Source organism: Lonsdalea quercina subsp. quercina (assembly GCF_000688655.1).
Taxonomy (GTDB): domain Bacteria; phylum Pseudomonadota; class Gammaproteobacteria; order Enterobacterales; family Enterobacteriaceae; genus Lonsdalea; species Lonsdalea quercina.
The window spans coordinates 115,343-160,660 of sequence record NZ_JIBO01000016.1; the positions used below are offsets into that span (position 1 = coordinate 115,343).

Sequence of the window (45,318 nt, forward strand, 5' to 3'; positions counted from 1 at the left end):
GAAAACGGGTATTGCTCAGCCCGGAAATCCCGGCGATGGTCGGAAGCAGCGTACGCACAAAGGCCAGAAAACGACCGATCAGCAGCGCCACCAGTCCATGCCGGTGAAACAGCGAATAGGCGCGCTGGTGATAATGCACCGGCAGTTGTCCCAGCCAGGTTTTGACCAGCCGGGTGTGGCCCAGCCAGCGCCCTTGCAGGTAACTGAGCCAGCAGCCAAGGCTGGCCGCAATGGTCAGCAGCACCATGGTCGGGACAAAACTCATCACGCCTTTCGCGATCATTGCGCCCGCCAGCAGCAACAAGCTGTCTCCCGGTAGGAAGGACGCCGGCAGCAGCCCATTCTCAAGAAATAAGGTGACGAAGAGAATGCCGTAGACCACCCAAATAACGTGAGGATCGGCCAGCGCGCTGAAGTCCTGCTGCCATAGCGCCTGAATTATTTCGTGAACAACACTCATTTTGCGTCCTGTCTGGTTTTGCTGGAACCCTCTGAAATGAACAACGTATTGCTGCTCCGTGCCGCGATTCGGGTACGTAATAGGGTGAAAAACGTGGGTTTGTCGTTAGAACTGCCGTGTAACGACCATAATACACGTTTTCCCTATTCAATCGCAGAGAAACAAGGGATATAGCGCGACAGGAACCTTTACGATTCCTGAATTCTTCTGAACCCGTCGGTGAGATCCTCGATCAGATCGTCGCAATCTTCCAGTCCGATATGTAACCGAATCAACGTTCCGTTAAAACCAACGCCGCCGGCCGGTCGGATTTTGGCTAATTCTTCCGGCTGACTAGCCAGAATCAGCGATTCGAAACCGCCCCAGGAGTAGGCCATGCTGAAGTGATTGAAGTTATCAAGATAGCTGGCTAACTGCGCTGATGAGAGTTTTTGTTTCAACACAAACGAAAAAAGCCCGTTGCAGCCGCTGAAATCGCGCGCGAAGGTCGCGTGGCCTTTACATCCCGGCAAAGCGGGATGATTGACGACGTCGACTTCCGGACGTTCCGCCAGCCAGCGCGCGATGCGCAAACTGCTTTCCTGATGCTGCTTCAGGCGCACCCCCAGCGTACGCAGGCCGCGGCTCGCGATATAGGCGCTGTCGGCGTCCGCCATCTGACCCATCAGATAAGACTGCTCGCGCAGCCTGTCCCAGCAGCGCGCATTCGCGACCGCGGTGCCCAGCATGCTGTCGGAGTGCCCCACAATGTACTTGGTGCCTGACTGAACGGAGATATCCACGCCGGCATCCAGCGCCTTAAACAGAATGCCCGCCGCCCAGGTGTTGTCCATGATGATGACGATCTCTGGATTGATACGGCGGACGGCGGCGACAATGGCGGGGACATCCTGCACTTCCATCGTGATGGAGCCAGGCGATTCCAAAAAGACCACTTTGGTTTCCGGCTGGATTAACCCGGCGATATCGCTGCCGATCATGGGATCGAAATAGGTGGTGCTGACGTTCATTCTACCCAGCACTTTGTTACAAAAGTCCTGCGTCGGTTCATAGGCGGAGCCGGTAACCAGCAGATGATCGCCCGATGAAACGAATGACAGGATAGCGTTGGCGATGGCCGCTGCACCGCAAGGATATAACGCGCAGCCCGCGCCGTTTTCCAGCTCGGTCATGGCTTCCTGTAGAGAAAAGNGCGTCAGCGTCCCACGGCGGCCGTAGAACAGGGCGCCTTTGGCGCGATTTATCGTTGCCTGTTTCTTCTCTTGCACGCTGTCGAAGACGAGCGAGGAGGCTCGCTGAATCACGGGGTTAACCGAACCCTGGGTAAATTTCTTCTGTCTTCCCGCGGATACCAGTGCTGTGGCGGTTTTTTTGCTAGTCATGCTTCACCTGTTGCTCATCGGTCTTGATGGCTCCTGTCATTAAGGAGTGCGGCGGTTTTATCTCTTTAACACCTTTATCTTTACGTTATCATGGCTGACACCGAGTGTGTCGGGCGGAAGGCTAAAAAGCACNCTCTTGCTGCCAGCGAGGGCAGTAAAAGGGGATTGTGCTGTAAGGAAAGGCGGGGTTTTGGCCAGAAGCGCCGACTGCCACGGAGATATATGCGCAATAATAATGAGAATAGCTATCAATTAATTTTGGCTTTGGTATCATTTTGACCAAAATGGTTGACTAATGAATAGCACTGAATGATTGGCGGAGGAACAGCGTGAATACGGCTGACATTAAAGGAAAGCAGCAGGTTTCATCAGCCTGGCGGACGATCGGGGGCGCCTTTGGCGCAGTGTACCGAAGCCTGCTGGCGTTATTGCTGGTGGCGGGCTTCAGCGGCTATGCGTTTGCCGCACCGTCATCTTTACCTCTCTCCACGAACGGTGGCGATGCGGCGACGACATCACCCCTCTCGTTGCCGCCCGGTTCCGAATCCACCGCGCCGGGCAATTTGATGCAGATGGATTTATCCGTGCTGGGGATGTACCAACATGCGGACATCGTGGTCAAGATCGTGATGATCGGCTTGATACTGGCATCGGTGGTGACCTGGGCCATCTTCTTTGGCAAAAGCGCCGAGTTAATCGGCGCCAAGCGCCGTCTGCGTCGCGAGCATGATGCCTTGAGCAACGTGCGCTCGCTGGACGAAGCGGCGGAAATGACGCGGCTTTGCAAGACGGGCAGCGTCGCGCAACAGTTCGTCGTTGATGCGCAGGACGAAATCTCACTGTCGGCCCGTTCCGACGACAATCAAGGTGTCAAAGAGCGCACCGCGTTCCGCTTTGAGCGCCGCGTCGCCGCTAACGGACGTCATATGTCGCGTGGGACCGGATACCTGGCGACCGTCGGTGCCATCGCGCCGTTTATCGGTTTGTTTGGCACGGTTTGGGGCATCATGAACAGCTTCATCGGCATCGCCCACACGCAGACCACGAATCTGGCTGTTGTCGCTCCGGGTATCGCCGAAGCGTTACTGGCGACGGCCATCGGTCTGATTGCGGCTATTCCGGCGGTGGTCATCTACAACGTGTTCGCCCGTTCCACAACCAGCTACAAAGCGCTAGTCGGCGATGTGGCGGCGCAGGTGCTGCTGCTTCAGAGCCGCGATTTGGATATCGCCGCCAGCGAAAACAGCGCGGCGTCTACTTCGACGCAGACACTGCGGGCGGGCTAAGGCATGGCGATGCATCTGAACGACGGACAGAACGAAAACGGCGAAATGCATGACATCAACGTTACGCCGTTTATTGATGTCATGCTGGTGCTGCTAATTATCTTTATGGTGGCGGCGCCGCTGGCGACGGTCGACGTTCGCGTCAATCTGCCTGCCTCTTCCGCCGCGCCTCAGCCGCGTGAAAAGCCGGTCTATCTGACGATAAAAGCCGATAAGCAGCTTTATTTGGGTGAAGATCCTGTCACGCAGGACACGCTGGCGCAGACGCTGAATGCGAAAACCAACGGCAATAAAGAGAACACCATCTACTTCCAGGCAGATAAAAGCGTCGACTACGAGACCATGATGCAGGTGATGGACGCGCTGCGTTCCGCCGGATATCTCAAAGNGGGGTTAATGGGGATGGAAAAAGTTTCTCGTTAAGGACTCATGAAACATGCTTCACGTTAAGCGCGGCTTTTGCCGCGCTTTTTTGTTTCTGCGGTTTGCTGAGCTGTCAGCGACGAAACAAAACGGGTGATATAGCGCGTTTAGGTCGTGCTAAATCCCGGTTCTATCGGTGATAGTGGATAGATAATCCTATCGAACCAAGCGTTTGCTGGCCTGGTTCGCGGTATTGCTGAAAGGTCTACTGCGGAAAACCCGTTGTGGGAAGCGTTTATCCGCGAGAGTCAGGATGCCGCCAATGGATGCGGCTGGGTACGTAAACGCGCTTTTCGGGGAGAGTGCGCCCGTCAATCAGCGCAGTGATCATATCGAAGCTCCTGCTGGCCAGCGTTTCGCAATCTTGCGCGACGGTGTCGATTCGTAGCGGCAGACAGTCGAACAGATAGTGATCGTCGAAGCTGCACAGTCGGATCTCGTTGTTCATCAGGTTGTGCTGGTTCAGGTAGCGCAGCACCCCTTCCAGCAGGCCGCAGGCGGCGACAAATAGCGTTTTGGGAGGTCGCCCCAGCCTTGCGCACAGCTCGGCGAACATTTCGTAGCCGGAGCTGGGGCGATAGTTGCCCTGCATGATCCAGTCGGGATGGCAACTGATTCCGGCACGTTCCAGCCCTAGTTGGAAACCGGCGAGACGGTCGCGGGTGGGCGAAATGCGGGACTGGCCGCCAATGAAATAGAACTCGCCCTGATGCTGACGTGCGACGGTTTCCACCAGTTTAGCTGTCGGCTCGATCGACTCGGTGATCACCAGCGGCAGATCGGAATCACCTATCATGCGGTCGAACTGTACGACAGGCAGTTGCTGGTTGATCTTCTGATATTCAGCGTCGTTAAGCATGCTGGAGGCGACAATCAGCCCGTCCACCTGACGCTGAATCAGGCTATTCACCGCCATGATTTCCTGGCTGGGATTCTCATCGGTACAGGCGATAAGCAGTTGCAGACCCGCCTCGCGGCACAGCATTTCCAGCTCGTGAGAAATTAACGCAAAGCCGTAGTTGGTCATTTCCGGCACGACCAGGCCGAGCGTGTTGCTGCGGGTAGAGCGAAGCGAGCGGGCGTGAATACTGGGAAGGTAACGATGCTGTTGAGCGAGAGCGAGAATGCGGTCGCGTGTGGCGTCCGAGACGCGAAACTCCTTACTACGCCCATTTAAGACCAAGCTAGCGGTGGATTTGGAAACCCCCGCCAGCTTGGCGATATCACTGATGGTTACGCGCTTAGTTTGTTTCACCACTCGTTCTTAATGGTAGAAAAAAGGGAAACTATTCTATCACGCATGGCGCTAACAGCCAGTGCTGCAGCGTTAACCTCCCTGAACCGCTGAAACTGACGGTGGCATCCCGCAGTGGGAAATAGCGGGCCGACATTACGGCAGCGCCGTGGTTGATGAAAATCTCCACGCTGGAGCGATCGCACAGGATATGTAGGCGGTGCAATTCGCCGCGCCAGTAACGATGTTCCGGTTCGCCCGTCCGCAGGTTATGACGACTCAACGTCAGCCGTTCGCCATCCCAGCATAAGACCATCAGATTGGCGAAGTTGATCTGGAACTCGCCCTGCGTATCCACCATCAGTTCGGCGCTGCTCGCAGGCAGGATTGGCGCGTAATCCGCTACGCCTTTCCAAACGTGTTTCTGCGTTCGCAGNCTCTGCAGCTCTCGAGCGGGCTGCTGATAAAGCATGCCGTCCTGCAGCGTTAGCTCACGCGGGCAGGTCATGGTGTGTACCCAGCCGTATTCGATGGTCGGTTGTTGGAACTCATCCTGATCCGGCACTGCCATCCAGCCGAACATCAGGCGACGGCCGTCCTGACTCGTCGTGGTCTGCGGCGCATAGAACTCAAATCCCAGATCCAGCTCCTGGAAGTCTCCGTGGGTAAACTGCCCTTGGTCATAATCAAGCTTACCGACGAAGTAGCCCGCCTGAAAGATGTTCAGGTAGCGTTCTTCTTCGGCCGCCAGACCTTGCGGACTGCAAATCAGCACGTCGTGCTGCCCTAACGGGAACAGATCCGGACATTCCCACATGTAGCCGAAATCGCCCAGTCCGCCGAGGCGGGAACCGGCGATTTCACCCAGAGACTGCCACTGGTGCAAATCGTCGGAGGAGAACAGCAGCACCTTGCCCTGCAAGTCGGTGTCCTGAGCGCCGAGCACCATGTACCACTTGCCGTCATGACGCCAAACTTTGGGATCGCGTACGTGGCCGGTATAGCCTTCCGGCAGTGGCAAAACGGTGCCGAGCTTGTCGAAGCCGCCGTCGGCATTTTCCCGCGCCAGACACTGGTTGGCCGTACGGGAGCCGTCGTCGTACTTCACGTTGCCGGTATATACCAACGTCAGCGTGCCGTCGTCGTCTTCTACCGCGGAACCGGAGTAGCAACCGTGGCTTTCATAATTTTCCGCCGGTATCAGCGCCACGGGTTCGTGGCGCCAGTTGACCAGATCGGCCGAGCTCCAATGCCCCCAGAATTTGGCTCCGTGGGCGCAAGCTAATGGATTCCACTGATAAAACAGATGGTAACGCCCTTTATGCTGAATGAATCCGTTGGGATCGTTCAGCAAACCGACATTCGGTGACAGGTGCCACTGCGGACGGTAAGGGTCATAGCACTGGCGCGATTGAGCCGACATCAAGGCATGAGCCATACGTTTTAATAAGTGGGTTTCTCTCATTATTTGCTATCCGTTTTGTATCTCAGGAACAGTGAAAGCACGAAGGCTGTCCCGAAGGCTATCAGCATGCCGATCACATAACTGATAAATGAGTCGGGTTTTACGATCGCCATACCCGGAATACCGGTCAGGCCTACGGCGGTCATGCCGACGTGGTTCGCTACGACCCAGGCACCGCCCAGCGCACCACCAGCGATGGCAGCCAGGAACGGTTTCACGAAGCGTAGGTTGATGCCGAACAGCGCCGCTTCGGTGATCCCCAGCAGTGCCGAGAAACCGGAAGGAATGGCGATGGCTTTGATGCGGGCATCTTTGGTCTTAAAGTAAACCGCCAGACAAGCTCCGCCTTGAGCGATGTTGGCCATACACCAGATCGGTAGCAGAAAGTTGACGCCGATGTTTGGATTGCCCAGCAGACCTGCTTCGATGGCGTGGAAACTGTGGTGTACCCCGGTGATCACGATAACGGAGNAGAGACCGCCGAAGAGTAGGCCCGCAAGCCATCCAGCATGCGAGATCAGGGTGCTCAGTACCATGGAGATACCGTCGCCCAGCATCCGGCCCGCAGGACCAATCACCAGCATGGCGACGAAGCCGGAGATAATGACGGTCAGGAACGGCGTCAGGATAATATCCAGCGCGTTAGGGATAATTTTGCGCAGGCGTTTTTCCACCATGCTCATGAACCAGACCGCCAGCAGTACCGGGAACACGGTGCCCTGATAGCCGATCATGGCGACGTCGTAACCGAACAGGTGCATGGTCTTGAACCCTTCGGTAACGCCCCAGGCGTTGGTCAGCGCGGGGTGGGTCAGGATCCCCCCGAGCGTCGCACCCAGATAGGGGTTACCGCCGAATTCGCGCGCGGAGGTGAAACCAATCAGGATCGGCAGAATGATGAAGGCGGCGGAGCTGAAGATATCCAGCAGGATGAAAATGGCGCTATCAGGGTTCACCCAGTTATAGGTTTTGATCATCCCCAACAGGCCCATCAGCAGGCCGGAGGCGACAATAGCCGGAATGATAGGAACAAAGATATTGGACAGCAGACGCGCCAGACGCTGAAGCGGGTTTAGNTTTTTGGCGGCGGCCGACGCGGCCTCTGCTTTGCTGGACTCATTGACGCCCGCGGCTTTGATGAACTCCGCATGAACCTTGTTGACCAATCCGGAGCCGAAAATGACCTGCATTTGCCCTGAGTTCTGGAAACAGCCTTTAACGCCGTCCAGTTTCTCGATAGCGGCTTTGTCTGCCTTATTATCATCTTTTAATACCAGACGCAGACGTGTAGCACAGTGGGCCGCGCTGGCAATATTGTCCTTCCCGCCCAGCAGGGTAAGAAGAGAAGCCGCAGTGGCTTTAATGTCCATAAGTTTCCTCATAAATCAAACAACACTACATCAGCTGAAACCGCGGCAATTNAAAGAAGGCCGCGGGTAAAGGCTGAATCAATTAAAACCAGGTTTCCATCTGAACGCCGAAGGTCCATTCGCCGCCAGCGCTAAAGCCGGTGGCGCCGAAAGCATCTTCGTTGGAGTAGTTGTCCAGACGTTTATCCCAGTCCATGTAGCTGGCGAAAACGCGCAGCTCGGGCCGGCTGAAAAAGTTGGCGATATCGCCAACCTTGAAGGTCGGTGCAAAGGTCAGCTTGTAAAAACCGCCGCTGACCTGATTGCGCGCTAAATAGCCTTGCGGATCGAGATCCATGTACTGATAGCTACCTTCATACGCCAGTGCGAAATTGGGGGTGATTTCCTGAATAAAGCGTGCGTTGAATGTCACCCACTGATAATCATCTCCGGAGACGTAACGATCTTTGCTGCTCTGCGCCATCAGCGACGGCGCGAAGCTCCAGGTCTTGTTGATGGCGGTGGTGCCGTAGGTCGCCAGACGCCAGGTATCGGCGTTTTGCGTCAGGTTGCCGTCGGAGCCGATCCCTTTGACTTCCGCGCCCAACCCATGACCGTACAGCAATGCGACGAGCGAGCTGCCGTCCCGCAGGCCGTAAAAGTTGTCACCGCGCCATGCCACCGCGGCGTGTAGGCCGGAATCGCCAGCATTGCTGTTGACGATATGGCTGGCGCTGTTGGCGCCGGTGTTGGTGGTGAGATCGTTGTTCTTCGCTCTCAGACCACTCAGCATGAACTGGAACGGACCGACAAAGTTGTTGCTGGTCACGATGTAGTTCTGAATTTCGTTATCCAGCGCTTCGTTGTCGCCCAGGCTACGGCCGTAGAGGGAAAAGTTGGTTTTCCAGCCGTCGACGGGTTGAACATCGTAGATGCCGCCGCCGGTGCCGGCCAGGAAGACGACGTCGGAGTCCAGCCAGTGGATATCGAAGTTGTCCCGATCGAAACGTTTACCCGCCCACAACGTAGTGTCCTTGAACGCGCCGGTGAACGTCGGCAGAGAGCCTAGCTCCACGAAAGCTTCGCGGATATTCAGGTCGCTGCTGTCCGCCGTCCAGTCATTATAGCTGCGCTGTCCGTCGGCCATCATTACCCTGAAACGCGTGGTCGCGCCGTTATCCAGCTTGGTTTTGTGCTCCAGCTTGAGTTCCAGGTATGTGTCGTCTTCGTTGCCCAGACGGCCGATGTTGCCGCCTACGCTGCCTGCGGGCGACATGCCCGGACCGATATCCGCTTTGCTGCTGGTGGCGGAATCATGTATCGCCAACCCGGATCGCGCATAGCCGTGGAATTCGAAGCCATCGGCGAGGCTGCTTTTGTCAGCCAGCGCGGTGGTGCGTTCCGCGACCTGTCGCGTTTGCTGCTCGTTTTGCGTGGTGCGTTGTTCGACCTGATGCGCCTGCTGTTCGATTAGCGCCGTGCGGGTAGAGAGCGTCTGCGCTTGCTTTTCCGCCGCGTCGGCGCGGGCTTCCGCCCGCTGAGCGCGCAGTTCGGCCTGCTGTACACGCTGTTCCAACGCATTGAGCCGATCTTCAAGCGTGGTGGTTTCCGCCCCAGTGGCATAATGGGAACACAGAAGAAGCCCTATCGTTGCAGAGAGGTAGTTGAGTTTCATGGTTTTTATTCTCTTTTTAGGTTGAGCGATATTATTTTTGCTAAATTGCTAAACCGGTTGCGCAGCGAAATTAAAGGGGAGAGAGGGGGTTGGCAAGGGTTTTTGCTAACTCGATTCTTTATCTGTGATCCTGGCTACAAAATACCTGTTCCCACGTCGCTTTTTTACGCGGGAACAGGAAAGTTTTAGGAAAGCGGCGTAGCTAACTGGTGCGCGTAAGGGAGCGCTGTCATCGCGCCTTTGGCGGTGGTCGCGAGCGCGCCGCAGCGCTGCGCCTGATCCACAATATCCATCCATTGGGCGATATTGTTCAAATCGTCGTGCTGTGCCAAGCCTTGCAGCAGGCCGGCGACAAAGGCGTCGCCAGCGCCCGTCGTGTCGACGGGCGTCACGTACGGCGCGTCGAAGTGTTTCAGGTTTTTGCTGTCGCGCAGCCACACGCCGTTGCCGCCCTGCGTGACCAGCAGCAGTTTCAGGCCGTAGCGGGACATCAGCGCTTCCGTTCCTTGTTCGATTTCTGACGTGCCGCTCAGGAACAGGAATTCATCTTCGGAAAGTTTCACGGCATCGGAAAGAGACAGCGCCTGGTCGAGACAGTCACGTAGTTCCTGCTCACTTTCCCACAGGTCTTCGCGGATATTCGGATCGAAGCTGACCCAGCCCTTGGCTTCCCGGATGCGCTTCATGGCCTCCAGCGCGGTCCCGCGTGAAGGTTCCTGAGAAAGAGCGATAGAGCACAAGTGCAGCCATTCGCCTCGCTGAAAATCAGGCAGGTCGTGCGACTGAATAAACAGGTCGGCGCTCGGGCGCACCATGAAGGTGAAGGAACGCTCCCCCTGATCGTCCAGCTCTACCAGTACGGTAGAGGTCCGATGCTTGAGGTCCAACTGCATGAAACCGGTATCCACCTGCTCCTCGATAAGCACCGTACGCAGGAATCGGCCGAAGGCGTCTTCGCCCACACGGCCGATAAATGCGCTCTCACCGCCGAGACGGGCCACCCCCACGGCGACGTTCGCCGGTGCGCCGCCGGGACATTTCAGATAACGATCCGTGCCTTCAGGAATCAGGTCAACCACGGCATCGCCCATGACCCACACTTTATGTGACATANCTATGCTCTTTACTGGGATTGATAAACCGGCCGCTAAAATAGAAGAATCGGTTTAGCTAATCAACACCTTCCTGTGACGAATGTTACCAATCGCACACATTGATCCTTAAATTAGGTACCAGTCGGTGAAAAAAACCGGTATTTTCGCCGAAATTAATGACGCGACGAAGTCATTACTTATCGTGAATGTTGCGAGTGAAAGGGTTGGCTGATGTGGGTTTTCCACACGTGAGCCGGGAGAAAAAGGACGTATTGCTAAACCCTGTGCGAGAACAAAATGTGGGGTGAGTCGCCGCCCACTGACCTTATGAACACGCCATTTTTCTGAAGATGCTTCAATGCCGCTGTAGCGAAAGTGCTGCTACTCTAAAGAAATAGGTGAAGGGAGGGACATCAGGATGAATTCAGAAGCTATCTTGGCGTCAATATCACGCTATTTGCGTCGGCATCACGTCCTGACGCTGTGCGCGGGTGACGCGGCTAATTTATGGTGCGCCAACAGCTTCTATATCTACGATGCCGACATAGCGGCCTTCGACATCATGACCCCGACCGATACGCGACACGCCCAACTCATGCGGCACTCCCCGCAGGTGGCGGGCACCGTTAGCGATCAGCAGAAGAATGAGATGTTGATTCAGGGTGTACAGTTCCGGGCCGAGGCCCGATTGCTTCAGGGGGCGGAGGCCCACATCGCTCGCGATCGATACAATGCGCGCTTCGCCCTTGCTCGACGGTCCAGTGCGCCGCTATGGCGCTTGACGTTGACGGAATTGAAGATGACCGATAACCGGCTCAGATTTGGCGCCTGTTTACTGTGGCAACGGGACGAGGTAGACGCGCATTCACGATGACGCTTTAGCGCAGGCGATGGATGACCTGATTGCTGCTGCCCCGCCAGATGAGTGAGGGATCTTTCAAATCCTGCACAAATTTACCGTCCACCAGCACGTTGATGAGATCTACCACCTGACGCTGCTCCGGCGTCAGGTCCGCCAGCACATAGCCCGTCCACATCCAGATATCCTTGCCCTCGCACTCGCGGCGAATGCGTTGCACCAGACGCAAAATGTCCGGCACGTTCTGCGGATGCAGCGGGTCGCCGCCGGAGAGCGTCACGCCCTGACGCGGGATGTCGGTGTCTTGCAGATCGGCGATGAGCCGATCCTCTTCGACCTGCGTAAACGGCTGACCGGCGCTGAGACGCCAGGTGCATTTGTTATAGCAGCCGGGACATTGATGTTCGCACCCGGCGACAAACAGGGTGCAGCGCGTGCCGGGTCCATTGACGACATCCACGGGGTAGTACTGAAGATAATTCATCACGGTGTCCCTATCCGGGGTCGTCCGGAGACGGCCTGTCTTGATATGCGTGTGGTTCGAATCTTAAGGCGACTGCGTATTGGCACTGGATGCACAGCGGGGAGAGTCAGCGCCTGACCGCGGCATAAGCGTTGTCGGTCAGGCGCTGAGGACGCGGGGTTAACCCAGCTGTCCGTTGGCCAGGTGCTTGATTCTGCGTTTCACTTCTTCCTGTTTGCCCGCGTTAAACGGACGCGCGTCCGGGCTGCCCAGATAGCCGCACACACGGCGGGTGACGGAAACACGGGAGGAGTCGTGGTTACCGCATTTCGGGCAGGTGAAGCCTTTGCTGGTACAGGCGAACTCGCCGGTGAAGCCGCACTCGTAGCATTCGTCGATCGGCGTGTTGGTCCCGTAATAAGGGACGCGGCTATAGCTGTAATCCCAGACGTCTTCCAACGCTTTAAGGTTGTGCTGCAGGTTGGGGTATTCGCCGTAACAGATGAAGCCGCCGTTCGCCAACGCCGGATAGGGCGCTTCGAAATTGATTTTTTCGTACGGGTTCACCTTCTTCTCGACGTCGAGATGGAAGCTATTGGTGTAATAACCTTTGTCGGTCACGCCTGGGACCACGCCGAACTCCGCGGTGTCCAGACGGCAGAAACGGTCGCACAGGTTCTCGCTCGGCGTGCTGTACAGGCTGAAACCATAGCCGGTTTCTTCTTTCCAGCGGTCGGTCGCGGCTTTCAGATGCGCGACGATCGCGACGGCCTTTTCACGCAGCGTTTCGTCGTCGAAGACGTGTTTTTCGTTGCCGAACAGCGCGTTGATGGTTTCATGCACGCCGATATAGCCGAGAGATATGGATGCGCGGCCGTTTTTAAAGATTTCAGCGATATTGTCGTCGGCTTTCAGACGTACGCCGCAGGCGCCTTCCATATAGAGGATTGGCGCGACGCGGGCTTTTACGTTTTCCAGGCGCGCCACGCGGGTCATCAGCGCTTTCTTCGCCAGCTCCAGTCGCTGGTCGAGCAGTTTCCAGAACTGAGACTCATCTCCTTTGGCTTCCAGGGCGATGCGCGGCAGGTTCAGGCTGATGACGCCGAGGTTGTTGCGGCCGTCGTGGATCTGCTCGCCGTCCTCTTCATAGACGTTGAGGAAGCTGCGGCAGCCCATCGGCGTCTTGAATGAACCAGTGACTTTAACCACCTGATCGTAGTTCAGGATATCCGGGTACATGCGTTTGCTGGCGCACTCCAGCGCCAGCTGTTTGATGTCGTAGCTCGGATCGCTCGGTTTGTGGTTGAGACCGTCGCGCACGGCGAAGACCAACTTCGGAAACACGGCGGTTTTGCGATTTTTACCCAACCCGGCGATGCGGTTACGCAGGATGGATTCCTGAATCAGGCGTGATTCCCAGCTGGTGCCCAGCCCGAAGCCGAAGGTGACGAACGGCGTCTGACCGTTGGCGGTGTGCAGCGTGTTGACTTCGTATTCCAGCGACTGGAAGGCGTCATAACACTCTTTTTCGGTGCGGCTGTGCGCATAGCGTTCGGCATCGGGGATATTCCACTCTTCCGCCACGGCCTGATGCTTCTTGTAACTGGCGGCGACGAACGGGGCCAGAATTTCGTCAATGCGGTTGATGGTGGTACCGCCGTAAATATGGCTGGCGACCTGCGCGATGATCTGGGCGGTGACCGCTGTCGCGGTGGAGATGGAGCGAGGCGGCTCAATCTCGGCATTGCCCATCTTGAAGCCCTGCGTCAGCATCCCGTTCAGGTCGATCAGCATGCAGTTGAACATCGGGAAGAACGGCGAATAATCCAGATCGTGGTAGTGGATTTCCCCACGCTCATGCGCCAGCACCACGTCGCGCGGCAGGATGTGCAACTTGGCATAGTGTTTGGCGACGATACCGGCCAGCAGGTCGCGCTGAGTCGGGATCACCTTGCTGTCTTTGTTGGCGTTCTCATTCAGCAGGGAAACGTTGCTCTGTTCGACCAGACCACGGATTTCTTGCGTCAGGCGACCCTGACGTTCGCGCGAGACGTCGCGGTCGTGGCGATATTCGATATAGGCGCGGGCAACGGGCTTGTAGTTGCTCGACATCAGCAGGTTTTCGACAGCGTCCTGAATTTCGCGGATTTCAACGCGGGAGCGGTCCCGCATCTGCTCGGTGACGGCTGCCGCCACGGTGGCGCAAAAATCGAAATCGTTAACGCCCGTAGCGCTGGCGGCTCGTTCCACCGCCTCACGGATACGAATTTCATCAAAAGGTACCTGACAGCCGTTCCGTTTAATCACCACTGGTTTCACGTTCGCGTCCTCATTAATGTCTGTGCAGTAGTTATCCACAGGCACAACCGCGTCGCGTAAGGGCTTCACGAGGTTGTGGATGATTTTGTGGATAAACGCTATATGTAGGTCTTATTGAGAGTATAGACACTATATATTGAATTTTGCCAGGCGGGATTATAGTGATTTTGATTGGGAGGTTTATCTCCAATTTCATGCTGAGGTTGATGCAGAACAAAGAAATTTCTAAACAGCTTAAATTAGAGACGAATAGCGTGATGCCTTTTTTGTAAACGTTCGACATAGAGGTGGAAACCGTCTTTAAACGCCCAAAAAGGCATTAAAAGGATAGGGTTTTGTGTCCTTTGTCAGCCGTTTTTTTAACGACTTTGTTCCAATGACGACTTCATCACGTCGCCTGGCCCTCTTGCGCACGCTTTTTGCCTTCGTCGTGGAACATGTTTCCGGGCCGATCGTGTTCTACACGGGTGATGGTATTCCGCTATTGACTGCATTTTTCCCTGGTCTGTGCGAGGGAGGAAAGGCGCGCTTTCCCGTGTGCGTTCAAACCGCAAAGGGCTTGCCGTATTACCGTCGGGAGGGGGCGCTCGGCGGCAAGGCGAAATAGATGTAAGGCGTAGAAGCTCTCCGCTTTTTAGCTATCAAGGCTTCTAGACATCTATATGACTTTTTTTGTAAGGTGGACCACCATTTTTTCAGTTTCGCTGAGTAAGGAAGGACGATGTCAGACAACGTGCTGATTCTGGACGGCGGCATGGGCCGTGAACTGGCGCGGATTGGCGCGCCTTTCCGCCAACCCGAGTGGTCGGCGTTAGCGCTGCTGGAGNCTCCGCAACATGTACGGCAAGTGCATGATAGCTATATCGCCGCCGGTTCGCAGGTGATCACGGCGAACAGCTACGCCGTCGTGCCGTTCCATCTTGGCGATGATCGGTTTTACCAGCGCGGCCATGAACTGGCTGCGCTGGCTGGAAAGCTGGCGCGTGAAGCGGCGGACGCCGCACCGCACTCCGTGCGGGTCGCCGGTTCGCTGCCTCCGGCGCTGGGCTCTTATCGTCCCGATCTATTTTCCGCCGATGCCGCTGAACCTATCTTACGGGTGTTGATCGACGCCCTTGATCCCTATGTTGACGTCTGGCTGGCTGAAACCCAGAGTTCGCTGGCGGAGGTGACGCTGGTGCGTCAACTGCTGGCGGACGACCCGCGCGAACTGTGGCTTTCCTTTACGCTACAGGACGAACTGGATGAGCAGGGCCGCGCGCGGTTGCGCTCCGGAGAGACCATCGCCGAGGCGGCCAAAGGCGCATTCGCGCTGGGCGCCGCGAACGTGCTGTTTAACTGTAGCCGCCCGGAAGTCATGGCGCCCGCCGTCGCGGAGGCCCGCGCCCAGTTAAGCGAGCAGGGCGCGACCCTCGGCATCGGCGTGTACGCTAACGCGTTTGAGCCGGAAGACAATCGCCGGGAAGCGAATGAAGGCCTCAGCCGACTGCGTGCCGATACGCATCCTGAAGGGTATCAGCAGTGGGCCGCCGAATGGGTGGCGCAGGGCGCGACGCTGGTCGGCGGTTGCTGCGGCATCGGTCCTGAACATATTGCCCGCCTGGCGCAGGCGTTGCCGCATCGGGNCTAAACCCCGACCGGCGTCTATAACGATAATAACCTCTCGCCACGCGCAGGGGACTACAGGGGAATACATCATGAATCGTCGTCACTTTATCAAGAACGCCTGCGCGCTTTCGGTGGCCACCGCCACCGCGGGCTGGCCGCTCGGCCATGCGTGGGGCGCGGATGCGACCGAAACGCCGAAGAAAGGCGGGCATTTGGTCGTCGGCGTGGATAATGCGTCCAGCACCGACCGCCTCGATCCTGCATTTTGGTTCGAAACCTACATGTATTTCGTCGGCTCCCAGCTGTTTAATAATCTGGTCGAGCTGGATGAACGCGGCGAACTCAGCCCGTCGTTGGCGGAGTCCTGGGACAGCCAAGAAGGCGGCCGCGTCTGGGTGCTGAAAATCCGGCAGGGCGTACAGTTCCATGACGGCCGCACGTTGACCGCCAAAGACGTCATCTATTCGCTGAATCATCACCGTAGCGCAGACTCCAGCTCGTCAGTCAAAGGCTATCTGGAGCCGGTCACGGCGCTGGAAGCGACCGGCACGCACGAAGTGACGATCCGCTTAAATGCGCCGAACGTGGAGTTCGTGGCGCTGCTGAGCGATGTGCATTTCGCTATCACGCCGGAGAACGAATCGTTCGATAAAGGCATCGGCACCGGCGCTTTTATTCTGGAAAGCTTCCAGCCCGGCGTGCGTACGCTGGTCAAACGCAACCCGAATCACTGGAACAGCGGGCGCGGCCACGTCGACTCGGTCGAAACGCTGGCGATGAACGACTCTACGGCCCGCGTCGCGGCGCTGGTGAGTGGCTCCGCGCATCTCATCAACCGCGTGAATCCGCGTATCGTCGGGCGCATTGAGAAGATGCCGAATCTACAGCTGCTGCGGTCGCATGATAGCCAGATCTTCACTTTCCCAGGCCTCGGCAATCTGCCGCCGTTCACCTCGCAGGACGGTCGACTGGCGCTCAAATACGCGATCGATCGCCAGCAGATCATCGACACCGTGCTGGGCGGTTATGGCACCGTCGCCAACGATAATCCGGTGTTCCCCTCCAGCCGCGACTTTGCGAAAGATATTCCGCAGCGTCCGTACGACCCGGAGAAGGCCAAATGGCACTGGCAGAAAGCCGGATTCAACGCGCCGCTGGTGCTGTCGGTCGCCGATGCGGGCTTTCCCGGCGCGGTGGATGCGGGCCAGCTCTATCAGGCCTCCGCTCAGCGAGCGGGCATTCCGTTAAAGGTGGAGCGTGTGCCTGACGATGCATTCTGGGACAATGTCTGGATGAAAAAACCGTTCGTGTCTTCCAACTGGTCTATGCGCCCGACGACGGATGCGCTGTTATCGCTGGTCTTCACCAGCACCGCGCCGTGGAATGAGTCCGGGTGGAAAGAACCGTCTTTCGACCAACTGGTGCAGGCGGCGCGCGGTGAAGTCAACGAAGACAAACGCCGTCAGATTTATCATGATATTCAGCTGATGCTGGTGGAAAAGGGCAGCGAAATCATTCCGCTGTACGCCGACTCTCTCGACGCGTGCAGTCAACGCGTGAAAGGGCTGACGGCCATTCCGGGCTTCCCGCTGAGCGGCAATCGCGCCGCAGAAAAATTGTGGCTGGCATAAGGATCGCCGGGCCGACAGGTAAAACGAGGTGAGCGTGCTTGATAGCGTAAGTACCCGCATGCCGCTGCTGACGATGATTTTGCGTCGTTTGCTGGCTGGCGGGGTGATGATCGTGGTGGTGTCGGCGCTGATTTTCGCCGGGATCCAGCTGTTGCCGGGGAATGCGGCGACCGCCATCCTGGGACAGACGGCCACGCCGGACGCCGTGAAGGCGCTCAATCTTCAGCTCGGGCTGGACCAACCGGCGTTGACGCGCTATGTCAGCTGGCTGTCGGGCATCGCCCACGGCGACTTCGGTCATAGCTTCACCAGCCGCCAGCCGGTCGGACCGGTGCTGGCCTATCGGCTTGAAAACACGCTGTTTCTGGCCGCCTGCACGTCTGCGGTGGCAGTGCCGTTGGCGCTGCTCATCGGTTTTCTATCGGTGCGTTATCAGGGCAGCTGGCTCGACCAGCTCTTGAACCTGTTTACGCGCACGGCGGTGGCGCTGCCGGAGTTTTTCTCGGGCTATCTGTTGATTCTCGTGTTCTCCATCACGCTTTATTGGCTGCCGAGCAACAGCAGCGTGAATGAGGGGATGCCGTTCGCGGACCGTTTAACCGCCGTCGCGCTGCCCGCCATGACGCTGCTGCTGGCGGTGCTGGGTCATATGAGCAACATGACGCGCGCCGCGCTGATCAGCGCCCAGAATGCCGCGTATGTCGATACCGCGCTGCTGAAAGGGCTGTCGCCTTCCCGCATCCTCTTGCGCCACGTGCTGCCCAACGCCTGGGGGCCGATCATCAACGTGATCGTGTTGAATCTGGCCTACCTGATGGTGGGCGTGGTGATTGTGGAAAACGTCTTTGTTTACCCCGGACTGGGACAATATATGGTCGACAGCATCAGCAAACGCGATATTCCGGTGATTCAGGACTGCGCGCTGGTGCTGGCCGCCATTTATATTTTGCTAAACCTGCTGGCGGACGTGGTGGCGTTGATGGCCAACCCGCGTTTACGCCACTCCCGGCCGTCGAACGGATGAGCCGGCGCGGCCCACAAGATCGTCTTGATGGTAATGGATAAGAGCACATGCCTCCTGTGAAACCTTCCGTTGTACTCGGCCTGTCAGGGCTGAGCCTGTTTATTCTGGTGGCCGTTTTCGCCCCCTGGATCGCGCCTTTCCCGGCCGATCAGGTGATCGGCGGCGCGTGGTCAGGGCCGATGGATCGCGCATGGCTGGGCACCGATAATTTGGGCCGAGACCTGTTTTCCCGATTGATTTGGGGGACGAGGACGTCGCTGACCGTGACGGCGCTGGCGGCCGCGTTGGCATTTGTTCTCGGCACGCTGCTCGGTTTTCTGGCCGGAGTGTGCGGCGGCGTGATCGATCAGGTCATCTCTCGCGTCAACGATGTGCTGATGGCGATCCCGACCCTGATCCTGGCGCTGGTGGTGCTCGCGCTGCTCCCGAAAAGCCTGTTCGTCATTATCGTCGTGCTGGGCGTGCTCGAAGCGACTCAGGTACTGCGTGTGGCGCGGGCGTTGGCGGTCGATCTGGCGACGCAGGAGTTTATTGAAGCCGCGCGGATGCGCGGCGAATCGATGCGCTGGATCCTGTGGCGGGAAATCTTGCCGAACGCGCTGACCACGCTGATCGCGGAGTTCGCACTGCGTTTTATTTTCATTCTGTTGTTCCTCTCCGCCCTGTCGTTTCTGGGGATGGGCATCCAGCCGCCGACCGCCGATTGGGGCGGGCTGGCGCGGGATAATAAAGACGGCATTCTGTTTGGCGTCTGGGCTGCGCTGGTGCCGGGCGCGGCGATCGCGCTGCTGGCGATATCGCTCAGCGTGGTGGCCGACTGGCTGCTGAGTCGCGACGGCCGTCGCTGGCAGGGAGGTCGACATGGTTGAGCTGCTGCGAGTCGAAGCATTAAAAGTGGTGGCGGGTGATAGCACGCTGGTTCAGGACATTTCGTTCTCGCTGAAAAAAGGCGAGGTGCTGGGGCTGATTGGCGAGTCCGGCGCGGGCAAGTCCACCATTGGTCAGGCGATTCTCGGTCACTGCCGCCACGGGATGCAGATTCAGGGCGGTCATATCTGGTTTCAGGGAACAGATCTGGCGGCGTTATCCGAGCGCCAGCTGCGCCGGGTGCGCGGTCCCCGCATCGCCTACGTTGCCCAGTCGGCCAGTACGGCTTTTAATCCAGCCCGCAAGATCGGCGAGCAAGTGATCGAAACGGCGGTGCGCCATCGTGTGATGTCGCGNCGACAGGCGATCGAACGGGCGATGACGCTGTTCGCTCAGCTGTCGTTGCCCGACCCGTCGAGCTTCTTCCAGCGTTATCCGCATCAGGTGTCCGGCGGGCAGTTGCAGCGGGCGATGATCGCGATGGCGATGTGCGCGGGACCGGAGCTGATTATCTTCGATGAACCGACCACGGCGCTGGACGTCACGACTCAACTTGGCGTGCTCAAAGCCATCGACGACATCATCCGTATGACCGGCGTGGCGGCACTTTACATCAGTCACGATCTGGCGGTGGTGGCGCAGCTGAGCCAGCGCATCATGGTGCTGCGCCGGGGGCGGCAGGTGGAAGTCGGCGCGACGGAGGCGATCCTGGCGCGCCCGTCGCAGGAGTACACCCGTCAGCTGTTGCAGGCGCGCGGCGAACCGAAAATGCCGCAGCCGGATGAGGGCGAGGTGCTGCTGGACATCGAGCAGTTAGAGGCGCGCTATCAGCGTCAGCCGGTGCTTCATGACATTTCGCTCCGTTTGGCGCGAGGGCGCACGCTGGCGGTGATCGGCGAGTCCGGGTCGGGCAAATCGACGCTCGGGCGCACGGTGTGCGGATTACTGGCGCCCAGTCAGGGAGATATCCGACTGCGGGGAGAAACGCTGCCTGCGACGCTGGCGAAGCGTAGCCGACGACAGCTGCAGTCCATTCAAATGATTCACCAGCACCCGGACATGGCGCTGAATCCGCGTCTCAGTGTGAGCGTGCAAATCGAGCGAGCGATGGTCTGCCTGACGGATCTTGACCCTGCCGCGCGCCGCGGGCGTGTCAATGCGTTGCTTGAGCAGGTCGGACTCTCCGCCGACATCGCACATCGTCTGCCGACGTCGCTCTCGGGCGGCCAGAAGCAGCGTGTGTGCATCGCNCGCGCGCTGGCCGCACAGCCGGAACTGATTATCTGCGATGAACCAACGTCTGCGCTGGACCCGCTGGTGGCGCGCGATGTGCTGGCGCTGTTGCGTCGCATCCAGCAGGAAACCGGCGTCTCCTACCTGTTCATCACGCATGATTTGCATGTGGTGCGGGAAGTCGCGGACAGCGTCGCGGTGTTACGTCAGGGGCGGATTGTCCGTCAGGGCCGGGTGGAAGAAGCGCTGTCTCCGCCGCTCGACGAGTATACCCGCGAGTTGCTGATCGCCGTACCGGAGATGCGCGGCGGCTGGTTGCAGGAAGTGATGGCGCAGAACGAGAGCGACGCCGATTAAGGGATGCGCGCGATTCCGCGCTGCTTTTCTGGACGGGTATGATGAATTAATACTTGGAGTTAAGATCGAAAAAGACGCGCCTTTCGGGGCGCGTCTTTTTTATTGGCGAGGAGGCGGCGCGCTTAGCGGCGAACGGCAATGGCCTCGATTTCGATCTTCACGTCTTTCGGCAGGCGAGCGACTTCCACGCAGGAGCGGGCCGGGAACGGGGCATCGTTTTCATTGAAGAAAGCTTCATAAGTCGCGTTCACCGTCGCAAAGTCGTTCAGGTCTTTGACGAATACTGTCATTTTCACCACGTCGCTCACCTTCAGACCGGCGGCTTCAACAATGGCTTTGACGTTTTCCAGCGACTGGCGTGCCTGCGCGGCGACGTCGTCAGGAACCAGACCGGTTTTAGGATCGACGGGGATCTGACCCGAGGTAAGTACCATATTGCCGAGATCGACGGCCTGAACATAAGGACCGATAGCGGCCGGAGCGTGTTCCGTACTGATAATGCGAGACATGTTTTCTCCTGATTGAGTCCGAATGCGTGCTTGCAGCATCCATTATTCCTGAAACATAACCCCATTCTACCCCGTGAGTCGCTTCACGAGGCAATAGGTTTCTGATATCCGGTCGCTCAGCGGCTGTTCAGCACCGCCTGACGTTCAAACTCTTTTTCGCAGTATTTGCACTTCAGCAGCACTTCGTCTTCATGAGATTTCACGGTGAAGGAAGAGGTGACCGGTTCGCTGTGGCTGATGCAGTTGGTGTTCGGGCAGGTCAGGATGCCGTGGACATGCTCAGGGAGTTGCGGATGCAGCTTGCGCACGACGTTGTACTGGTCGATCTGATTGACGGTTGCCTGCGGCGCGTACATCGCCAGCTGATTGGCCTGTTCTTCCGTCAGGAAAACGTTCTCGATCTTGATCAGGTCTTTGCGGCCTAGCTCGTTAGACGGCAGATTCAGACCGATGGTGATGCGCTGGTCGGTGTCGGTGAACTTGAACAGGGTGAGCAGCTTAAAGCCGATTTGCGCCGGAATGTGGTCGATCACCGTACCGCGTTTGATGGCTTCCACCTGTAATTTGTTGTCGTGAGTCATGTGTCTTCCTCTCTTACAGAACCAGTTCGCTGTTCAGCACCAGGGCCAGCAGAGCTTGACGCGCGAAAATGCCGTTGCCGGCCTGCTGGAAATAGTAGGCGTAGGGCGTGTCATCGACGTCGGTAGTGATTTCATCGATGCGTGGCAGGGGATGCAGCACTTTCAGATTCGCGCGCGCCTCGGCGAGATCCACGGCATGCAGGATGTACTGCGCTTTGATGTTGATGTATTCGGACGGGTCGAGCCGCTCTTTCTGGACGCGCGTCATGTAGAGGATATCCAGCGCCGGCACGACTTCTTCGATACTGTTATGCAGGCTATAAGGAATGTTCCGATCGTCCAGCATTTTCAAAATATAGTCCGGCATGGCCAACGCATCGGGCGCGATAAAGTAGAAGCGGTTGCCCTCGAACTTGGCCAGCGCCTGCGTCAGAGAGTGGACGGTGCGGCCGTATTTCAGATCCCCGACCATCGCGATGTTGATGTTATCCAACCGCCCCTGCGTTTCCTGAATGGTGAACAGGTCGAGCAGCGTCTGAGAAGGGTGCTGGTTGGCGCCGTCCCCGGCATTCAGGACGGGAATGCCCTGAGAGAACTCCGCTGCCAGACGAGCCGCGCCTTCCTGCGGATGGCGCATCACGATGGCGTCCACGTAGTTGCTGACCACGGAAATCGTGTCCGCCAGCGTCTCGCCTTTTTTTCCGAGCGACGTGTTGCTGCTGTCGGCGAAGCCTACCACGGAGGCGCCCAGACGGTGCATAGCGGTTTCGAACGAAAGACGGGTGCGCGTGGAAGCCTCGAAGAAGCAGCTGGCAATCACTTTATGTTTCAACAGCTCGGGCTGTGGGTTGGCTTTCAGGCTGGCGGCGACTTTCAGCGTCAGCAGCAGATCGTCCCGGCTGAGATCGTTGATTGAGATAATGTGTCTTTTATAAAGCGGATTGACCATTTGGCGATTCTCCTAACGGTTCGGCACGGTCTACAGGGTGGCGGCCTGACGCCCTTTTCGACAGACAAAAAAAAGCCCCTCAACGAGGGGCTTTTTTCAATGAAACAGGATGTACAGGGAGAAAAAACGCGGCGTGGCTGCCAGAAGGCAGTTGCGGTTGATGACCGACAAAGATGGCTGCGTTGTACATGGTTCCTCCCGGCAAACTGCCCGGAATTATACGCGCGGAAGAGGTGATTTCAAGCGAAAAACGCAGCTTTTGCCTGTCAGCAATCGGTTGCGAATGGATTGTGCTCCACTGCCGTCGACGGACCGATTATGGGGCCGGGACGACAGTGAAACGATGCGCTACAGGCTGGGACTCAGAGTGGCGACCATCACGGCTTTAATCGTGTGCATCCGGTTTTCCGCCTGATCGAACACAATGCTGTGTCTGGACTCGAATACCTCATCGGTGACTTCCATGCCGCCGTGCAACCCGTACTGTTCGGCCATCTGCTTGCCGATAGCCGTTTGGTCGTCATGAAAGGCGGGCAGGCAGTGCAGGAATTTAACCTGCGGATTGCCCGATGCTGCGATCATGGCCATATTGACCTGATAGGGTTTTAGCAAATCGATGCGCTGCGCCCACACGTCTTTGGGTTCTCCCATGGAGACCCACACGTCGGTATAGATGAAATCGACGTCTTTGACGCCCATCGCAATGTCTTCCGTCAGTGTGATGCTGCCGCCGGTTTTCTCTGCTGCGGCCTGACATTCCGCGACCAGACCCGTTTCCGGCCAGCAGCTTTTCGGGGCGATCAGACGCAGATCCAGTCCGGTTAACGCTGCCGCTTCCAGCATGGTGTTACCCATATTGTTACGGGCATCGCCGACGTAGGCCAGCTTCAGCCCGGACAGCGGGCGGCCAGGCGTGTGCTCCTGCATCGTCAGCAGGTCCGCCAGCAGCTGGGTGGGATGAAATTCATCGGTTAACCCGTTCCATACGGGGACGCCGGACAGCTCCGCCAGCGTTTCGACTCGCGCCTGACCATAGCCACGGTACTGAATACCGTCGTACATCCGTCCCAGCACGCGCGCCGTATCCTTCATGGACTCCTTATGACCAATCTGGCTGCCGCTTGGGGCCAGATAGGTGACCTGCGCACCCTGATCGTACGCAGCAACTTCGAAAGAGCAGCGAGTGCGGGTCGAATCTTTTTCGAAGATGAGTGCGATGTTTTTCCCTTGCAGGTGACGGGTTTCTGCCCCCTTTTTTTTGTCTGATTTCAGTTTTGCTGACAGGGATAACAGGCTGCTGATTTCTGCTGGCGTAAAATCCATGAGTCTCAAAAAATGACGTTTGTAGAACGGGTTCATTGTGCTTATCTCCGTGCGGACAATCCTTGTGATTGAATTAAAATTCACTTTATATGTGTAAATATTCAATTTCAAGTGCCAGGGTCAAACTTTGTGGTGGAGCCGGGTGCGGGGCTGTGGGACAATGCGACGATATCTCGCCGATTAATGAGGACTGAGTCATGGTAAACCGTGAATTGTTGGAAGAGCAGCGTGAAGAAACGCGGCTGATTATTGAAGAGTTGCTGGAGGATGGCAGCGATCCTGACGCGGTCTACACTATCGAGCATCACTTCTCCGCCGAGAAGTTCGAAGACCTGGAAAAGGTGGCGGTTGACGCCTTCAAGCTGGGCTACGAAGTCACGGATGCGGAAGAGCTGGAAGTTGAAGAAGGCTTGCTGCTGATGTGCTGCGACGTGATCAGCGAAGTGTCGCTCAAAGCCGAAATCATCGACGGCCAGGTCGAACAGCTGCTGGCATTGGCCGAGCGTCATGAGATCAATTACGATGGCTGGGGCACTTACTTCGAAGACCCGAACGGCTCTGACGAAGATGATGAAGGCGAAGGTGAATTTTACGACGAGGATGATGACGGCAAGCGTCACTAATTCTTCGATCTCTGCGAGGCCCTCTTCTCCGGGCCTCGCGATGTTGCCGGCGGCGTCACCGCCGTCAGCCATTTCTTACAGCGGCTTCATCATTCTCACTTCACAGNCCACATGACCGGTGCTCCCTAAGGCATAGGGAATTTGGCGAAATCCCAACTTTTCATAGAGCCGAATGGCGCTGGTAAGGTGGCCGGTCGTCTCCAGATAGCAGCGGCTAAAGCCGTGCTGACGGCCAAATTCCAGGGCTTGCTGTGCAAGCTGTCTGGCGAGCCCCCGTCCACGCGCCACCGGTAAAAAATACATCTTTTGTAGCTCGCAAATATCCGCATCTCCTCCTGACAGCGGGGCCACGCCGCCGCCGCCAACCACTTCGCCGCCGCACTCCACCNCCCAATAAGCACACTGCGGGCGGTCGTACAGTTGGAACAGCGAGTCCAGATCGGGATCGGCGATGGTGTAGCCTTTGTCCGCCGTCAACCCGAACTCAGCCGACACGCGGCGGATCACGCCAGCCATCGCGGCGTTGTCGGCCGCAGTGATGGGGCGAATCAAAAGTTGAACGGGAGTTGCGATTGTCATGGTGCTTCAATGCTCGCTTTTCAGTTTACCGTCGTGGCCAAATGAGGAAAGTGGATACACTGACTGTAATAACACTTTATTCGGCTCGAATGCAATCGTCGCAGCCGTCCGTACACAGGCTGGCTGCGACGATTGTATAAGGGATTGCGTTATGCGTTTCGATATCCGACAAACGGACTGTAGAGGTATTGTTTAAAGGGGGACGCAATGCAATAAAAAGGGAGATCTGGACGATCTCCCTTTTTGTCGACCGCGAGCAGATCGCACGGGGTCGAAGATGATTTTGCTTACAGCGCGGCGATGGTTGCCTGCTGCTCCAGCAACTTCGCTTTCGCGTCAGCGTAGTGGGTCAGCTTCTCGCGCTCTTTGGCGACGACCGCTTCCGGGGCGCGCGCCACAAAACCTTCATTCGCCAGTTTGCTTTCGATACGCGAGATCTCGCCATCGATCTTCGCGACCTCTTTCGCTAAGCGATCCAGCTCGCTGACCTTGTCGATCAGACCGGCCATCGGGATCAGCAGCTCGGCGCCGTCCACCAGCTTGGCGACGGAAACCGGGCCTTTATCGCCGGCAGGCAGGACGTCGATGCTCTCTAGTCGCGCCAGCGTTTTGATGAAGCTGAGGTTCTCTGCTACCCGGCGCTGCGCGTCGGCGTTGCTGTCGCGCAGCAGCATTTCCAACGGTTTGCTGGGAGCAATATTCATCTCGGCGCGAATGTTACGCACGGCGATAATGGTTTGTTTAATCCACTCCAGATCGTGCAGCGCCTGACTGTCTTCCAGCGCGACATCGAAGGCCGGGAACGGCTGCAGCATGATGGTATCGGCATCGATGCCTTTCAGCGTTTTCACGCGCTGCCAGATCGTTTCCGTGATGAACGGAATAATCGGGTGCGCCAGACGCAGCAGCGCTTCCAGCACCTGTACCAACGTGTGACGGGTGCCGCGAAGTTCCGCTTCGCTGCCGCCGTTCATGACCGGCTTGGCCAGTTCCAGATACCAGTCGCAGAACTGGTTCCAGGTGAACTCATAGAGGATGTTGGCCGCGAGATCGAAGCGGTAGCTGTCGAGCGCCTCACGGTAGGCTTTCACCGTGCGATTGAATTCAGCCAGAATCCAGCGGTCGGCCAGAGACAGGACACGTTCGCCGCCTTGCATACCGCAATCCTGTCCTTCGGTGTTCATCAGGACGAAACGGCTGGCGTTCCACAGCTTGTTACAGAAGTTGCGATAGCCTTCCAGGCGCTTCATGTCCCAGTTGATGTCGCGACCCGTGGAGGCCAGCGCCGCCAGCGTGAAGCGCAGGGCGTCGGTACCGTGCGGTTCGATACCGTTCGGGAACTGCTTCTCTGTGCGCTTGCGGATTTTTTCCGCCAGCTGCGGCTGCATCATATTGCCGGTACGTTTTTCCAGCAGCGCTTCCAGAGAGATGCCGTCGACCATATCCAGCGGGTCGATGACGTTACCCTTGGATTTGGACATTTTCTGGCCTTCGTCATCACGAATCAGACCGGTCATGTAGACGGTGTTGAACGGCACCTGCGGCTGGCCGTTTTCATCTTTGATGAAATGCATCGTCAGCATAATCATGCGGGCGATCCAGAAGAAAATGATGTCGAAGCCGCTGACCATCACGCTGCTTGGATGGAACGCTTTCAGCTCTGGCGTCTGTTCCGGCCAACCCAGCGTGGAGAAGGTCCACAGCCCGGAGGAGAACCAGGTGTCCAGCACGTCTTCGTCCTGAGTCAGCGCGACATCCTCCGCCAGATGGTTTTCGCGGCGCACTTCGGCTTCATCGCGGCCGACGTAGACGTTGCCGTTGGCATCGTACCAGGCCGGAATACGGTGGCCCCACCACAACTGACGGGAGATACACCAGTCCTGGATATCGCGCATCCAGCTGAAGTACATGTTTTCATACTGCTTCGGTACGAACTGGATACGACCCTCTTCCACGGCTTCCACCGCCTGTTTGGCCAGCGGCGCCGTGCGGACGTACCACTGGTCGGTCAGCATCGGTTCGATCACCACGCCGCCGCGGTCGCCGTAAGGCACCGTCAGGTCATGCGCTTTGATCTCTTCCAGCAGGCCCAATTCGTCGAAAGCGGCCACGGTCGCTTTGCGCGCGGCAAAGCGTTCCATGCCGCGGAAGGCTTCCGGGATGGTGCCGTCATAGACATCGGAGGCATTACCGTTGGTGTCGAACACTTCCGCCTGCTCACGGATATCGCCGTCGAAGGTCAGGATGTTGATCATGGGCAGCGCGTGACGTTTACCGACTTCATAGTCGTTGAAGTCGTGGGCTGGCGNGATTTTTACGCAGCCAGTGCCTTTTTCCATGTCGGCATGTTCGTCCGCGAGGATAGGGATGCGGCGGCCGATCAGCGGCAGAATGACGTCTTTGCCGATCAGATCTTTATAGCGAGGATCTTCCGGGTTTACCGCCACGCCGGTATCACCCAATACGGTCTCGGGACGGGTGGTGGCGACGATCAGATAGTCTTTGCCTTCCGCCGTTTTGGCGCCGTCGGCCAGCGGGTAACGCAGGTGCCACATGGAGCCTTTGACGTCGCGGTTCTCCACTTCCAGATCGGAGATGGCGGTGCGCAGTTTCGGATCCCAGTTCACCAGGCGTTTGCCGCGATAGATCAGATCTTCTTTGTAAAGGCGGACGAAGACTTCCTTCACGGCGTCGGACAGGCCTTTATCCATGGTGAAGCGTTCGCGCTCCCAGTCCACGGAGTTGCCCAGACGTCGCATCTGGCGCGTGATGGTGCCGCCGGATTCTTCTTTCCACTGCCAGATTTTGTCGATGAAGGCTTCGCGGCCGTAATCGTGGCGCGTTTTGCCTTCTTCNGCGGCGATTTTACGCTCAACCACCATCTGCGTGGCGATACCGGCATGGTCGGTCCCCGCTTGCCACAGCGTATTTTTGCCCTGCATGCGCTGATAGCGGATCAGAGTATCCATAATGGTTTGTTGAAAAGCATGNCCCATGTGCAGGCTGCCGGTGACGTTGGGCGGCGGAATCATGATGCTGAAGCTTTCTTGCTCGGTATCGCCGTTTGGCTTGAAGTAGCCTTGTTTTTCCCAGTGCTCGTAAAGCGGCTGCTCTATATCGTGCGGGTTGTATGTCTTTTCCATTATGCTCAAAATTCAGTGGGTTGGCGGTGTAGCCGTGGTCAATCGGAAGCCGACGCTGCGATAGGCTTTATAGCGGTCGCGCGCCAACTGTTTCAGGGATTCTTCGTAAGGGACAAAGTCTATCACTTCATGGAAAGCGGTGGCAAAATCTGCGAACTGCGGTTGCAGGTTGATCAAGACCTCGCGCGGCGCGTTGCCTCGCTTGTGGGGCCAGGCCAACTCGACAGCAGCCCCCTGACGCGGACCTTCCCCCGCCAGGTTGTGCGGCACGAAGGNGTGTGGCGGACGCTGCCACAAGGCTTCATCCAGCCGCTGCGCCTGCGCCTCGTCTTCACAGGCAACGAGCACCCGTTTGCCCGCTCGCCACAGTGTGGCGGCCAGCTCGCAGGTCAGTGCTTCCACCGCGTTAAGTTCTCCGCTTTGGTCTTCTGTTTCGAGAAGATAGAACGTTGCGTTTTTCATGATTACCTAAATTTCCGTCGCTGGTTTCTGACTGGAGCGGGTAGACAAGGCTTGCGTTAAACNCAGATTCCCGCCTGCGCGGGAATCGCCTAAGTGTCGTGATGCGCCGGATGCACTGTCAGCGCGGGTAGGTACCCTTACTCGACGTCGTTCAGACCGGCACGGTTGAGTAAGAACTGTGACAACAGCGCCACCGGACGGCCCGTCGCACCTTTGGCTTTGCCGGAACGCCAAGCGGTACCGGCGATGTCCAGGTGCGCCCAGCTGTATTTACGCGTGAAGCGAGACAGGAAACAGGCCGCCGTAATGGCGCCGCCGGGACGACCGCCGATGTTCGCCATATCGGCGAAATTGGACTCCAGCTGTTCCTGATATTCGTCCTGCATCGGCAAGCGCCATGCCCGGTCGCCAGCCTGTTCTGAAGCGCCCAGTAGCTCATGCGCCAGCGGATTGTGATTGGACATCAGGCCGGTGATGTGGTGACCCAGCGCAATCACGCAGGCGCCGGTGAGCGTGGCGATATCGATAACCACATCCGGTTCGTAACGTTCGACGTAGGTCAGGGCGTCGCACAAGACCAGTCGGCCTTCCGCATCGGTATTCAGGACTTCCACCGTCTGACCTGACATGGTGGTCAGGATATCGCCCGGCCGGTAAGCGCGCCCGTCGACCATGTTCTCACAGCCCGCCAGTACGCCGATGATGTTCAGCGGCAGTTCCAGCTCCGCCGCCATCCGCATGACGCCATATACCGTGGCGGCGCCGCACATGTCGTATTTCATTTCGTCCATGCTGTCGGCGGGNTTGATGGAGATGCCGCCGGAGTCGAACGTCAGTCCTTTGCCGACCAGCACGATGGGTTTAGCGTCGGCGTCGGGGTTGCCTTTATATTCAATCACCGACATCAGCGACTCGTTTTGAGAGCCTTGTCCCACGGCTAGATAGGCGTTCATCCCCAGCTCTTTCATCTGCTGTTCGCCGATGACGCGGGTGGTGACGTGGCCGTAGGCGTCAGCCAACTGACGGGCTTGCGATGCCAGATAGGCGGCGTTGCAGATATTAGGCGGCATGTTGCCGAGGTCTTTGGCGGCTTTGATGCCGGAGGCAATCGCCAGACCGTGCTGAATGGCGCGTTCGCCGGAGGTGAGCTCGCGGCGGGTCGGGACGTTGAAGACCATTTTGCGCAGTGGACGGCGCGGTTCCACCTTGTTGGTTTTCAGTTGATCGAACGTGTACAGCGTCTCTTTCGCTGTTTCAACGGCCTGACGCACTTTCCAATAAGNGTTACGACCTTTTACATGCAGCTCGGTCAGGAAGCAGACGGCTTCCATAGAGCCGGTATCGTTAAGGGCGTTGATGGTGCGCTGGACCACCTGCTTGTACTGGCGCTCGTCGAGCTCGCGCTCCTTTCCGCAACCGATCAGCAGGATGCGCTCGGAAAGAATGTTCGGTACATGGTGCAGGAGCAATGATTGGCCGACTTTGCCTTCCAGCTCGCCACGGCGCAGCAGGGCGCTGATGTAGCCGTCACTGATTTTATCCAGTTGTTCGGCGATAGGTGACAGACGACGCGGTTCGAATACACCGACGACAATGCAGGCACTGCGCTGTTTTTCCGGGCTACCGCTTTTTACGCTGAACTCCATGTACTCTCCTGAATCTTTAAAGACAACAGCGGGTGCTACGGTTAGAATGTGGCACTCCGTAATACTTTCCCGCCGTCGCGTTAACATAACCTGTGTTAATCTGAACGACGTAGCGAATCTGTAATAAGGCTTTGCAGGTTCTGATAGCACATCCCGAACGCAGGATGTTGTAATACCGGTTTAGCTACGAGAAGGTTGCCACAAATGAGTATAAATGGCGAGTTAGCGAAAAAACTATCGACTTTCCTGCAAAAAGACAAGTTTTCACAGGCGTATTGAGCGTGATCATCATTCGATATCTGGTACGGGAAACCTTTAAAAGCCAGCTGGCTATCCTGTTTATTCTGCTGCTGATTTTTTTCTGTCAGAAATTAGTGCGAATACTGGGCGCGGCGGTGGACGGTGACATCCCGACTAATCTGGTTTTATCCCTATTGGGGCTGGGCGTGCCGGAAATGGCGCAGCTTATTTTGCCGTTGAGCCTGTTTCTCGGGTTGCTGATGACCTTTGGGCGACTGTATGCCGAAAGTGAAATCACCGTGATGCACGCATGCGGACTGAGCAGAAACGTGCTGCTGAAGTCTGCGGCCTGGCTGGCGTTAGCGACAGCCGTGGTGGCGACGGTCAACGTGCTGTGGCTCAGCCCCTGGTCGTCGCGGCATCAGGACGAGGTGCTGGCCGAGGCCAGAGCGAATCCTGGTATGGCTACGTTGGCGGAAGGGCAGTTCCAGCAGTCTCAGGACGGCAATTCAGTGTTATTCGTGGGTAACGTCAGCGGCAAGGAGTTCGAACACGTATTCCTGGCTCAGATGCGTCCACGTGACAACGCGCGGCCTTCCGTGGTGGTGGCCGATCACGGCACTGTCTCACAGGGCGACGACGGTTCGCAGATAGTGACGTTGAATAAAGGCACTCGCTATGAAGGGACGGCCATGATGCGTGACTTCCGCATCACGGACTTCTCGGACTATCAAGCGTTGATAGGACATCAGGCGGTCACGGTCGACCCTAACAACGTTGAGCAGATGGATATGAGGTCGCTGTGGCGTTCCGATGATATCGGCGCTCGTGCCGAGTTTCACTGGCGCCTGACGCTGATCTTGTCTGTACTGGTGATGGCGATTATCGTCGTACCGCTTAGCGTGGTGAATCCTCGCCAGGGTCGCGTGCTGAGCATGTTGCCTGCCATGTTGCTCTATCTGATTTTCTTTCTGCTGCAGACTTCGCTGCGATCTAATGCCGGTAAGGGCAAGCTCGATCCGCTGGTATGGATGTGGCTCACCAATGCGGTTTATGTGGCGATTGCCGTAGCGCTCAACCTGTGGGACAGCGTTCCATTGCGTAAACTGAGATACCGCCTGACACAAAGAGGAGCGGCCTGATGTTTGGNGTTTTAGACCGCTATATCGGTAGAACTATTTTCAATACCATCATGATGACGCTGTTCATGCTGGTATCGCTATCCGGCATCATCAAATTTGTCGAGCAGCTGCGTAAAGTCGGGCAGGGCGGTTATTCGGCCTTGGGCGCGGGGTTCTATACCTTGCTTAGCGTTCCGAAAGATATTGAAACGTTTTTCCCGATGGCGGCGCTGTTAGGCGCACTGCTGGGATTGGGAACGCTGGCGACGCGCAGCGAACTGGTCGTCATGCAAGCTTCCGGCTTTTCCCGCCTGCAGATTGCAGGTGCGGTCATGAAGACGGCTATCCCGCTAGTGCTGCTGACTATGGCTATCGGCGAGTGGGTGGCGCCGCAGGGCGAACAGATGGCGCGTAATTTCCGTTCGCAGATGATGTTCGGCGGTTCGATGCTGTCTACCCAGAACGGGATGTGGGCCAAAGATGGAGCTGATTTCGTTTTCATTCAGCGCGTTGTGGGCGAGAAAGAGCTGGCGGGCGTGAGTATTTATCACTTCGATTACGACCGTAAGCTGCTGTCGGTCCGTTATGCGGCCTCTGCCNCCTTTGACGGCGGCGTATGGAAACTGTCGCAGGTCGATACGNCTGAACTGACCGACAGCAAAAAGATCGGCGGCAGCCAGACCTTGAGCGGTGAATGGCATACGAGCCTGACGCCCGACAAGCTGGGCGTGGTGGCGCTGGAACCCAGCGCGCTTTCCATCAGCGGCCTGCATAATTACATTAGTTACCTGAAGCAGAGCGGACAAGAGTCGGGCCGTTACCAGCTCAATATGTGGAGCAAAATCTTTTCTCCGCTATCGGTGGCGGTGATGATGCTGATGGCGCTGTCGTTTATTTTCGGCCCGTTGAGAAACGTGCCAGCGGGTATGCGTATCGTCATTGGTATCAGCTTCGGCTTCCTGTTTTACGTGCTGGACCAGATCTTTGGTCCGTTGAGCCTGGTGTACCATATGCCGCCAGTGTTGGGGGCTTTGCTCCCGAGCCTCCTGTTCCTGACCATCAGTGTGATGCTACTGCTGAAACGGCGCTAGACGTTCTCAGTTGTTGATTTAAACGGGCCTGTTGGCCCGTTGTCTTTTGTAACGAATCATCGGCTAAAGCGCGGCTGAAGCGCGCAGTATGACAATCAGGTCAGGCAGTTGCGACAGCAGATACAGTCCCAATCCAATACTTCCCCCCACCAGCGTGCCGTTGATGCGAATGAACTGTAGATCTTTACCGATATTCAGTTCGATCAAATACGACATCTCTTGAGCATCCCAGCTTTTCACCGTATCGCTGATATGGCGCGTCAGAAAGTCTGCGAACTCTGGCGCAAGAGTGCGCACCGCCTCTTCCAAATGCTGATTCAGCGACGTTCGCAGTCCCTCATCCTCCATCAACGTTTGCCCCAGCCACTGACCGATGGCGCTGATGTGGGCCTGTACGGCGGAGTCGCTTTGATTGAGGTCGGCCTTGAGCCAGGCGCGCAGGTCGCCCCAAAGGTCGCTCAGATAGTGATTCAGCGCTTCGTCGTTTTTCAAATAGCGCTTAATCGCTTCGGCTCGCCGCGCCATTTCCGGGTCTGTGCGAAGTCGTTCAATCAGCCGTGCGACGCTACGATTAAAGTGCTGACGCAGTTCGTGACCCTCGTCGCGCACTACCTCGTCCAGCAGCGTGTTAACCGCATTGGCGACCACCTCGGCGCTGCGTTCACCCAGCCATTCCGAGGGCAGGATCTTTTCCGTGACCGGATGCTCGCGTTTCAGCCAACGGACGATCTGGACCGCAATAAATTCGCGTGTCGAGGGCTTGTTCACCATCCTCAGCAGTTGTTCAATGATCGTGTCCAGCAACTGTTGGTGGCGATTATTTTTAGTCAGACTGTCCAATAGAGCGGCGACGGACTGGGTGAGGTCCACTTTATCTATAGCTTTGTGGACCGCACGGCGAATAAATCGCTGAATACGCTGGTCATCCGCCATATCTAAAATGCCGCGCATAAATTGCAGCAGGTAGCTACCTAGCCGTTCGGCGTTCTCGGGGGTCTGCAGCCACCGGCCTACGATTTGAGCGGGATTATGTCGACGAATCAGTGTTAAGAGTGATTCGGTATCGAGGAACTTCTCCTGAACAAAGCGGGCGAGATTGTCTGCTATCCGCGTTTTATTACGTGGAATAATCGCGGTATGGCGGGATATCAATGGTAGCGGGACCCGGCGGAATAGCGCTACAACGGCGAACCAGTCCGCCAGAGCGCCGACCATCGACGCTTCGGCGATCGCCTTCGCCCCACTCACCCAGAAGTTGGGGGGGAGACACAGGGTTACCACAAAGATGGCGGCCGCAAGAGCGAGCAACGACAGCGCCAGACGTTTGGCGCGTTTCAGTTCAGCTTCTTTATTCATGCGTTAAGGTTACCCTGTTTTGCTCTGAACAGGCCANGCGATTATGCATTCAAGCCGCAGACGCCTCTGTGGAACCGGGTTGTCATCGTGCAGGGCGGTGATAAGACGAATTTTTCATCACTCAGTCGCGGATTGATGGATTAAGGTTGCACGGACGTGGCTGCACGGTATAATCCCCCCGTTTTCCGCATACTACTTCAGTGCCGAAGTGGCGAAATCGGTAGACGCAGTTGATTCAAAATCAACCGTAGAAATACGTGCCGGTTCGAGTCCGGCCTTCGGCNCCATTGTGGAAAAATCAGTCACCTTCGGGTGGCTTTTTTTATGTCCATAATCTTCCGTCAATGTCCATATTTCTTTGTTAAATAAGTGATTTTTGCTTATCTGTCTATTCTCTGATTTACATGCTTTATCCACATTGGTCTTTTTTCGTCCATTGACATCCAGATGATTTGGGGGTCAAGATGAGGGTCAGTTCACTTCGATTAGGAGTTGACCCCCAAATTATGGCGCTGACTGACGTTGTTGCCCGTACCGCCAAGCCCCGCGACAAAGCCTATAAGCTCGCGGACGCGCACGGCCTGTATCTTTTGGTGAGTCCTAACGGCTCTAAGCGCTGGTATCTTAAGTACCGTTTTGAAGGTAAGGAAAGCCGGATTGCGTTCGGTGCCTATCCGCTAGTCTCGCTGGCAAAGGCCAGAGAGAAGCGTGACGAGGTGCGATTGCTGCTGTTGGAGGGCATCCACCCAACGGAAAAGCGCGAAGAACAAAAAGAGCAGGCGCAAGAGGCGTTGAATACTTTTGCGAAGATCGCGCAGGACTGGCACCGAAACATTAGCCAAAACCGGTGGTCAGAAACACACGCCGGAAGGGTATGGCGCGATATGGAACGAAATTTACTGCCTGCTATCGGGCATCGCCATATTGCCGACCTGAAAACCAAAGACCTGCTGGAGCCGCTGAAAGTCGTGGAACAGAACGGTCATCTTGATTTGGCGTCACGACTGCGCCAGCGCGTCACCGATATCATGCGCTACGCGGTGCAGAACGATCTGATAGAGCGTAACCCCGCGCAAGACCTCTCCGGGGCGATAGCCACGCCAAAAGCCACCCATCGGCCAGCGTTGAAACTGAACAAGCTACCGGATTTTCTGGCAAGGATTGAACACCACAAAGGGCGGGCATTAACCAAGCTGGCGTTAAAACTTACTCTGTGCGTTTTCATCCGCTCCAGCGAGCTACGTTTTGCCCGCTGGCCGGAAATCGATTTTAAACGCGCGATGTGGACGATACCGGCTGAACGTGCAGTCATCCCCGGNGTGAAGCATTCGCAGCGCGGCGCAAAGATGCGCTCTGAACATCTGGTGCCATTATCCCGACAGGCTTTAGCGCTGCTGGAAGAGATTAAGACCATCAGCGGCGCTCATGAACTGATCTTCCCCGGCGATCGTCGGCCAACTAAACCGATGAGTGAAAACACCGTCAACAATGCATTACGAACCATGGGTTATGACACCACCGCCGAGGTTTGCGGACACGGCTTCCGCACTATGGCCTGTAGTGCACTGGTCGAATCCGGCCAGTGGTCACGGGATGCGGTAGAAAGGCAAATGAGTCATCAGGAACGCAACGGCGTCCGTGCTGCCTATATCCACAAAGCGGAGCATCTGGATGAGCGCAGGCTAATGCTGCAATGGTGGGCAGATTATCTGGATGCGAACCGGAAAGAGTATGTGGTGCCGTATGAGTTTAGAAGGTATTAAAATTACTCATACATTAATTTTTAATCTGAAATTATTTTATGGATGAATTGCAATGCTATTTAAAAAAACAAAAGATAACTTTATTTATATTGTTTTGTCATTTTTTTTAATTGGTAATATGTTTTTAATTAATCAGGCGTTTTACCTCAAAAAATTACTTATTATTTCTTTTCTTGTTATTACTGTTTCTGCTTGCTTCTTTCAGAAGGGAAAACTTGAAGGAATAATAAGGTATTTTATCTATTTTAATAATGATAAGATTGTTAAAAAGATATCAGGGATAATGTCATTACTTTCCTTGTTGTTTTTTATATTATCATTATTTTCCCTAAACATGGGTTTGATATGGTTTGCTAGATGGTTTATTTTAATATTTATTATTAATGTTGCTGTTAGTGGAATACTTGTTTTCTTTGATCTTGAACGCAGCGGTCATATTGTTTTTAATAAAATGAAATTTGTTTTTGGTAGTGCTGTATCTTTACTTTATTTAATTACAAGTGCTTATGCGGCTAGTTATTTCATGCAATTTAGTAACATGGATGTAAGTGACTCCCCATTGCTTGAATTTGGATGGAAACTGGCTTTCTTTACTATATATTTTTTTATGATACTACAACCAGTTTCATATTTTGTTTTTCTATCGATATCAAATAAATTGATCGGCCATCAGTTAATTACTTTTTTCGGGATTCTCATGGTTACATCGCTGCTATTATTTGCAGTGCCTCGCTGGGCAGAAAATTTCATAGTGCTAGTACTTGATTGGGCAACAAGTAGTGAATGGCATAATTCAGCAATGTGTGGTTCTTTGAGGATTAGTGACTCAACTGAGCGATATTTTGGATTCAATACAGACAAGTACACAGTTTATTTCTCTAATCGCGATGGGAAATGGGGATTTGAAGAACTTCAATGTGCTAAAGATGACAAAAATCAGGACTCGTTTACCCGCGTGCTTGTGGAACAGTCAAATATGCCTCAGTGGTTTAAAGAATAGACCATCGATAGCTATATTAAACAACAGAGTGCCCAGGTAATACTTTCTATTGGGTAGCTGTTATTTACCTATGTACCGCGCCAGCCCCTTTTTTAGGAGGGGCTGGCGCTCATTTTTCTTATGTGGATGATTTTCCCTGCGACTCATAATATCCAAGAATCATTTCCGCCAGATCGTCTTCCACCGTACAGAAGTAGCAAGCCGGAACCTGTAGCACCGATGCTAATCGACAATCCAGCTCAAAATCCAACGTGGGAATACCGCACTCACATTGATTCATACGAGCGCTGGCCGTCGCTTCATCAATTTTGATGATTTTGGTACGGTAAAGGACAGGAAAGCGCGAAAAGGAAAAGAGCCAGATGAAAAGGGTGAAAAAACTGTTATCTGATAAACCCCCAATAACTATCTATTTTTCAAATGAATACCTGCATCTACAGGCTGAGGGGAAAAAACTGTTAGACGTTCCACTTAAAAACTTCCCACGTCTCGAACGTGCTACGGCTGAGCAGCGGGATAATTTCACCTTTAGTTTCAGTGGCATACATTGGGAAACGCTTGATGAGGATATAAATATTGAGGCGCTTTACGCTGGTGCGGTCAAGGATATAACTAAACAATAATTTGTTAAGCCAGTTAGGAGTTTCCCCCACTTTTCCCCCACTTACTCAGGGATAACGGCTTCCCCCACTTCGCGCCTATATATGCGTAGGAAGTGGGGGAAAATGCCGGATTGAGAGATTCATTATCCGTTCGCCCCCACTTTCCCCCGTTTAATCCCCCNCCTTATTCCGTTGCGATAGCGGTGTAATCCGCTCCCCCTCAAAGGCGATTAGGCCATCCTTTTCCAGCTTGTCCAGCCAGCGGGTGAACTTCTTGTTCACATCAAAGCCCATTGCCCGCATGTCGTCTCGCACCAATGAACGGGTACAGCCTTCACCGTTGGCCCTGCGTGAGCGAATGGCCTGCCATAAGGCGACATGGTTTTCCGTCAGCCGAGAGATACCGGCTAAATCGGGGTCGTTGGCAACATCCTCTCTGACTTCACGCCCCTCATCGTTCAGCACCAGCGAAGTAATCTGATCGCCATCATCGTCCACGTATAGATTGACGGTATTCAGGTCATAGGCACGACGAGGGCGCTCTTCTGCATCCTTCATTTTGGTGCAACTGAGGATCAACGCGCTGCCGTCACCTTCACGTCTGACGTTAAATTCTACGTCCAGCGCAGCACGGAAGGCGCTGGAGCCGCGTGCCCCTTTGTCCTGATCTTTACCGGAATGATGAATAATCAGCACCGTCGCCTGTGTCGCTGCTTTAATCGCGTCACATCCCTGAATGAATGCACCCATATCTTTAGCCGCGTTCTCATCCGAACCGCCAAAACAACGGGCAAGCGTATCCAGAATAATCAGGCGAACTGGCATACCCGAGGCGACTTTCACATCGCGGGCGGCGCATATCACCTGCTGCACGCTCTCGGGGCTGGCCGGAAAAATCGGGCAATCGACGCGATAAAGCGCATCAATCGGGCTACCACCGTTTAGTGTCTGCTCCCATGCCCGGATACGGCGGGGAACGCCGATGCCACCTTCACCAACGACATAAATCACCGCGCCCTGCGTAACCGGCTTGCCCTCCCNCGGTTTGCCGGTGGCGATATGGCATCCCCACGATACCGCCAGAAAAGACTTATACGAGCCACTGGCACCGTAAGCGCTGGCAACAGATGAACTCGGCAGATAGCCTTTAATCAGGTAGTCCTGCCGCGTATCAAAGCCGTCAGAGCCTTTGCGCAGGGGCAATGAAGTATTGAAGCCCGGTGTTGCGGAATCGGTGCGAACTAAAGACGTATACATTGTGTCAGGCTGATAGCGTTGTTTATTGAACGCGGATTTGGTGGCCTCAAGCCCATATTGCTGGCGGTAATCATCCCAGTCACAGAGTGTTGTGGTGGGCGGTAACGACACCCAGCCGTCCACCGCGAGCGCGGCTTTTTCAGCCTGCTCCTTACCGATATTGGTTGAACCATCGGCATGCAGGTCATGATCGCCCGCCAGAATGATAGTGGCATTGGGATACCAGCTACGCAGAGCTTGTGCGACGTTCATCAGGTTATTGGCCGATACCGCCGCGACCACCGCCGCCGTGGTGATCTGGCTGATGGTCAGGCCGGTGGCGTACCCTTCGGTGATCACGATGGTGCCCGGCTCTTTCGGGCAATGCACCGCAATGAAAGAGCCTTTCAACTGTGAACCCGGTAGCAGGCGTTTTTCTCCATCGTCGTTGATCAACTGTGCGCCGGCCAGTTCACCGGAAACGCGATGCAGCTTCAGCAGCAGGCTTCCCTCATCAAACAACACGCCGCCGATACGCATTTTTTGCTGTGCGGTCAGGCGGGCATGAACGATAGAGAACCCTTTGGCTTTCAGGTAGGTGCTCTCGCCATTCCTCGAATGGATCAGCATATGCTTGATTTTATCAGCCAGCGGCGGGCGTTTAGCAGCTTTTTCCCTGGCTGGCGCTGTTAAGGCGGGAAGCGTCAGCGCGGCCACCTGTTTTGCCGCGTCTGATAGATCACAGTTTTTGACCCGTGTGACCAGATCAAGGCCATCGCCATGACCACACTGATTGCAAAACCACGTTCCCCGTCCCTCCTTGTCGTCAAAACGAAAGCGATCTTTGCCGCCGCAGGCAGGACAAGCGCCGTGTTTGTCGCCGGAAGGCACTGGAATAGCCAGAGCGGCCAGAATGGCACCCCACCGGTGGCGCGACTGAGCGGTAATGTCTGAAACGAACTTACTCATCGTCAGCCACCTCTGCTTGCAGCGCGTCATTTAACTGGTTCAGACGCTCCCATAGGATAAAGATCAGCAGTTCTTTCGCGAGCGGGTTGTCCAGTTCAATGATGGCGTAGGCCAGCGCCCGACAGTGATCGACGAGTTCTTCTAATGTCAGGGGTGTGGGGTCATACATGATGTACCCCCGCAGAAAAAAAGAAAGATTGCGGGTAGAAAAAGAGAAGGGTCGTCGCCATAAGGCAGCCTCCGTGGTAAGCAGGGTATCACTACCACCTGAGACGCCAACCTCTATGGTGGTAGCCCAGACGGGGTTGGCGTAACCGGTTACCACGTAGCCCGGCGCTCCTTGCGGAGCCCCCGCCTGAGCCACCATTGACAGGTATGCGCAGGCATCGCCTAATAAAAGACACGTAATAAATCCGTGTCTTTTAGGCAACGTGGTAAGTGTCGGAACGCCAATTCCGGCTACGGATTTTGCCGCAGCATCAGCAGTATATCGTAAATTGCCCGCCAGAAAAAAATAACAATGCATCATGATTTAGCCTCCCCGCGCTGGCTAATACGTGCCGCGATCCAGTCATTCNCTTCACTTTCCACCCACGCCACTGAGCGAGCGCCGATTTTGACCGTCTGAGGGAATTCCCCCTGCTTCATCAGCAGGTAAATCCATGATTTCCTGAGGCCGGTTTTTTTCATCACACCCGATAAGCGAATCAACGTGTTATCCTTCATGTTCAATCCTCCTTCCGGGTGTAAACCCGCTCGACATAGCGCCCCCGGCCATCACCGTGGCCGAGATCCATAGAGGTTAATGCTCTGGCTTCACTGCGGGAAAAGCCCTGTGACAGGTAATAACGTATGGCATCCTGCGCCCATGCGTAGCGCTGGCTGTGCGGGGAATAGTGGCTGGTCAACCCCAAGCGGGTGGTCTGCGTGCGCCAGAAATTCATGGCGGTTTTCAGGTCGGGTTTATCGATCAGCCTGCCGTTACGCGCCTCAGTCACCTTTAGCGCCGCTTTTACCGCCCGTTGAATGGTTTCGCGATCGATAATCCGGGTTTCGCGTGGCCTGCCGCCTTTGGTGCCAAACACCACGGTCAGCGTCTGTTGATGGCGCTCAAGCTGCTTTTTCCACGTTTTCAAGGAACTGGCGCATTGCACCGCTTCCTGAGAACGCAGCCCCAGCAATCGGGCAAGCTGAAGTGCGCAGGCCAGCCCTTTATCATGCTGTTGTGCCGCGAGCAGAACGGCCTGATAACGTTCGTCCGGGATGGCGAATTTTGTCCCGGCACGGCTTGCCCCGCTCAGCCCCTGCGCGTTATTGGTCAGGCGGTCGGACGCGGCGAGCTTTTCCCGTCCTCCCTGCTTAAACACCGTGCGCAACGCCGCCATTTCATTGTGCAGGGTACGAAGGGCAATCCGCTGTGACAGGCGTTCGGCGACATAGCTTTCGATATGTCTGGCTTTGAGATACTTAACGTCACGCACCTGAATATTCAGCGCCAGCAGGTGACGGCACAGCCTGTCCATGATGCGAATACGATCATGAACCGTCTTGTAGCTCCCGCCAGCCTGTTTCGCCAGCGTGGTCATTTCACGACTTAATTTACTCATGCAACTTACCTCTCATAATTCAACTGGATGCTTTTCTCTGGCGCATGGGAAAGGGCAGAAACAATCGCAATTGACCTGCCTTGAACGATACCTGTGCGCCAGAGCGGACAGCAGTTGAGGTCTTGGGAGGTGTCGGCGATGCACTCGGTGCGGCCGCCTGCGGTTGCAGGATTTCCTCTCAGGCGGTTAGGCCTGCCTCGGTATCGGTTCAATCTCCTGTAAAAAAGCGGTCAGTCCGGCACAAACGGGTGTGTCAGATTCATGACGCAGTGGTTGAGGTGCATGTCTCAGGGGCTGATGGGCTCTTCGGCTGCGGCGTCACTTTCATCCGTTGACACGGAAAAAGTGACGCCGGTGCAGACGTTGCCGGCAGGTGCGCAGCTGATGCCCGACGGCATAGCAACGCTCAGCCAGCACGTTTACACGCGCAGACGCAAATCATTGAGACGAGTAAAATCGAAGTTACACGATAACGTGAACTTACGAAGGTAAGAGCTGTTTAAGCCGCCTATGAAGTGAAATCACCGCAACGATAAACGTTGCAACTATGGCCAGTCTCCTACGGTATGGAAGCCAGCTCTCTGGCTGGGTATAGTGAAGCCCACAGCAATGTTGGGCTTGAGGTTTAGTCAAAACAGACCTTCATCACCACGCTCGCAACGGCGTTCAAACTACCCGGTGATATCTGCTTGCAAAGGCTGGCAGATTTACCACACGCAACTGTGCGCGTTCTTCCTTGCAGGCTACGGAAGTGTTTGTGGTCGCCCGAAGGCGTCAGTCTCAGACCACGCTCCATTCCTATGACTTTGACAGTGTGACCACCCGAAGGCGTTTCTCACAGGTCACTCGTATCATCCCGATACTGGAAACATTGGTGGCTGTCATCGACAGCAGGTTTTATGGTCAAAAATACGACAGAGTTTTGCAGGTTTCAAGCACTTTGACTCAGCCAGAAAAGAGAGTAACCTAGCACTTAGTGCTATAGTTAGGGTTACAGGATGTCGGCCTGATGCGCGTATTCAAAACCAAATGGTTCACTAAGGCAGCTAAATCCCACGCCATCAAGGATAGCGAGTTATGTCAGGCTATTGAGGCGGTAATGCAAGGGAAGGCTGACGATCTCGGCGGCGGCGTTTATAAGAAACGGCTGAACCAGAACCGCGATCGCGCCATCATACTGGCTAAAGGTGGGCAGCATTGATTTTACACATTCCTGTATGCCAAGCAGGATATGGCGAACATCGATAATCGCGAACTGGCCGGATTCCGCGAATTAGCGAAGCACTACGCTGCCCTTGCCGATGAAAAGATTACGGCACTGCTTAAGAGTAAAGAACTGGTGGAGATTTGCCATGACCGCAAAAAGTAAATTCAAGAGTCCTGCATTTGAAGCTATCCACAGCGCGGCTTCTNGATTATTCAGCGTCGATGCTATTCCACAGGAAACGATGCGCAACTTTGACAAAGCGTGTCTCAACAGCGTGGACGATCTTCAACCTCTTGAGATTAAGGCGCTACGTGAAAAGCTGAACGTCAGCCAGCCGGTTTTCGCCCGCTACCTGAACACCAGTGTTTCGACGGTACAGAAATGGGAAAGCGGCGTAAAACGCCCCAGCGGATTATCGCTGAAACTGCTTACCGTGGTGCGGAAGCATGGGTTGAAGGTGTTGGTGTAGAAAATTAATTTTCTCAACAATAGATGATAAAGGATAAAGCCCATAACTACTAATTAATAGCTCGATCATTTTTTCTTATGAGAAAATATAAAGTCGTGATTTTTTATTGTGAGTAGTTTTTCTTGATACACAGTTTCTTTAAACTGCCCCATAAGAAGATTGAATGTGTATTCATACGAGATTTATATCTCACTAAGTCTAAATATCACTTTAAAATTTGTCAGGCTGATGCTAGCGTTAGGTTAAAACAGTAAGCTCATTAAGTCAGCCCTTTAAGGCTAAAATATGTCGAATGATAACCCTGAACTTCGCGAGTTTTAAGGCAAATCAACCCTAGCTTCCGAATAAATAGAGTGGCTAAAGCGTCTGGTCAACGAGTTGTATTTTTTGGTGAGTTTAGCCATAAAGATGAACTGGGACCCGAAGGGTGTGATAGCTGGGGTGAGGTTGTAATTAAGATAAGTGAAGCCACTTCAAGGGCATCAATTTCTTATATACAAAAAGAAGTTGAAGTACTTAAGGAGCGGTAAGTGTCAAGATAGTTGGCACCCCCGGTTGATTTAGGCTGCCTGCTTTTCCCGCCCTGGATTCAGCATAACCTCACCTGACGGCTGCCAGTTCCGTGTCCTGCCTGACCAACGTTCAGGCCGTTGCGCTTTTGCCATCTGGTACACCTTATCCCGCTTCTTCAGCACCCTGCCATCTTCGCCCCGGTGCCGTTGGCCTGGCGTTACGTACCTGATGCCGCTATGTCGATGCGTTTCGTTATACCACCGGGTAAAACTCTCTACCCATTCGCGCGTATCCTCTAACTTGTCGAACCCCGATGACGGCCACTGCGGCACATATTTCAGCGTCCTGAACAACGACTCCACATACGCGTTGTCGTTACTGACCCCTGGCCGGCTGTGAGACGGCGTTATTGCCAACTCATGCAGCTTCATCTGCAACGTCTGCGACTTCATCGCCGCCCCATTGTCCGCATGCAGTACCGGCGGGTATTGCCAGCATCCTTCCCGACGTACCGTGCGCTCTATCAGGGCGGCTGCCTGCTCGCCNCTTTCTGTTTCATTCACTTCATATCCCACGATTTTTCGGCTGTAGAGGTCTTCCACCAGATACAGGTAAAACCAGCGACCCTTCACGGTTGACGGCATCCATGTGATGTCCCACGTCCACACCTGATTCGGGCCGCTGGCCTGCCAGGTCGTGGCCGGCGTGATTTTCTGTGCCGCACGTTGCCGTCCACGCCGATGTCCTTCCTCCATGACGACGTAGCACCCGGTAAAAGGTTGACTCACTCGCCAGATAAATCCCCTTATCGGCCAACGCCGGTACGATTTGTGACGGTGGCACACTGCCAGTATCTGTTGCTCTTCTTGCGCGCTTAACCGGTTCGACGGGGAGGGCCTGACCGCTCTGGCACGCTTGTCCTCCATCGAACTTTGCCAGCGTCGCCACGTCCGTTCACTTAACCCGGCTTCCGTGAGCGACACCGCTAACCGGGCGCCTGACGCCATCGCGTTGCGCACATATCCCATCAGCGTCTGCCGTTCCGCACCTGATGTCAGTCGTCCTCGTCGGTTATTCCGTAGTAGTCCCGCAACTGCTTTCGCAGCACCAGTATCGCTGCCGCCTCCGCCAGGGCTTTTTCCTTACGAACCAGTTCGCGTTTGAGTTGACTGACTTCTTTCTGGCTTTGTCTGAGCGCGGCTTTATCATTAGGCGAAGAGACCTGCAAAAAGCCTTGTTTCCACTGACTAATCTGCTCAGGATAAATCCCTTTCTTACGGCAGTATTGCGCCAGTTCCGCTTCACTGAGTGTGGCGGTTTCGATAATCACAGCCAGCCGGGCATCGGCTGACCATTGGTCTGTGGTTTTGTCTGCACCCGGCNCCGGTATTCCCTCTGCTTTCGCCTTGTTACGCCAGTTATAGAGCGTAGCTTCTGATATCCCTTCCATCTGTGCAACTGCGGTGACGGTCATGTTGTAGGGCGGCAGTAGTTTAGCCAGTGCGGCCGATTTACGTTCTGGTGAAATGTGCTTCACGATATGGTTCCATCTTGTCATTAATGTTTTCGATGGGGGTGCCATCTATCCTGACAGAGGGGG

38 protein-coding genes, 1 tRNA gene and 3 pseudogenes (1 of these 42 running past the window's edge) are annotated in these 45,318 nt (G+C 55.6%); 18 read left to right on the plus strand and 24 right to left on the minus strand.

Annotated elements, in window-relative coordinates; translation table 11 throughout:
* Positions 1-460: the 5' portion of a DedA family protein gene (locus RZ35_RS15010; protein WP_026744061.1), read on the minus strand. 200 nt of this gene lie to the left of the window's left edge; the window shows 460 of its 660 coding nt (coding positions 1-460); it begins with the start codon at positions 458-460; its stop codon lies beyond the left edge, outside the window.
* A gap of 188 nt (positions 461-648) precedes the next feature.
* Positions 649-1,842 carry a cystathionine beta-lyase gene (metC, locus tag RZ35_RS15015; RefSeq protein ID WP_026744062.1) on the minus strand — a complete coding sequence of 398 codons (1,194 nt, stop codon included), beginning with the start codon at positions 1,840-1,842 and terminating at the stop codon, positions 649-651.
* A 329-nt stretch (positions 1,843-2,171) separates the two neighbouring features.
* Here metC and exbB point away from each other — a divergent pair, with 329 nt between their 5' ends.
* The gene (exbB, locus tag RZ35_RS15020) at positions 2,172-3,128 is read left to right on the plus strand and encodes a tol-pal system-associated acyl-CoA thioesterase (protein ID WP_081825737.1); all 957 of its coding nucleotides are present in this window, start codon (positions 2,172-2,174) and stop codon (positions 3,126-3,128) included.
* Positions 3,129-3,131: 3 nt separating this feature from the next.
* A complete protein-coding gene (exbD, locus tag RZ35_RS15025; RefSeq protein ID WP_026744064.1) occupies positions 3,132-3,551 on the plus strand; it encodes a TonB system transport protein ExbD in 420 nt (139 codons plus the stop codon).
* Positions 3,552-3,786: 235 nt separating this feature from the next.
* Here the strand turns inward: exbD and RZ35_RS15030 are convergent, their stop codons facing one another.
* The 5 genes from RZ35_RS15030 to RZ35_RS15050 form a co-directional block, all read right to left on the minus strand.
* On the minus strand, positions 3,787-4,806 hold the full coding sequence (locus RZ35_RS15030; protein ID WP_026744065.1) for a substrate-binding domain-containing protein: 1,020 nt from the start codon (positions 4,804-4,806) through the stop codon (positions 3,787-3,789).
* Positions 4,807-4,837: 31 nt separating this feature from the next.
* A complete protein-coding gene (locus tag RZ35_RS15035; RefSeq protein ID WP_026744066.1) occupies positions 4,838-6,250 on the minus strand; it encodes a sucrose-6-phosphate hydrolase in 1,413 nt (470 codons plus the stop codon).
* Positions 6,250-7,620, minus strand: coding sequence for a sucrose-specific PTS transporter subunit IIBC (locus RZ35_RS15040; RefSeq protein ID WP_026744067.1), 1,371 nt, complete (start codon positions 7,618-7,620; stop codon positions 6,250-6,252). Before RZ35_RS15040 ends, RZ35_RS15035 begins: the two co-directional genes overlap by 1 nt.
* Positions 7,621-7,702: 82 nt before the next feature.
* Positions 7,703-9,274: a carbohydrate porin gene (locus RZ35_RS15045; RefSeq protein ID WP_026744068.1), complete on the minus strand. Its 1,572-nt coding sequence runs from the start codon at positions 9,272-9,274 to the stop codon at positions 7,703-7,705.
* A 185-nt stretch (positions 9,275-9,459) separates the two neighbouring features.
* Positions 9,460-10,386, minus strand: a complete 927-nt coding sequence (locus RZ35_RS15050) for an aminoimidazole riboside kinase (RefSeq protein WP_026744069.1) — start codon at positions 10,384-10,386, stop codon at positions 9,460-9,462.
* A 400-nt stretch (positions 10,387-10,786) separates the two neighbouring features.
* Here RZ35_RS15050 and RZ35_RS15055 point away from each other — a divergent pair, with 400 nt between their 5' ends.
* Positions 10,787-11,242: a YhbP family protein gene (locus RZ35_RS15055; RefSeq protein ID WP_026744070.1), complete on the plus strand. Its 456-nt coding sequence runs from the start codon at positions 10,787-10,789 to the stop codon at positions 11,240-11,242.
* A 4-nt stretch (positions 11,243-11,246) separates the two neighbouring features.
* Here the strand turns inward: RZ35_RS15055 and nrdG are convergent, their stop codons facing one another.
* Positions 11,247-11,711: an anaerobic ribonucleoside-triphosphate reductase-activating protein gene (nrdG, locus tag RZ35_RS15060; RefSeq protein WP_026744071.1), complete on the minus strand. Its 465-nt coding sequence runs from the start codon at positions 11,709-11,711 to the stop codon at positions 11,247-11,249.
* Between the two features lie 159 nt (positions 11,712-11,870).
* On the minus strand, positions 11,871-14,009 hold the full coding sequence (nrdD, locus tag RZ35_RS15065; RefSeq protein ID WP_026744072.1) for an anaerobic ribonucleoside-triphosphate reductase: 2,139 nt from the start codon (positions 14,007-14,009) through the stop codon (positions 11,871-11,873).
* A 337-nt stretch (positions 14,010-14,346) separates the two neighbouring features.
* On the opposite strand from nrdD, the gene RZ35_RS15070 reads away from it, so the two are divergent.
* The 6 genes from RZ35_RS15070 to RZ35_RS15095 all read left to right on the plus strand — a co-directional run bounded on the left by RZ35_RS15070 (position 14,347) and on the right by RZ35_RS15095 (position 20,729).
* The gene (locus RZ35_RS15070; protein WP_026744073.1) at positions 14,347-14,616 is read left to right on the plus strand and encodes a hypothetical protein; all 270 of its coding nucleotides are present in this window, start codon (positions 14,347-14,349) and stop codon (positions 14,614-14,616) included.
* Positions 14,617-14,730: 114 nt separating this feature from the next.
* Entirely contained in the window at positions 14,731-15,639 is a 909-nt protein-coding gene (locus RZ35_RS15075; RefSeq protein ID WP_026744074.1) for a homocysteine S-methyltransferase family protein, read from the plus strand.
* A gap of 67 nt (positions 15,640-15,706) precedes the next feature.
* Entirely contained in the window at positions 15,707-17,248 is a 1,542-nt protein-coding gene (locus RZ35_RS15080; protein ID WP_026744075.1) for an ABC transporter substrate-binding protein, read from the plus strand.
* Between the two features lie 58 nt (positions 17,249-17,306).
* Positions 17,307-18,272, plus strand: coding sequence for an ABC transporter permease (locus tag RZ35_RS15085; protein ID WP_051625594.1), 966 nt, complete (start codon positions 17,307-17,309; stop codon positions 18,270-18,272).
* Positions 18,273-18,319: 47 nt separating this feature from the next.
* Positions 18,320-19,141, plus strand: a complete 822-nt coding sequence (locus tag RZ35_RS15090; protein ID WP_026744077.1) for an ABC transporter permease — start codon at positions 18,320-18,322, stop codon at positions 19,139-19,141.
* A complete protein-coding gene (locus RZ35_RS15095; protein ID WP_026744078.1) occupies positions 19,134-20,729 on the plus strand; it encodes an ABC transporter ATP-binding protein in 1,596 nt (531 codons plus the stop codon). The genes RZ35_RS15090 and RZ35_RS15095 overlap by 8 nt, the downstream gene beginning before the upstream one ends.
* 122 nt (positions 20,730-20,851) lie before the next feature.
* On the opposite strand, the gene ridA is transcribed toward RZ35_RS15095, so the two are convergent.
* The 4 genes from ridA to argF form a co-directional block, all read right to left on the minus strand.
* Positions 20,852-21,238, minus strand: coding sequence for a 2-iminobutanoate/2-iminopropanoate deaminase (ridA, locus tag RZ35_RS15100; protein WP_026744079.1), 387 nt, complete (start codon positions 21,236-21,238; stop codon positions 20,852-20,854).
* A 116-nt stretch (positions 21,239-21,354) separates the two neighbouring features.
* Positions 21,355-21,819 (minus strand): aspartate carbamoyltransferase regulatory subunit, encoded by a 465-nt coding sequence (gene pyrI, locus RZ35_RS15105; protein WP_026744080.1) that lies wholly within the window; start codon positions 21,817-21,819, stop codon positions 21,355-21,357.
* 13 nt (positions 21,820-21,832) lie between these two features.
* Positions 21,833-22,768, minus strand: coding sequence for an aspartate carbamoyltransferase (pyrB, locus tag RZ35_RS15110; RefSeq protein ID WP_026744081.1), 936 nt, complete (start codon positions 22,766-22,768; stop codon positions 21,833-21,835).
* 348 nt (positions 22,769-23,116) lie between these two features.
* Positions 23,117-24,127: an ornithine carbamoyltransferase gene (argF, locus tag RZ35_RS15115; protein ID WP_026744082.1), complete on the minus strand. Its 1,011-nt coding sequence runs from the start codon at positions 24,125-24,127 to the stop codon at positions 23,117-23,119.
* 161 nt (positions 24,128-24,288) lie between these two features.
* On the opposite strand from argF, the gene rraB reads away from it, so the two are divergent.
* Positions 24,289-24,714 carry a ribonuclease E inhibitor RraB gene (gene rraB / locus RZ35_RS15120; protein WP_026744083.1) on the plus strand — a complete coding sequence of 142 codons (426 nt, stop codon included), beginning with the start codon at positions 24,289-24,291 and terminating at the stop codon, positions 24,712-24,714.
* Positions 24,715-24,789: 75 nt separating this feature from the next.
* Here rraB and RZ35_RS15125 read toward each other — a convergent pair whose 3' ends face one another.
* From RZ35_RS15125 to pepA, 4 genes are all read right to left on the minus strand, one after another.
* Complete coding sequence (locus tag RZ35_RS15125; protein WP_026744084.1) at positions 24,790-25,293, minus strand: GNAT family N-acetyltransferase; 504 nt, start codon at positions 25,291-25,293, stop codon at positions 24,790-24,792.
* Between the two features lie 287 nt (positions 25,294-25,580).
* Complete coding sequence (locus RZ35_RS15130; protein ID WP_026744085.1) at positions 25,581-28,436, minus strand: valine--tRNA ligase; 2,856 nt, start codon at positions 28,434-28,436, stop codon at positions 25,581-25,583.
* Between the two features lie 12 nt (positions 28,437-28,448).
* Positions 28,449-28,898, minus strand: coding sequence for a DNA polymerase III subunit chi (locus RZ35_RS15135; RefSeq protein WP_026744086.1), 450 nt, complete (start codon positions 28,896-28,898; stop codon positions 28,449-28,451).
* Positions 28,899-29,035: 137 nt separating this feature from the next.
* Positions 29,036-30,544, minus strand: coding sequence for a leucyl aminopeptidase (pepA, locus tag RZ35_RS15140; RefSeq protein ID WP_026744087.1), 1,509 nt, complete (start codon positions 30,542-30,544; stop codon positions 29,036-29,038).
* Between the two features lie 281 nt (positions 30,545-30,825).
* Between pepA and lptF the strand changes: the two genes are divergently transcribed.
* Both lptF and lptG read left to right on the plus strand, forming a co-directional pair.
* Entirely contained in the window at positions 30,826-31,926 is a 1,101-nt protein-coding gene (gene lptF / locus RZ35_RS15145; RefSeq protein WP_026744088.1) for an LPS export ABC transporter permease LptF, read from the plus strand.
* Complete coding sequence (gene lptG / locus RZ35_RS15150; protein ID WP_026744089.1) at positions 31,926-32,996, plus strand: LPS export ABC transporter permease LptG; 1,071 nt, start codon at positions 31,926-31,928, stop codon at positions 32,994-32,996. The genes lptF and lptG overlap by 1 nt, the downstream gene beginning before the upstream one ends.
* A 63-nt stretch (positions 32,997-33,059) precedes the next feature.
* Here the strand turns inward: lptG and RZ35_RS15155 are convergent, their stop codons facing one another.
* On the minus strand, positions 33,060-34,352 hold the full coding sequence (locus tag RZ35_RS15155) for a DUF445 domain-containing protein (RefSeq protein ID WP_026744090.1): 1,293 nt from the start codon (positions 34,350-34,352) through the stop codon (positions 33,060-33,062).
* Positions 34,353-34,554: 202 nt separating this feature from the next.
* Here RZ35_RS15155 and RZ35_RS15160 point away from each other — a divergent pair.
* The 3 genes from RZ35_RS15160 to RZ35_RS17710 all read left to right on the plus strand — a co-directional run bounded on the left by RZ35_RS15160 (position 34,555) and on the right by RZ35_RS17710 (position 37,115).
* Positions 34,555-34,639, plus strand: a tRNA-Leu gene (locus RZ35_RS15160).
* Between the two features lie 219 nt (positions 34,640-34,858).
* A complete protein-coding gene (locus tag RZ35_RS15165) occupies positions 34,859-36,115 on the plus strand; it encodes a tyrosine-type recombinase/integrase (protein ID WP_026744091.1) in 1,257 nt (418 codons plus the stop codon).
* A 52-nt stretch (positions 36,116-36,167) separates the two neighbouring features.
* Positions 36,168-37,115, plus strand: coding sequence for a hypothetical protein (locus RZ35_RS17710; RefSeq protein ID WP_051625595.1), 948 nt, complete (start codon positions 36,168-36,170; stop codon positions 37,113-37,115).
* A 118-nt stretch (positions 37,116-37,233) separates the two neighbouring features.
* On the opposite strand, the pseudogene RZ35_RS17500 reads toward RZ35_RS17710, so the two are convergent.
* Positions 37,234-37,422, minus strand: a pseudogene (locus RZ35_RS17500) (transcriptional regulator); the annotation flags it as partial.
* 55 nt (positions 37,423-37,477) lie between these two features.
* Between RZ35_RS17500 and RZ35_RS15175 the strand changes: the two are divergent.
* On the plus strand, positions 37,478-37,738 hold the full coding sequence (locus tag RZ35_RS15175; RefSeq protein ID WP_051625596.1) for a DUF2442 domain-containing protein: 261 nt from the start codon (positions 37,478-37,480) through the stop codon (positions 37,736-37,738).
* 150 nt (positions 37,739-37,888) lie between these two features.
* On the opposite strand, the gene RZ35_RS18635 is transcribed toward RZ35_RS15175, so the two are convergent.
* The 4 genes from RZ35_RS18635 to RZ35_RS15195 form a co-directional block, all read right to left on the minus strand.
* Positions 37,889-39,922 carry an AAA family ATPase gene (locus tag RZ35_RS18635; RefSeq protein ID WP_036153591.1) on the minus strand — a complete coding sequence of 678 codons (2,034 nt, stop codon included), beginning with the start codon at positions 39,920-39,922 and terminating at the stop codon, positions 37,889-37,891.
* Positions 39,915-40,451 (minus strand): ash family protein, encoded by a 537-nt coding sequence (locus RZ35_RS15185; protein WP_036153594.1) that lies wholly within the window; start codon positions 40,449-40,451, stop codon positions 39,915-39,917. Before RZ35_RS15185 ends, RZ35_RS18635 begins: the two co-directional genes overlap by 8 nt.
* The gene (locus RZ35_RS15190) at positions 40,448-40,648 is read right to left on the minus strand and encodes a helix-turn-helix transcriptional regulator (RefSeq protein ID WP_026744096.1); all 201 of its coding nucleotides are present in this window, start codon (positions 40,646-40,648) and stop codon (positions 40,448-40,450) included. Before RZ35_RS15190 ends, RZ35_RS15185 begins: the two co-directional genes overlap by 4 nt.
* Positions 40,649-40,650: 2 nt before the next feature.
* Positions 40,651-41,529: an integrase domain-containing protein gene (locus RZ35_RS15195; RefSeq protein ID WP_026744097.1), complete on the minus strand. Its 879-nt coding sequence runs from the start codon at positions 41,527-41,529 to the stop codon at positions 40,651-40,653.
* 1,009 nt (positions 41,530-42,538) lie between these two features.
* Here RZ35_RS15195 and RZ35_RS15200 point away from each other — a divergent pair.
* Both RZ35_RS15200 and RZ35_RS15205 read left to right on the plus strand, forming a co-directional pair.
* A pseudogene (locus RZ35_RS15200) lies at positions 42,539-42,898 on the plus strand (type II toxin-antitoxin system RelE/ParE family toxin).
* A complete protein-coding gene (locus RZ35_RS15205; protein WP_026744098.1) occupies positions 42,882-43,205 on the plus strand; it encodes a helix-turn-helix domain-containing protein in 324 nt (107 codons plus the stop codon). Before RZ35_RS15200 ends, RZ35_RS15205 begins: the two are co-directional and overlap by 17 nt.
* 560 nt (positions 43,206-43,765) lie before the next feature.
* Here the strand turns inward: RZ35_RS15205 and RZ35_RS17715 are convergent.
* Positions 43,766-45,255 (minus strand): annotated as a pseudogene (locus RZ35_RS17715) (IS3 family transposase).
* Positions 45,256-45,318 lie beyond the last annotated feature (63 nt).

Bases quoted from the DNA above. Each gene is read 5' to 3' on its own strand.
- RZ35_RS15045 (WP_026744068.1), bottom strand. From the start codon at position 9,274: ATGAAACTCAACTACCTCTCTGCAACGATAGGGCTTCTTCTGTGTTCC.
- RZ35_RS15050 (WP_026744069.1), bottom strand. From the start codon at position 10,386: ATGTCACATAAAGTGTGGGTCATGGGCGATGCCGTGGTTGACCTGATT.
- RZ35_RS15055 (WP_026744070.1), top strand. From the start codon at position 10,787: ATGAATTCAGAAGCTATCTTGGCGTCAATATCACGCTATTTGCGTCGG.
- nrdG (WP_026744071.1), bottom strand. From the start codon at position 11,711: ATGAATTATCTTCAGTACTACCCCGTGGATGTCGTCAATGGACCCGGC.
- RZ35_RS15080 (WP_026744075.1), top strand. From the start codon at position 15,707: ATGAATCGTCGTCACTTTATCAAGAACGCCTGCGCGCTTTCGGTGGCC.
- RZ35_RS15085 (WP_051625594.1), top strand. From the start codon at position 17,307: ATGCCGCTGCTGACGATGATTTTGCGTCGTTTGCTGGCTGGCGGGGTG.
- RZ35_RS15090 (WP_026744077.1), top strand. From the start codon at position 18,320: ATGCCTCCTGTGAAACCTTCCGTTGTACTCGGCCTGTCAGGGCTGAGC.
- ridA (WP_026744079.1), bottom strand. From the start codon at position 21,238: ATGTCTCGCATTATCAGTACGGAACACGCTCCGGCCGCTATCGGTCCT.
- pyrI (WP_026744080.1), bottom strand. From the start codon at position 21,819: ATGACTCACGACAACAAATTACAGGTGGAAGCCATCAAACGCGGTACG.
- pyrB (WP_026744081.1), bottom strand. From the start codon at position 22,768: ATGGTCAATCCGCTTTATAAAAGACACATTATCTCAATCAACGATCTC.
- argF (WP_026744082.1), bottom strand. From the start codon at position 24,127: ATGAACCCGTTCTACAAACGTCATTTTTTGAGACTCATGGATTTTACG.
- rraB (WP_026744083.1), top strand. From the start codon at position 24,289: ATGGTAAACCGTGAATTGTTGGAAGAGCAGCGTGAAGAAACGCGGCTG.
- RZ35_RS15155 (WP_026744090.1), bottom strand. From the start codon at position 34,352: ATGAATAAAGAAGCTGAACTGAAACGCGCCAAACGTCTGGCGCTGTCG.
- RZ35_RS17710 (WP_051625595.1), top strand. From the start codon at position 36,168: ATGCTATTTAAAAAAACAAAAGATAACTTTATTTATATTGTTTTGTCA.
- RZ35_RS15175 (WP_051625596.1), top strand. From the start codon at position 37,478: ATGAAAAGGGTGAAAAAACTGTTATCTGATAAACCCCCAATAACTATC.
- RZ35_RS15185 (WP_036153594.1), bottom strand. From the start codon at position 40,451: ATGATGCATTGTTATTTTTTTCTGGCGGGCAATTTACGATATACTGCT.
- RZ35_RS15195 (WP_026744097.1), bottom strand. From the start codon at position 41,529: ATGAGTAAATTAAGTCGTGAAATGACCACGCTGGCGAAACAGGCTGGC.